Source organism: Antarctobacter sp. (genome assembly GCF_048262615.1).
Taxonomy (GTDB): Bacteria; Pseudomonadota; Alphaproteobacteria; order Rhodobacterales; family Rhodobacteraceae; genus Antarctobacter.
Genome location: NZ_JBLXFB010000025.1, coordinates 1 through 55,082 on the forward strand (window position 1 = coordinate 1; position 55,082 = coordinate 55,082).

Annotated in this window: 43 protein-coding genes; 27 read left to right on the forward strand and 16 right to left on the reverse strand. The window is 63.8% G+C overall.

Annotated features, from left to right (window positions below):
• Window positions 1-110: 110 nt before the first annotated feature.
• Genes ACN0S5_RS19775 through ACN0S5_RS19785 form a run of 3 tightly spaced genes read left to right on the forward strand, consistent with a single transcriptional unit; the run spans window position 111 to window position 3,408 of the window.
• The gene (locus tag ACN0S5_RS19775) at window positions 111-1,517 is read left to right on the forward strand and encodes a hypothetical protein (protein ID WP_417210578.1); all 1,407 of its coding nucleotides are present in this window, start codon (window positions 111-113) and stop codon (window positions 1,515-1,517) included.
• An 18-nt stretch (window positions 1,518-1,535) separates the two neighbouring features.
• On the forward strand, window positions 1,536-2,438 hold the full coding sequence (locus tag ACN0S5_RS19780) for a 5-dehydro-4-deoxyglucarate dehydratase (RefSeq protein ID WP_417210651.1): 903 nt from the start codon (window positions 1,536-1,538) through the stop codon (window positions 2,436-2,438).
• 13 nt (window positions 2,439-2,451) lie between these two features.
• Window positions 2,452-3,408 (forward strand): NAD(P)-dependent oxidoreductase, encoded by a 957-nt coding sequence (locus tag ACN0S5_RS19785; protein WP_417210580.1) that lies wholly within the window; start codon window positions 2,452-2,454, stop codon window positions 3,406-3,408.
• A 67-nt stretch (window positions 3,409-3,475) separates the two neighbouring features.
• Here ACN0S5_RS19785 and ACN0S5_RS19790 read toward each other — a convergent pair whose 3' ends face one another.
• Complete coding sequence (locus ACN0S5_RS19790; RefSeq protein ID WP_417210582.1) at window positions 3,476-4,105, reverse strand: 4'-phosphopantetheinyl transferase family protein; 630 nt, start codon at window positions 4,103-4,105, stop codon at window positions 3,476-3,478.
• A gap of 338 nt (window positions 4,106-4,443) precedes the next feature.
• On the opposite strand from ACN0S5_RS19790, the gene ACN0S5_RS19795 reads away from it, so the two are divergent.
• The 4 genes from ACN0S5_RS19795 (at window position 4,444) to ACN0S5_RS19810 (ending at window position 13,470) form a co-directional block, all read left to right on the forward strand.
• The gene (locus ACN0S5_RS19795) at window positions 4,444-5,235 is read left to right on the forward strand and encodes a hypothetical protein (RefSeq protein WP_417210585.1); all 792 of its coding nucleotides are present in this window, start codon (window positions 4,444-4,446) and stop codon (window positions 5,233-5,235) included.
• An 89-nt stretch (window positions 5,236-5,324) separates the two neighbouring features.
• Window positions 5,325-6,185 carry a hypothetical protein gene (locus ACN0S5_RS19800; RefSeq protein ID WP_417210587.1) on the forward strand — a complete coding sequence of 287 codons (861 nt, stop codon included), beginning with the start codon at window positions 5,325-5,327 and terminating at the stop codon, window positions 6,183-6,185.
• Window positions 6,186-6,253: 68 nt separating this feature from the next.
• The gene (locus tag ACN0S5_RS19805) at window positions 6,254-7,090 is read left to right on the forward strand and encodes a hypothetical protein (protein WP_417210589.1); all 837 of its coding nucleotides are present in this window, start codon (window positions 6,254-6,256) and stop codon (window positions 7,088-7,090) included.
• 74 nt (window positions 7,091-7,164) lie between these two features.
• A complete protein-coding gene (locus ACN0S5_RS19810; protein ID WP_417210591.1) occupies window positions 7,165-13,470 on the forward strand; it encodes a type I polyketide synthase in 6,306 nt (2,101 codons plus the stop codon).
• A 96-nt stretch (window positions 13,471-13,566) separates the two neighbouring features.
• Here the strand turns inward: ACN0S5_RS19810 and ACN0S5_RS19815 are convergent, their stop codons facing one another.
• Both ACN0S5_RS19815 and ACN0S5_RS19820 read right to left on the reverse strand, forming a co-directional pair.
• Window positions 13,567-14,595: a trans-3-hydroxy-L-proline dehydratase gene (locus tag ACN0S5_RS19815; RefSeq protein ID WP_417210593.1), complete on the reverse strand. Its 1,029-nt coding sequence runs from the start codon at window positions 14,593-14,595 to the stop codon at window positions 13,567-13,569.
• 1 nt (window position 14,596) lies between these two features.
• Window positions 14,597-16,639, reverse strand: coding sequence for an FAD-dependent oxidoreductase (locus tag ACN0S5_RS19820; RefSeq protein ID WP_417210596.1), 2,043 nt, complete (start codon window positions 16,637-16,639; stop codon window positions 14,597-14,599).
• A gap of 118 nt (window positions 16,640-16,757) precedes the next feature.
• On the opposite strand from ACN0S5_RS19820, the gene ACN0S5_RS19825 reads away from it, so the two are divergent.
• Window positions 16,758-17,429, forward strand: coding sequence for a TetR/AcrR family transcriptional regulator (locus ACN0S5_RS19825; RefSeq protein ID WP_417210598.1), 672 nt, complete (start codon window positions 16,758-16,760; stop codon window positions 17,427-17,429).
• Here the strand turns inward: ACN0S5_RS19825 and ACN0S5_RS19830 are convergent.
• The gene (locus ACN0S5_RS19830; protein WP_417210599.1) at window positions 17,389-18,021 is read right to left on the reverse strand and encodes a hypothetical protein; all 633 of its coding nucleotides are present in this window, start codon (window positions 18,019-18,021) and stop codon (window positions 17,389-17,391) included. The genes ACN0S5_RS19825 and ACN0S5_RS19830 overlap by 41 nt on opposite strands.
• A 158-nt stretch (window positions 18,022-18,179) precedes the next feature.
• Between ACN0S5_RS19830 and ACN0S5_RS19835 the strand changes: the two genes are divergently transcribed.
• A complete protein-coding gene (locus ACN0S5_RS19835) occupies window positions 18,180-20,102 on the forward strand; it encodes an SEC-C metal-binding domain-containing protein (RefSeq protein ID WP_417210601.1) in 1,923 nt (640 codons plus the stop codon).
• Window positions 20,103-20,433: 331 nt separating this feature from the next.
• Here ACN0S5_RS19835 and ACN0S5_RS19840 read toward each other — a convergent pair whose 3' ends face one another.
• Window positions 20,434-22,938, reverse strand: coding sequence for an adenosylcobalamin-dependent ribonucleoside-diphosphate reductase (locus ACN0S5_RS19840; RefSeq protein ID WP_417210602.1), 2,505 nt, complete (start codon window positions 22,936-22,938; stop codon window positions 20,434-20,436).
• 202 nt (window positions 22,939-23,140) lie between these two features.
• On the opposite strand from ACN0S5_RS19840, the gene ACN0S5_RS19845 reads away from it, so the two are divergent.
• Entirely contained in the window at window positions 23,141-23,572 is a 432-nt protein-coding gene (locus ACN0S5_RS19845; protein ID WP_417210604.1) for a DUF1489 family protein, read from the forward strand.
• Between the two features lie 83 nt (window positions 23,573-23,655).
• A complete protein-coding gene (locus ACN0S5_RS19850; RefSeq protein ID WP_417210606.1) occupies window positions 23,656-24,039 on the forward strand; it encodes a hypothetical protein in 384 nt (127 codons plus the stop codon).
• Between the two features lie 27 nt (window positions 24,040-24,066).
• Here the strand turns inward: ACN0S5_RS19850 and ACN0S5_RS19855 are convergent, their stop codons facing one another.
• Window positions 24,067-24,561, reverse strand: a complete 495-nt coding sequence (locus ACN0S5_RS19855) for a YdcF family protein (RefSeq protein WP_417210609.1) — start codon at window positions 24,559-24,561, stop codon at window positions 24,067-24,069.
• A 101-nt stretch (window positions 24,562-24,662) separates the two neighbouring features.
• Here ACN0S5_RS19855 and yghU point away from each other — a divergent pair, with 101 nt between their 5' ends.
• Together yghU and ACN0S5_RS19865 are read left to right on the forward strand one after the other, a co-directional pair.
• On the forward strand, window positions 24,663-25,493 hold the full coding sequence (gene yghU, locus ACN0S5_RS19860) for a glutathione-dependent disulfide-bond oxidoreductase (RefSeq protein WP_417210610.1): 831 nt from the start codon (window positions 24,663-24,665) through the stop codon (window positions 25,491-25,493).
• A gap of 93 nt (window positions 25,494-25,586) precedes the next feature.
• Window positions 25,587-26,954 carry a hypothetical protein gene (locus ACN0S5_RS19865; protein ID WP_417210612.1) on the forward strand — a complete coding sequence of 456 codons (1,368 nt, stop codon included), beginning with the start codon at window positions 25,587-25,589 and terminating at the stop codon, window positions 26,952-26,954.
• A 31-nt stretch (window positions 26,955-26,985) separates the two neighbouring features.
• Here ACN0S5_RS19865 and hisG read toward each other — a convergent pair whose 3' ends face one another.
• Genes hisG through hisS form a run of 3 tightly spaced genes read right to left on the reverse strand, consistent with a single transcriptional unit; the run spans window position 26,986 to window position 30,229 of the window.
• Entirely contained in the window at window positions 26,986-27,678 is a 693-nt protein-coding gene (gene hisG / locus ACN0S5_RS19870; RefSeq protein WP_417210614.1) for an ATP phosphoribosyltransferase, read from the reverse strand.
• Complete coding sequence (locus ACN0S5_RS19875; protein ID WP_417210615.1) at window positions 27,675-28,760, reverse strand: ATP phosphoribosyltransferase regulatory subunit; 1,086 nt, start codon at window positions 28,758-28,760, stop codon at window positions 27,675-27,677. The genes hisG and ACN0S5_RS19875 overlap by 4 nt, the downstream gene beginning before the upstream one ends.
• Entirely contained in the window at window positions 28,757-30,229 is a 1,473-nt protein-coding gene (gene hisS / locus ACN0S5_RS19880) for a histidine--tRNA ligase (protein WP_417210616.1), read from the reverse strand. Before hisS ends, ACN0S5_RS19875 begins: the two co-directional genes overlap by 4 nt.
• Window positions 30,230-30,359: 130 nt before the next feature.
• Here hisS and ACN0S5_RS19885 point away from each other — a divergent pair, with 130 nt between their 5' ends.
• Window positions 30,360-30,566, forward strand: a complete 207-nt coding sequence (locus tag ACN0S5_RS19885) for a SlyX family protein (RefSeq protein ID WP_417210617.1) — start codon at window positions 30,360-30,362, stop codon at window positions 30,564-30,566.
• A 78-nt stretch (window positions 30,567-30,644) separates the two neighbouring features.
• Here ACN0S5_RS19885 and ACN0S5_RS19890 read toward each other — a convergent pair whose 3' ends face one another.
• The 3 genes from ACN0S5_RS19890 to ACN0S5_RS19900 all read right to left on the reverse strand — a co-directional run bounded on the left by ACN0S5_RS19890 (window position 30,645) and on the right by ACN0S5_RS19900 (window position 36,600).
• Window positions 30,645-31,424 carry a hypothetical protein gene (locus tag ACN0S5_RS19890; protein WP_417210620.1) on the reverse strand — a complete coding sequence of 260 codons (780 nt, stop codon included), beginning with the start codon at window positions 31,422-31,424 and terminating at the stop codon, window positions 30,645-30,647.
• A 97-nt stretch (window positions 31,425-31,521) separates the two neighbouring features.
• A complete protein-coding gene (gene dnaE / locus ACN0S5_RS19895; RefSeq protein WP_417210622.1) occupies window positions 31,522-35,037 on the reverse strand; it encodes a DNA polymerase III subunit alpha in 3,516 nt (1,171 codons plus the stop codon).
• A 54-nt stretch (window positions 35,038-35,091) separates the two neighbouring features.
• Entirely contained in the window at window positions 35,092-36,600 is a 1,509-nt protein-coding gene (locus tag ACN0S5_RS19900; protein WP_417210623.1) for an MDR family MFS transporter, read from the reverse strand.
• A 172-nt stretch (window positions 36,601-36,772) separates the two neighbouring features.
• Here ACN0S5_RS19900 and ACN0S5_RS19905 point away from each other — a divergent pair, with 172 nt between their 5' ends.
• The 11 genes from ACN0S5_RS19905 to ACN0S5_RS19955 all read left to right on the forward strand — a co-directional run bounded on the left by ACN0S5_RS19905 (window position 36,773) and on the right by ACN0S5_RS19955 (window position 48,817).
• Window positions 36,773-37,375, forward strand: a complete 603-nt coding sequence (locus ACN0S5_RS19905) for a MarR family winged helix-turn-helix transcriptional regulator (RefSeq protein WP_417210625.1) — start codon at window positions 36,773-36,775, stop codon at window positions 37,373-37,375.
• Between the two features lie 54 nt (window positions 37,376-37,429).
• The gene (locus tag ACN0S5_RS19910) at window positions 37,430-37,759 is read left to right on the forward strand and encodes an ArsR/SmtB family transcription factor (RefSeq protein WP_417210627.1); all 330 of its coding nucleotides are present in this window, start codon (window positions 37,430-37,432) and stop codon (window positions 37,757-37,759) included.
• The gene (locus tag ACN0S5_RS19915) at window positions 37,759-38,208 is read left to right on the forward strand and encodes an SRPBCC domain-containing protein (RefSeq protein ID WP_417210628.1); all 450 of its coding nucleotides are present in this window, start codon (window positions 37,759-37,761) and stop codon (window positions 38,206-38,208) included. The genes ACN0S5_RS19910 and ACN0S5_RS19915 overlap by 1 nt, the downstream gene beginning before the upstream one ends.
• A gap of 400 nt (window positions 38,209-38,608) precedes the next feature.
• Window positions 38,609-40,024: a xanthine dehydrogenase small subunit gene (xdhA, locus tag ACN0S5_RS19920; RefSeq protein ID WP_417210629.1), complete on the forward strand. Its 1,416-nt coding sequence runs from the start codon at window positions 38,609-38,611 to the stop codon at window positions 40,022-40,024.
• The gene (xdhB, locus tag ACN0S5_RS19925; RefSeq protein WP_417210631.1) at window positions 40,021-42,363 is read left to right on the forward strand and encodes a xanthine dehydrogenase molybdopterin binding subunit; all 2,343 of its coding nucleotides are present in this window, start codon (window positions 40,021-40,023) and stop codon (window positions 42,361-42,363) included. Before xdhA ends, xdhB begins: the two co-directional genes overlap by 4 nt.
• Window positions 42,360-43,313, forward strand: coding sequence for a xanthine dehydrogenase accessory protein XdhC (gene xdhC / locus ACN0S5_RS19930; protein WP_417210632.1), 954 nt, complete (start codon window positions 42,360-42,362; stop codon window positions 43,311-43,313). The genes xdhB and xdhC overlap by 4 nt, the downstream gene beginning before the upstream one ends.
• Window positions 43,280-44,803 (forward strand): ABC transporter ATP-binding protein, encoded by a 1,524-nt coding sequence (locus ACN0S5_RS19935; protein ID WP_417210634.1) that lies wholly within the window; start codon window positions 43,280-43,282, stop codon window positions 44,801-44,803. The genes xdhC and ACN0S5_RS19935 overlap by 34 nt, the downstream gene beginning before the upstream one ends.
• A gap of 69 nt (window positions 44,804-44,872) precedes the next feature.
• Window positions 44,873-45,958, forward strand: coding sequence for an ABC transporter permease (locus ACN0S5_RS19940; RefSeq protein ID WP_417210635.1), 1,086 nt, complete (start codon window positions 44,873-44,875; stop codon window positions 45,956-45,958).
• Between the two features lie 103 nt (window positions 45,959-46,061).
• Window positions 46,062-46,985 (forward strand): ABC transporter permease, encoded by a 924-nt coding sequence (locus tag ACN0S5_RS19945; protein ID WP_417210637.1) that lies wholly within the window; start codon window positions 46,062-46,064, stop codon window positions 46,983-46,985.
• A gap of 9 nt (window positions 46,986-46,994) precedes the next feature.
• Window positions 46,995-47,744: an ion transporter gene (locus ACN0S5_RS19950; protein WP_417210638.1), complete on the forward strand. Its 750-nt coding sequence runs from the start codon at window positions 46,995-46,997 to the stop codon at window positions 47,742-47,744.
• A complete protein-coding gene (locus tag ACN0S5_RS19955; RefSeq protein ID WP_417210640.1) occupies window positions 47,741-48,817 on the forward strand; it encodes a BMP family ABC transporter substrate-binding protein in 1,077 nt (358 codons plus the stop codon). Before ACN0S5_RS19950 ends, ACN0S5_RS19955 begins: the two co-directional genes overlap by 4 nt.
• A 75-nt stretch (window positions 48,818-48,892) precedes the next feature.
• Here the strand turns inward: ACN0S5_RS19955 and ACN0S5_RS19960 are convergent, their stop codons facing one another.
• Together ACN0S5_RS19960 and ACN0S5_RS19965 are read right to left on the reverse strand one after the other, a co-directional pair.
• Complete coding sequence (locus ACN0S5_RS19960; protein WP_417210642.1) at window positions 48,893-49,999, reverse strand: hypothetical protein; 1,107 nt, start codon at window positions 49,997-49,999, stop codon at window positions 48,893-48,895.
• Window positions 50,000-50,265: 266 nt separating this feature from the next.
• Window positions 50,266-51,021, reverse strand: coding sequence for a vWA domain-containing protein (locus ACN0S5_RS19965; RefSeq protein WP_417210644.1), 756 nt, complete (start codon window positions 51,019-51,021; stop codon window positions 50,266-50,268).
• A 170-nt stretch (window positions 51,022-51,191) separates the two neighbouring features.
• Between ACN0S5_RS19965 and ACN0S5_RS19970 the strand changes: the two genes are divergently transcribed.
• Window positions 51,192-52,121, forward strand: a complete 930-nt coding sequence (locus ACN0S5_RS19970) for an aldo/keto reductase (protein WP_417210645.1) — start codon at window positions 51,192-51,194, stop codon at window positions 52,119-52,121.
• 15 nt (window positions 52,122-52,136) lie between these two features.
• Here ACN0S5_RS19970 and ACN0S5_RS19975 read toward each other — a convergent pair whose 3' ends face one another.
• Together ACN0S5_RS19975 and ACN0S5_RS19980 are read right to left on the reverse strand one after the other, a co-directional pair.
• The gene (locus tag ACN0S5_RS19975) at window positions 52,137-52,805 is read right to left on the reverse strand and encodes a nitroreductase (RefSeq protein WP_417210647.1); all 669 of its coding nucleotides are present in this window, start codon (window positions 52,803-52,805) and stop codon (window positions 52,137-52,139) included.
• Complete coding sequence (locus tag ACN0S5_RS19980) at window positions 52,802-53,878, reverse strand: CaiB/BaiF CoA transferase family protein (protein ID WP_417210648.1); 1,077 nt, start codon at window positions 53,876-53,878, stop codon at window positions 52,802-52,804. The genes ACN0S5_RS19975 and ACN0S5_RS19980 overlap by 4 nt, the downstream gene beginning before the upstream one ends.
• Window positions 53,879-54,000: 122 nt before the next feature.
• Between ACN0S5_RS19980 and ACN0S5_RS19985 the strand changes: the two genes are divergently transcribed.
• The coding region (locus ACN0S5_RS19985; protein WP_417210649.1) for a DEAD/DEAH box helicase at window positions 54,001-55,082 on the forward strand (1,082 nt) is incomplete at its 3' end.

Consider the following 55,082-nt stretch of genomic DNA (forward strand, 5'->3'; position numbering starts at 1 on the left):
TTTGGCGCAACCTCCGTCGGCACCATGGCCATCCGCCGCTTCCTGCGACCGGTCTGCTACCAGAACATGCCCGACGATCTGCTGCCCGAAGATCTGCGGTAAATCCGGGAATGTCGCGGGCTTCGGAATCGACGGGGCAGACGCGCGCGCTCCTGCCGCTTGTGTCTGTCCTTCTTGTGGCCGTCGCGGGTCTGGAACTGCTGGCGCGGTTCACCGGCATGCGGGCGGTGCAGGATGCCGCCTGGATCACCATGCTCTGCGCCGTCATCTTGTCAGCGCGCCGGCTCGGCGCGCGGGAATACTACCTCGTCGCCGCCAGCGCCGCCGTGACAGTGCTGGTGATCCTGCTGCGCCCGGACCCGGAACCGATCCTGATCGGCGCGCTGGATCAGGCGGTCTTTCTGATGAGCTTCATTCTCTTGCTGGGCTTGTTGCAGGCGACGGCCAAAACCTCGCCTTCTGTGGCTGAACTGGGCGCATTCCTGACCCGCCAGCCGCCCGGACGGCGTTATGCGGCGCTGTCGGGCGGGACGGCGCTGCTTGGGGTTCTGTTCAACATCGGCGTTGTCAGCTTTCTGGTGCCGCTCATTCAGCAGGGCATTCACCGCGCAGCACCGGGGGACGCCCTGAACCCGATCCGGGAACGGCGGCAGATTTCAGCCCTGTTGCGCGGCTTTGCATGGAGTGTCACCTGGTCGCCGACCGCCATCGCGCCCTTGATCGTCGCCGACCTGTTGCCGGGAATAGAGCGCATCGTCTGGATGGGGTACGCTTTCCCGGTGTTCATGATCCTCATGGTTGCCGGATGGCTTGAGGACCGGGTGCGGTTCCGCGCGTTCAAGCCCAAGGGCGTGTTGCCGGTGATGGCATGGCCGCGCACCGCCGCGCTGCGGTTTGCCGCGACAACCGTGTGGTTCCTGCTGCTGGTGCTGGGCTTTGTCTGGCTGTTTGACGAAAGCATCGTCTTTGGCGTGCTTGCCGCCTGCCCGATTATGGTGATCGGCTGGCTTGTGGCGCAACAGGGCCGTGCCGGGGTGCCGTCCCGGCTGCGCCAGATGATCGGCACCGATTTGCCTGCTTCGGTCAACATCGCGGTCACTCTGGCGACTTCGGGATATATCGGACGCGCCGCAGCGGGTCTGACCCCTGCCGAGAGCGTGGCCGAGGCTTTGGGTCTGGCCACGACGCCCGATTGGCTGATGCTGGTCATTCTGCCCACCTTGACCGCATTGATCAGCCTGCTGGCCTTGTCGCCGACGATGATGGCGGTGTTTCTGGGCTCGTTCTTTGCGGCATTGCCGGTTTTGCCCGCAGACCCGACCCTTATCGCCTTTTCCATATCCTGCGGATGGGCCCTGTCGATGACATTTTCCCCCTTTGCGACGCTTGTTCTGGTCGTCTCGCGGGCGTCCGGCATTCCCATCTCTACCCTCACCTGGCGCTGGAATCTCCTGTTCACAACCTTCGCTGCAATCCTGCTTTTTCCGGTCTTTTACCTTTTGACCGGCGGGCACTAATCCAAGGAAACGCTCATGATCGCCCCCACTGACCTGCGCACCATCATCCGCTCTGGCCTGCTGTCCTTTCCGGTCACACCGTTTGACGCTGAGGACAAATTCAACGCAAACGCCTTTGCCGCACACCTGGAATGGCTCAGCCCGCACAAGATCGCCGGGCTGATCGTCGCTGGCGGCACCGGAGAGCTGTTTTCCCTGACGCCCGCAGAGGTGGTCGAAGTTGTGAAAACCGCCCGCGCCGCCCAGCCGGACCAGCCGGTGATCGCGGGCTGTGGCTATGGCACCCGAATGGCCTGCGACATGGCGCAAGAGATCGAGGCGGCGGGCGGCGACGGCATCCTGCTGTTGCCCCATTACCTGATCGGCGCGCCGCAGGACGGGATAGAGGCGCATATCCGCGCGGTCTGCAACGCCACCAACATGGGCGTGATCGTCTACAACCGGGGGCAGTCCGTTGTCTCTGCCGAAACGCTGGCACGACTGGCGGAGGATTGCCCGAACCTGGTCGGATTCAAGGACGGCACCGGCGATATCGACACGGTCAAGCGGATCACCGTCGGTCTGGGAGATCGGCTGGCCTACGTCGGCGGGATGCCCACGCATGAGCTGTTTGCGCAGGCCTATCGCGGCGCGGGCGTCGACACCTATTCCTCTGCCGTTTTCAACTTTGTCCCCGAAACGGCGCTGGCCTTTCACGCCGCCTTTGTCGCCGGGGACGATGCCACCTGTGAGGCGATGCTGCGCGACTTCTACTACCCCTTCGCAAAGATCCGTGACCGCAAAACCGGCTACGCGGTTTCGGCAATCAAGGCCGGTGTCGCGCTGCGGGGATTTGAGACCGGGCCGGTGCGCAGCCCGCTGACCGACCTGACCGATGAGGAACGCGACCTGATGCGCGGTCTCATTCAGGACCGGAAATAGGCGCTGACCGGCCATGTCCCCCGTCATCCTTACAACCTCTCCGACCTTCGCAACCATCGGCGGGCTTTCCGAACGGATCGCCGCCGATGGCTATGAGCTTGCCCGCTTCCCGCAGGTCGATGCCGGCTACCATGCGGCTTTGGCCCGCGCCGAGTTTCTGGTCGCGGGGTTGCCTGCGGTCGATGCCAGCACAATCGCCGCCGCACCGCATCTGAAAGGCGTGCTGAAACATGGGGTCGGGCTCGACTCCATTGATATCGACGCCGCCTCGCGGGCGGGCGTCCCCGTGACCTCGACACCGGGGGCAAATGCGCAGGCGGTGGCGGAGATGGCGCTTGGCGCGATCTTTGCCCTGTCACGCAATACTGTGGCTGGACATGCAACCGTCACACAAGGCCGGTGGGAGCGCAGGCGCGGGCGCGAAGTGGCGGGGCGCACGCTGGGCATTCTGGGGTTTGGGCAGATCGGTCAGCGGCTGGCCCGTATGGCGCTTGGCGTCGGAATGCGGGTGATTGCGCATGACGCCTTTCCCAACCTCGCGGCCGCCGAGGAAATTGGCGTTGAAATGGTGTCTTTTGACACCTTGCTGGACCGCGCCGACCATCTTTCGCTGCATCTTTCGGGCGGCCCTGCCTCTACCGGATTGATCGGGTCGCAGGCCATGGCCCGCATGAAACCGGGTGCCTGCCTGTTGAATTTCGCGCGCGGCAGCATCGTGAATCTGGATGCGCTTGCCCAAGCGCTTGGGTCCGGCCATCTGGGCGGCGCCGCGCTGGATGCCTTTGTCCATGAACCGCCCGACATCGGCCATGCCCTTTTTGCCCTGCCGAACACCTTGTTTTCTCCCCATTCCGGGGCCGATACCACCGAGTCCATCCAGCGGATGGGCGAAATGGTATTCGAAGATATCCAGACACTGGCCAAAGGCGACCTTCCGGAGCGAACAGTCAATCAGGCTGATTTGGCCTAGACAGCACCGGCACTGACGGGTCCGGCCCGGCATTTGTGGCGATCCAGGGACTCGATTATTCCTGTCGTCAATTCGACAGTATTGCCAAAGCGCAGATGCTGGGCCGGGTGATATAGCGGATGCCGACCTCCCAACCGCTTGTGGTTCGACAGGTCATGGCCTCCAGGTTGACCTGAACATCCTGAAAACCCAAAGGGACGCCGTCGATTGGATTCACGGCTTTATAGACGGCTTCTTTGACCACGAACAACAGCCTGCTGGACAGGACGGCAGGTGGATATCGGAGTTGTTCCTCCGGAGTCGCCACTCTGGTCTCTATCCCCAGTGGCAGCGGAATCGCCGGTTCGATATCGATTCCAAGCCCGCGACAGCGAATCGTTGTCGACAGGGCGGCCACGGCAAACTCTGCGTCATGGGCAAGCGACCCAACCAGTCCATCGGGCCAGCGCGGGGGTCCGCCACGGACCCTTGGAATTGCTGCGGGCCCGTGACCAATGCGTTGCATGAGGTCCCTTGCCACGATCCGGGCAGCCCCGCTTTGCCGCCGGACTTTGGGAACTGAATTGCGAAAAATCTCTGTTTCTTCGGGCCATAGGCCGCCACCATCCTCCGCAGCGATGTGGCGGCAGGCGATCAGAAGCCCCGGACACGCAAGCGTCAAGAGGGCCGCTTGCAGCTCGGCTTCATCGTTAAACATGCTAATTTCTTACAGGTTTTCGTGCAGGGTGACGTGCAAACCTATGTCGGTTTTTCAAGGCCTTCAACGTGAAAGGGCTTTGGCAGACGGCCGGACAGACCGTCGATAATTTTCCCTTAACTTTCTTTCTCTTAGGAAGTTGACTTGAGGGTCGCGCCGCGAATCGCCAAAAAGTTGTTTGGGAAAATTTTGCTTTCGTGTGAGTATAGTAATCGGGTTGAGGTGTATTGGCTTCAATCAATCATTTAACGGAGGATTTTGTTATGAACGATGTTCATGACCGGCTTGGTGCGTGGTTGTCAGGTGTAAACATTAATGTACGGAATGATGATGGCGTTATGCACCCGATGCTGGTGCATGAGAATACCGCCATCCTGAACGAAGCCAAAGGCGCAAAAGACACCCCGGCCATGGTTCAGGTCACGGGTGATGAGCCGGTTCCGGACCAACAGCGCATTCTGTACGAGGCGCAGAAAAAGTACGGGGCCACCAGTGACGAAGCCGTGCAGGCCATGCTGCGCGCCCCGGCAACCGGCCTGATGCATGTGTCGGACATGGCCCGTGCCGCGACCGGCTGGAACCCTGTTCTGCTGGACAGCAACGCAAACTCGGTCGCCTACGACGCCTATCTGCAAAAGATGCTGAACTTTCCGCTGGTGACGCTGAACTATGCCAACCATGAGATGATGCGACGGACAACAAGCGACTGGAACACGTTGATTGATGCAATCGCGGACACGTTCCAAGGCATTGCCGCCGAGGACAAAGGCGCGATCGTGAGCGGCTTGAAGAACCTCGCTCAGGCCGCGTCGAGCAAGGAAAGCACAGAGCAAAAGACCGCGCTGTTCTGCCAGAACGCAATCAATACCGCGAACGATACCTATCAGTTCTTCCTCTACAACAGCACCGCGACGTTCAAAGAGGAAAAGGGCAAGGGCTTTGACATGAAGTCGAACGACTTCAACGTGCTCAAGATCAAGGTGACCTTGAAATACGAGCTGTGGACAGAGCAGGCGGTGAAGATGCTCATCGGTCAGACAGCGCAAAGTCTGGATGACTGGATCACCGGCAACAGCACCTCGCTTGAAGGCACCAGCCCGATCCCGGCGCTTCAGCAAGGCACGCCTTAATCCCCCCATATCCGAACCTGAAGGCAGAGATGCGCCGTTGCGCGCGGCGCACCTCTGCCCGGTACTGAATTTTAAAGGTAGTTCGTGCGATGACCGATAAACCGGGGCTGTCGACGGCCCAATGGAAACGGGCGCATAGCGTTCCGCATGTCAAAACCAAAGGCGCATTGCATGACGCCGAAAAGGCAAGAGCCATCCGGGCGCTGGATCCACCGGCAGGCGTTGTCCTGTCCGGGGCCGTTCTGGCGGGGACAGAGACGGATCAGGCCAATGACATGAATGCGGCGGCCAGAAAGGCGCTCGCCGAGTTTGGCAGCCAGAGCAAAGAATTCGCCGACGTCTTTTTCAAAGCCCCCGCCTCTGCGCTGGCGGTCCTGACACAGGACGCACGCACAACCGCCGGGTTCGAACCGCAACAAGAGCCTCCCAGCACATCGGAATTCAACGCTTTCACCTCGGCGATCGGGACAAACCCGCTGCTTTTTGTCACCACGGCCATCCAATTGCACGGCAACACGGCGATCTACACAACAGAAGTGGCCGCTGCCGAGGGTACATTGGACCTGTTGCCTTTTACGATGCCGCAAGACCAGCAAAAGGAACTTGAGGCCCTTTTTGCGGAGGTCGCTGAACAGGCGCGGCAGGACGGCAGCACACCCGAACACCCCTTGGCCATCTATCTTTTCCGGATCACCGCATCTGATGAACTGGGCTTCAGTCTTACCGGGTCGAATTGGAATGTCAGCGCCACTTTCAAGCGCCCGCCTTTCGGCAAGGAAAAGAAACTTGAAATCCGGGTCGAACTGCAAAACGGACTGAATGCCGTGCTGAAATGGAAGCCCGACCAATGGAAGGTCGAGGTTGCCGAGATCGCAAAAGATACCGATGTGATCCCCACATTCAAAGAGTGGATCACGGGGTTCAGCACGCCGTTCACTGAAACGCAATAAGACGCCCGCGCCCGCTGTTTTGCGGACAAAAAGCATGGCCACGGCAGCAATAAAAGAGATGCGACGTGATGACTGATTTTCAACAGGACGATTTCGACAACTGGCTGGCCGCGAACAGGCCCGGATCCAAAAAGACGGAAATGGATCCCTTGTCGCGGTTCATGGGGGCGCTGGCGGATGGCACGCCGGTGGTATTGAACAGCACGCTCACGGGGGCAAACGCGCAGCAGGCAATGGAAAAGGACGCCGCCTATTCAAGCGCGCCTCCGGGCCCTCCGGCGGTCGAAGCCCTGAAGCAAAGCCCCGCAACTGGCGCGTCCATGATCATGACGCTGGCGCAGGAACAGTCTGGCTACAACCCATCCGATCCGGCCCAGTTGGGGTCCGCCAGCATGTTCATGACGTATATCAACCAGGTCTTGCAGTGCCCGCTTTACTCGACCGTGATCAACGATATCGTCAATCTGCAACTCTCGGGCAGCTGGGACCACGGGATCGATCAGATCCTTGGCTATTACGTTGGCATACCGCAGCGCGATCTGGACACGATCCGCGAAAGCCTTGTGACTGTCGCTGCCGCGGCTTCAAGCAACCCGTCCACCAATCAGGTGACAAACCTGTTTGCACAGGCGACCCTTAGCGCAGGCGACACCATCGACGCCTACATGTATCAATCGAATGTTGTCATGCGCTCGACCCGACATTCAGGTGGCAAGAACCAGCCCGATTACACAACAAATCAGGCCAATATGTCATTGCATCGGGTGCAGTTGCGATTTGATCAGGCCAATTGGCCGTCTCAGGCCGAGAACGTTTACAACGCGACGCACCAATCGCTGTCTGACTGGCTGGCTGGGGGATCGACGCCGACAGGAGACCTGCCCGACAACTGGGCCCCCCGCTAGACATGTGGAAGATTTCCGACGCAATGTCTCTGGCATCCATCTTTCGAACCGTCTGAGCCAAGGGGCAGAAACGCGTGCAAGACTCTGAATCTATTGCCATTGTCGGGATCGGCTGCCGCTTTCCGGGGGGTGCCGCGACGCCCGGTGCGTTTTGGAACCTGTTGGAGGCGGGCGTGGACGCCACCTGCGACGTGCCGGAGGAACGCTGGAGCCTTCAGCGGTTCTATGACCCGGATCCCGCGACACCCGGCAAGATCTATACCAGCCGCGGTGGGTTCCTGCGCGAGTCGATCCGCGAATTCGACGCCCGTTTCTTTGGTATCTCGCCAAGGGAGGCCGCCCAGATGGACCCCCAGCAAAGGCTGCTGCTGGAGGTCGCATGGGAGGCTTTTGAACACGCGGGCATCGTGCCCGATGACATGCGCGGATCGTTGACCGGGGTCTTTGTCGGTGGCTTCACAATCGACAACAAGATTCACCTTTTGAACGCGCTGAACCGCGAGGCGATCACCAGCCACACCGCCGTCAGCGCAACCTTGGGGATGTTGTCCAACCGCCTGTCCTATATCTACGACCTGCGCGGCCCCAGCATCACGACCGACACGGCCTGTTCATCGTCGATGGTGGCGTTGCATCTGGCGGTTCAGGCGCTGCGGCGCGGAGAATGCGACACGGCGCTGGTCGGCGGTGTCAACGTCATGTTCCGCCCCGCCTACATGGTGGCCATGTCCAAAGGCGGCTTTCTCTCCCCCGATGGCCGCTGCAAAAGCTTTGATGCCCGCGGCGACGGATATGGCCGCGGTGAAGGGGCCGGCCTGCTGGTGCTCAAGCCGCTGTCAGCGGCAGAACGTGACGGCGATACCATTCAGGCGGTCATCCTTGAAACCGGCGTGAATCAGGACGGTCGCACGGACGGCATCACGCTGCCGAACGTCGACGCACAGGCCGCGCTGGTGGAACGGGTGCTGGACCGCGCTCAGGTTTCGCCCGCAATGGTGCAATATGTCGAGGCGCATGGCACGGGCACCCGGGCGGGCGATGCCACAGAGGCGGAATCGCTGTCGCGGTCCATCGCCCGGAAACGGCCCGCCTCTGCCGGGCCACTGGTGATCGGGTCGGCGAAATCCAATATCGGCCATCTGGAAGCCGCCGCAGGCGTGGCCGGAGTGATCAAGGCCGCTCTTGCCCTGAAGCACCGCAAGATCCCGCCAAGCCTGCATTTCCGGACGCCACCGGACACAATTGACCTAAAGGCGCAGCGGATCACGATCCCAACCGCCTTGCAGGACTGGCCAGAAACCACGCGGGCCATAGCGGCGGTCAATTCCTTTGGCTATGGCGGCACCAACGCCCACGCGCTGTTGGCGGAGCCACCCAAACAGGTTTACACCGCTGCGCCTGCACCCGACCGGCCCATCGTTCTGCCAGTCTCTGCCCGCAGCGATGCCTCTTTGATCCGCCAGTTGAAACATCTGCATCAGATCATCAAGGCGCGTCCCGGCACCAGCTTGCCAGACCTGTGCTACACGGCCGCCCGCCGCCGCTCACATCACCCGTTTCGGGCCGCCGTGGTCTGCGACGGCCTCGATCAAGTGCAAGGACAGCTTAAGAACTTCTTTGCGGGCGACGACAGCGAACGGGTCTTTGTGCCGCCAACCGACAATCGCGTCACGCCGAAACTTGCCTTTGTCTACACCGGAATGGGGCCGCAAAGCTGGGGAATGGCGGCCGAGTTGATCGATGCCGATCCCATTGCCGCCAAGATGTTCGATCAGTGCGACGCGCTTTGGTCGGACCTGACGGGCCAATCCCTGAAACCCCTGTTCGCCGACCGGTCTGGTGCCCCCATGCAAGAGCCGATCGCCGCACAACCGGCGAACTTTGTAACCCAAGTGATGCTGACAGAGGTCCTGCGGGCCTACGGCCTCACACCTGCTTCTGTTGTCGGCCACAGCACCGGTGAAATCGCAGCCGCTTGGGCCAGCGGCACCCTCACCCTCAAGGACGCACTGTGCGTGACATGGCACCGCTGCCGCCTGCAACAGACCTGTCTTGGTCTAGGGCGGATGATGGCCGTCGGCCAGCCAGAGCGCATGACACGCGCCGAATTACCCGACGGGCTGGACATCGCGGCGGTCAACAGCCCGCGCTCTGTGACGCTTGCCGGAACAGAGGCGGCGCTTTCAGACTATGCCCGCCAGATCGAGGCGAAGGACGGCTTTGCCCGATTGCTGAATGTGGGGGTGGCCTACCACAGCAGGCAGATGGACGGCATCAAGGACGACTTCCTGTCGTCGCTGACCTCACTTTCCCACACCGATCCTAAGATGCCGCTCTACTCGTCAGTTACAGGGGCGCGGGTCCAGAGTGCCGAACAGGGTGCCGACTATTGGTGGCAAAACCTGCGTGAGACCGTTCGATTTGCCGACGCTGCGAGTGCGATGGTCGCGGACGGCCATACGATTTTCCTTGAGGTCGGGCCACACCCGGTTCTGGCTGGCGCGCTGGTCGAGATCCTCGCCGCCGCCCGCGTCAAAGGGGTCTGTGTGCCCTCGCTCCGGCGTCAACGGCCAGAGCAGGTCTCGGTCGCCTCCGCCGTGGCCGAAATCTATTCGCATGGCGTGGATCTGGACTGGCAGCGGCCCTGCCCCTCTGGGACCCGCGTGCCTCTGCTCAGCTATCCTTGGGACCGAGAGGATTTCTGGAGCGAGTCGGAACTGTCTGCCCGCGACCGTTTGGGGACCAACGAACATCCGATCCTGTCGCGGTCGCTGGATCAGGCGACACCCACATGGCAAGGGGAACTGACCCGCACCACCCATGGCTTTTTGGCCGACCACTGTGTGCGGGGTGACCCGGTTTTTCCCGCAGCGGGCTATGTCGAACTGGCCCTTGCCGCGCGCCGAAACCCCGCCGCATCGACGGTCATCGAGGATATGAAGTTTGAGGCCCTGTTGCCCAGTTTTGCCACGCCGATGCTGCGGTTGCATCTGGATGAGGCAAGCGGGGCAATTCAGATCTATGCCCGCGAACGCAGTGTGGATGCGAAATGGGGGGTAAATGCCACGGGCTATGTCCGGCAAACCTCTGCGCCGCCACGCCACGAAGGCGTTGACCTGAGTGCGATCAGGGCGCGCTGTGCCACCACCTTTGACACCGCCGCCTTTTACCAAAAGGCCAAGGCGCTGGGGCTGGACTATGGCGCGTCCTTCCGGTGTTTGCGAAGCGGGCATCTGGGTCAGAATGAGGCGCTGTTCCAGTTGCGACTGGCCAGCACCGACACACCCACCGCCAACGACTATTATGCACATCCCGTCCTGCTGGACGGCGCTTTGCAGGCGGGCCTTGCGCTGCAATTTGCCACGCAACCGGATGCGGACACGGTGTCGCTGCCAACCGGGATTGGCCAACTTCGCTTTCACAGGAAACTGGACGCCGAGGTATGGTGCCACATCTGGCAACAGGGCACCGACATCTCACTTGCGATCTATGACGCGCAAGGCGCGGCGTTGTTGGAACTCTCGGGTCTGCGGACCCGCGCGTTGCCCGTGGCGACGGTGCGGGGCCGGTCTCAGGATCAGGTACTGTATACCAGCCTTTGGGACTCGCCCCGGACCACAAAACTGCCGGTCGCCAAGGAAACCACATGGCTGGTTTTCGCGGACAAGGCGGGCATTGCCGAGGGGCTTTGTGATCGGGCACCCGACAAGCTGATGACATTGGTGACGGTAACGCCCGGACCCGCATTTGCCCGGTTGTCGCCCACCGACTATCAGATCGCGCGTAACAGCCCCGATGACATGCAAAAGCTGCTGAGCAGTCTCGGCGACCAAGAGCTTGCCGGTGTAGTCTACCTCTGGCCTGTCGATATCCCGGATATCGGGCCGGAGACGGACCATGCGACAACAGGATGCGCGGATGTGGTCGATCTTTTGCACCTGATCCAGGCGCTGAACACCCAATTCGGCGCTGCGGTGCCGCCCCTGACGGTGTGTTGCGCCCAGTCGCAGATCGTCACGGTCGGCGACACGGGCCAAAGCGCTCCGGGCCAGCACGCGGTCTGGAGCGCGATCCGCGCAGCACAGCTTGAACTCAGGCAAATGGCGTTCCGTCTGGTCGATCTGCCGACGCGGAACGGCTTTATCGCGTCCAAACGCCTGATGCACGAACTGCATCTGGCACTGGCCGACACAGAGGTGGCCTATCGCGGCGACTATCGCTTTGCCAATCGCGTTGTCCGGCTTGGGCCGGAACGCTATCCGGCGCGCACGTCTAAGTCGGGCACCAGATACCAGTTTGCCTCCGTCAATCAGGGCGGCACCGAACGGCGCGGTCTTATCGAAATAGCGCCAGACGCATTGGGGCGCGACGATGTCGAGGTTGCCCTGCATTGGAACACGATCGGCGATTTTGACCACCGGAGCATTCAGAAACATGGCGCGCCGACCTTGCCGCCTCTGGCCCTGCGGTGTGCCGGGAGGATCACGGCGCTGGGGTCTGGGGTGACAGACCTCACAGTGGGCCAGCCTGTTGTTGTCCTTGCGCCGCAAGGCTGGATGAATTCCCATCTGGTGCTGCCCGCCGGACAAGTGCTGGCCTACCCCGAAGAGGTCGCGCCCGACGAGGACCGTAGCGCACTGCTCGACTGGATGACGGCGCATCACGCGCTCTTTGCGCTGTGCGATGTGACACCGGGCGACTGGGTGCTGATCCAACAGGCAGAGACAGGTGTCGGCTTTGCGGCGGCACAGCTCTGCCTCGCAATCGGCGCGCAGGTCATCGCGACGGCCGGGACAGAGGCGCGCCGCGCGGCCCTGCGCGACGCGGGCTGTCAAGTCGTGAGCGACGCACGCACGTTCGCTTTTCGTGACGCCGTCCACACCGCGACAGAGGGGCGTGGTGCAGATGTGGCCCTGACGCCGCTCGGCGGCGAAATGCGGGTGGCCTGTTTCGATGCCGTGCGCCCCGGCGGCGCACTTCTGGATTACAGCCCGGTTGAGGCATCGGGCGCGCAGATCCCGCTGCGCCTGTTGGATCGCGGCATCCGTTATCTCCGTGCCGATCTGGCCCGCGTCTTCGCGGGTGATCGCGCCCTTGCCGAGCGCGCCTTGGCCGGTGTGCACCCGCTCTTGGCCGGGGACGCGCTGCGCCCGATCCCGGTCACAACGTTCCATCCATCGGAGATCGAAAAGGCGCTCAACGCGTCTGTGCAGGACGGTCATATCGGACGGCTGACTTTGGACACCGGCGACAAGATCGTGCCGCTGATCGCACGTCCGCCACGGCAGATCGTGCATCCGGACGCAGGCTATCTGATCACCGGCGGATTTGGCGGCATCGGCGTCGAAACGATCCGCTGGCTGGTCGACGCGGGCGCGCGACATATTGCGGTGCTCAGCCGGTCCGGCCCCAAAAGCAAAGCCGCTGAGGCCATGTTGCAAGAGCTTGATGCGCGGGGCTGCACTTTGCTGCATCAAGAGATCGACATGGCCGAGGCCGCCTCCGTCGCGCAGGCGGTAAAGGCGTTGTCGTCGCAGATGCCACCGCTGCGCGGGGTTATCCATGCGGCAGGCATTTTGGCGGACACGGACATAGAGCAAATGACCGCTGATCAGGTTCAGGCGGTGATGGCCGCAAAGGCCAACGGGGCGTTGAACCTGCATCATGCCGTTGCAGGGACCGATCTGGATTTCTTTGTCTGCTACGGGTCGATCGCGGCCTCTTTGGGCAACATCGGCCAATACAATTACGCTGCGGCGAACGGCTTCCTGCACGGGCTGGTGATGGCGCGGCGCGCGCGCGGTCTGGTCGGAACCTGCATCAACTGGGGGCCTGTGGCGGACTTGGGCATGGCGGCAGAGGATGACCGCATCGCGGAACGGCTGGCGCGCGCCGGGCTGACGCCGGTGTCGATGGAGATGGTCTTTGACGTGATCAGCGAGGCCATCCAGCACCATTGGGTCAGCTTCGACGTCGTGGACATTGATTGGGGGATCTGGGGGCGGCAGGCCAGCACCAAGGATCGGCGCAGGCTTGCCAAGGTTCTGCCAGAGGGACCGGCGGGCGGGGTCAGCACGGCCGCCGCGTTCCGGGAGCTGATCTACAGTCTTGATCCGAATGAGCGGCTTGCCACCATCTTTGCGATGGTTGTCGGGGTCACGGCACGGGTTCTGCGTTTGAACGAAAGCCAGATTGACGCCTCGGCCAACCTTGCGGATCTGGGGACGGATTCCATCATGGCGGCCGAGATCCGGCAGGAACTGGCCGCGCGCACCGATGTCAGCCTGCGAACCGTCTATCTGACGCGGGGGCCAGCGCTTGCCGATATCGCCAAACGGCTGGAGCTTGCGATCCTGCGGGGTGAGACGGTCTATTCCTAGCGATCCGGGCGATCCGGGCGATCCGGCGCATCTGCTGCGGGGCCCAATCAGCGGAGCGGTCCTGCCTGCCCGAGGGCATCCGGACAGCGCGACGGTCTACCGCGCGCCCCATGTGTCTGACAGCCGATAGCCTTCGGGCCATGGGTCGGACGGGTCCAGCATGTGTTGGTGGGTGCCTGTGATCCAGCCGCGCCCGGAAATTTCCGGCAGGATGGCCGGCCTCCCTCCGACCGTCGTTTCGCCCAGTATCGTCCCCGCGAAGGTCGATCCGATCACGGATCGCGCCGTCAGCCTGTCACCGACCTTCATCCGGCCGCGCGCGTGCAGCACTGCCATCCGCGCCGACAAGGCCGTGCCGGTTGGCGAACGATCCACCTTGCCCGGTTGAATGGCCACGGCGGCACCGGCCTCCAGCCCCTCGGGACCGCTGCTCATTTGCCCCGCGAACAGGCAGAAAGAGATGTGCCGCCAGTCGGGGTTTTCGGGATGGGTGAACCCAAGCTGCGCGTTGGCCGTATTGGTGATCCTGACCCCCAGTTTGGCGATATCATGCGCCTCATCCTCACACAGCGCAAAGCCCAGCGCCTCGGCGTCGACTATCACGAAACTGTCGCCGCCATAGGCCGTGTCCACGACCAGCGTTCCAAGCCCCTCCACCTCCAGCGTCCGGTCAAGGTCACAGGCGAAAGAGGGCACATTCTGCACAAAAATGCGCTCGGCCTTGCCGTTCCGGCATTCGGCGCGCACACGGACCAGCCCACCGGGCGCTTCCAGAACCATGTGGGTTTCCGGTTCGACCATCGGCACCAGCCCGCCGTCCAGCAGGACGGTCGCCACACAGATCGAGTTGGAACCGGACATGGGCGGCGTGTCCTCCGGCTCCATGATGATCCATGCGGCCTGCGCCTCGGGGTGTTTCGGCGGCACCAGCAGGTTCACATGCCGGAACACGCCGCCCCGAGGTTCGTTCAGGACGAAGTTGCGCAGGGTCTGGTCCCGCGCAATCCAGCGGGACTGTTCCCAGATCGTGTCGCCGGGGGGCGGCAGGACACCGCCCACGATAACATCCCCGACCTCGCCCTCGGCGTGGGCCGAGATGACGTGAATGGGTTTGGTCGAGCGCATGTCAGATGTCCTTCATCAACCGCAGCGCATCGTAGATCGCCGCATGAGTATTGCGCGCGCTGACCGCGTCGCCGATCCGGAACAGCTGAAAGCGCCCATCGGGGTTGCGCTGCACCGTTTGCGCGCGCCCGTCGATCAGGGCGTCGTGGTCCACGGCACCACCATTCGACGAGCGTGGCTTCAGTTGGAAATACAACTCGTCGAGCGGCATCGTGCCGTAGTTCACCACCACCTGATCATAGCTTTTTTCGCTGGTGAACCTGCTGTAGTCGGTGCCGATCACGGCTGTCAGGCGGTTGCCGTCTTTGCGAACATCTTTCAGACGGCGGGTGACGGTAAAGGTCACGTCCTTGTCTTGCAGCGCGCGCATGTAGGGCACGAGGTTCATGGCCATGATATCCGGGGCAAAGGTCCGGTCCGGGGTCATGACCTCGACCCTGGCCCCCGCCTGCGCGGCCACTTCCGCCGCCATCAGCGCCGGGTGATCGCCGCTTTCATCGTAGATCAGCACATCTTGCCCCGGCTTCACATCGCCCGACAGGATGTCCCACGCGCTGACCACATGACGCGCCTCTGTCCCTTCGAAGAGTTCAAGGTTTGGTAATCCCCCGGTGGCGATGATCACCACGTCGGGGGCAAGCGCGGTCACATCATCCGCCTCGGCCCAGGTGTTGAAACGAAATGTGACGTCGCGCGCGGCGCATTGCGCCATGCGCCAGTCGATGATCGAGATCATCTCACGCCGCCGGTCCGACAGGGCGGTCAGGCGGACCTGACCGCCGGGATCGGGCTGCGCCTCGAAAACGGTCACATCATGGCCCCGTTCCGCCGCCACCCGCGCCGCCTCTAGCCCGGCGGGACCGGCCCCGACAATCACGACGTTCCTGCGTTCTGTCGCGGGCGGGATCTCGTGCGGCATGGTCAATTCGCGCCCCGTGGCGGCGTTGTGGATGCACAGCGCCTCTCCGGCGGCATAGATGCGGTCAAGACAATAGGTCGCCCCGACGCAGGGGCGGATGTCTTGCTCGCGCCCTTCGATGATCTTCTTGACGATATGCGGGTCGGCCATGTGTGCGCGCGTCATGCCGACCATGTCGAGCAGGCCCGCCTGAACAGCGTGCCGGGCCGTCGCCACATCGGGGATCTTGGCGGCGTGAAAGGTGGGCATGCCGGTGGCGGCCCTTACCGCGCCGGCAAAATCCAGATGCGGCGCGTTTTTCATCCCCTGCACCGGGATTACATCCGTCATGGCGGGATCGGTGTGGATACGACCCCGGATCACGTTGAGGAAATCCACCATGCCGCTGCCGGCCAGCCGTTTCGATATCTCGATGCCCGTCTCGGGCGTGATGCCCCCGGCCTCTGCCTCGTCCGCCGTGTAGCGCAGGCCGACGATGAAATCATCGCCCACGCGTGCGCGAATACCCCGCAGCACGTCCATCAGCAGTTTCATACGGCTATCCAGCGTCTGACCGCCATAAGGACCATCAAGATCATTTGTCAGCGGCGACCAGAACTGATCCAGCAGGTGGCCATAGACCTGCAACTCGATCCCGTCCATGCCGCCCGCCTTCATCCGTTCGGTGGCGTCGGCGAAATCGGCGATGATGCGTTCGATGTCCCAGTCTTCGGCCCGTTTTGGAAAGGCCTTGTGCGCCGGTTCGCGGTGCTTTGACGACGACACCGAAGGCAGCCAGTCGCCCTTGTTCCAGGTGGTCCGGCGGCCAAGATGCGTCAGTTGAATCATCACCGCGCAGCCATGATCGTGGCAGGCATCGGTCAGTTGGCGAATATAGGGAACCACCTCGTCCTTGTAGGCCAGGATGTTGTTGAACACCGGCGGGCTGTCTCTGGATACCGCCGCCGACCCCGCAGTCATGGCAAGCGCAACACCGGCTTTTGCCCGCTCGGTGTGATAGGCGGCATATCGCGCCTTGGGCATGCCGTCCTCCGGGTAGGCCGGTTCGTGGCTGGTGGTCATGATGCGATTGCGCAGCGTCAGATGCTTGAGCCGATATGGCTGAAGAAGGGGATCGGTGGACATCGGCAAACCCTCTGGCTGATACGCGACACAATCCCAAAATGTTCATCCATGTCAACTTTTAGTTCACTGTCGTACATTTCTCTTGTCGCGTGTTTTGGGCAACCTTACGCTTGCCCTCATGACAGCAACCAAAGACACCCCGAACGCGACCGACAAAACCTCTGGCTGGCGTGGTTCGCGCGAGGTCTGGCTAGCGTCAGCCGGACAGGCATTGATCACGTCCGGGGTGGATGCTGTGAAAATCCAGTCGCTGGCAAATGCGCTGAACATCTCGCGCACCAGCTTTTACTGGTTTTTCAAGGACAGGAGCGCGCTGCTAGATGCGCTCTTGCAAGAGTGGGAGGTGAAAAACACCGGGGCCTTCCTTAACGCATGCAGTGCCTATGCCGAGACCATTTCAGAGGCCGTGCTGAATCTCATCGCGGTGTTTCACAACGATGCCGCGTTCGAACCCCAACTTGACTTCGCAATCCGGGGATGGGCGCACCAGTCGGATGCGGTGGCATCCCGAGTCCACCGGTCGGACGAAATTAGGCTCGATGCGATCCGTGCCATGTTTTCGCGGTTCGGCTTTGACGACGATGAGGCAGATGTCCGCGCCCGAACCGTCTATCTGACCCAGATCGGTTACATCTCGATGCAGGTTCGGGAAGATCGGGCCACCCGCGTGGCCCGTGTCCCGGCATATGTAAAGACGTTTTGCGGACAGGCCGCCAGCGACAGCGAAATGGCCCGCTTTCTGGCGGGCCTTAGGATTGAGTCCAGCACGCGGAGCACCAAAGGCGCATAGTGACCGCGCACCGCACCACCAATTCCGGATCAGAACACGGCCCCAGAGACCGGACGCGCATCCGCCCGCCCTTCGCCCGGAATGTGGCCCAACCCCGCTCTCTTCGGAACGCTGCGCTGCTGATGCGACGGATGTCGCCCGGGTCCTTCGAGTTCTTGAGCGAAGCGAGCCATCGATACGTCGCGCCCAGGACGTTGCCGCGCTCGGGTTTGATGCCCTGCTTCAGAAAGCGCGATTGCGTGGCTTGAAGCGCATCCCGGATGCCGCCCTCCCCTTTCGAGGTCGCCGCGTAGCCGGCACGGCCTGCGGTATCCCAATCGTTGTCGGAGAGCTGGCCGGGTAGCGCCTCCGGTCCAAACTCCAGAAGAACCCCCAGCATCTCGGTCGCACGGAAAGCCTGCTCGAGTGTCTGACTGTCGAGCCAGGTCGGACCCCTGGCTCCATCGAGGCGCGCAATGACGTATTCCTGCAAGCGCGATGGAGATCGCTGCAAAGCCCCGTCCACCAGTTGATCCAGGGCATCATTGCGCTCCGGGACCCGCAGCGCCAGCTGGTGGAACGCGTCATCCCACGCCACCTTTTTCCTGCGCATGAGCGCATTCCCCATTGCCGGTAACCTACGTCGATGTTGTTGACACTCCTGGACCGGCTCTCGCATCGGCAGTCGCTCGCGAGGTGGCCGGTCGGATGTTCGGACGGTCGAGTGGAAAACTGGGAGAGATCCTACTTCCCGGTGCGAGTGGTCTCGATATGCTTGGCGCACTGAGTGTCAAGCTCGGCGAGGAGGGTGTGCATGCCCATGTCGTGATCGACAACGCCCACAGAGTCCCGGCATCGGAGATCGAGGTGATCGTCGCCCGCGCGACGAATCTCCGATTTTTGTTGCTCGCTCAGCCGGGTTCGGAGGTCGCCGCTCTGGAGGCAGGACTCGCCATCCGTGCCGAGATTCTTCACGGCTGGGACGAAGACACGATCGCGGCCGCCGTTCATGATGCTGGCTGCCAAGCCGACTTCAACGACTGTGAGCGCCTTTCGCGCCTGACCGGTGGGTTGCCGTTCTACGTTCTCAACGCTGCCACGGTTGCCAAACGGGAATATGGCGGTTTGATCCGCGCCTTCTGCGCAGATGTCGAAGCGCAGACCCACATCGTCGAAACTGCCCAAGAAATCATTCTGAGGCGCGCATTTGAGGGATTGCCGACCGAAGCCCGTGAAACGGTTGCGATACTGAGCTTGGCCGACGTCGCGCTCTCGCGGGACGAGGCGGTCAAACTGTTGCAGGATGCCTGTGATCTCGATGACAGGGCAAGTGCTGCTCGCCTGCGAGCGCTGCCTGCGACGGGTGCGCTCGAATTATTCGGCAATTCCGCACTAAAAATACATGACGCCGTCCGCATGTTTGGCCTCGCCGATTTGGCTGGTCGGGGCGCCGCGGTCGAAAGCAAGGCGAAAGCCGCGCTTCGTGAGGTTATCATCGGCTCGCTCCGCGAGGACTGGAGTATCGCAAAGCTGGGACTTCTCATCCGCCTCTTCGGGCAACTGGGGGATTCGAAAATCCTCGTCGAGTTTGCAACGGACGAACTGTTCCACGAGATGGGTGTCTGGCCCGAGATCGAGCCATTCTTGGTTGAAATAGCCGCCAACCCGCACGCAGATCCCGAAACGCGTCTCTGGGCGCTGGATGGGCTTGTGTTCAACCACCTCAGGGAAGGAGCAGTCGAACCCGCCCGCAGTCGCATTGACGAGATGCAGGCCCTGGTCGAGGCAACCGGTCTCGGTCAGGACGAGTGGCTGGCCTGGGGCATGAAACAAATGCTCCTCATGTCGATGCTCGGAGACGCAGAAGGAGTCGATGAGATGCTCACGCTGGTCGAGAAGCGTATGCCGGCAACGTCCACGCACATGCGAGTTTTCCGCTATAACAGGGCGCTCGCCCATTTCAAACTCGGTGACAACACCAGCGCCGTGGCCGCAGCTTCTGAACTGATAAGAGAGTATTATAGGGAAATCGGCATCACCGCTGGAGATGTGATTGGGCGCAACGCGCCAGAGCTGTGGCCGGTGCTGCCCCAAGATCGAGATATTACCGATATACTGAAGCATTTCGCCGACACGCTTGACCTTTTCGCGCAGGCGAGCGGAAGTAAAGGTATGCACGCTGCGGCGGCCCGCATCCAAGCGATGAAGTTCTATCAGCTCGCCAACGCGTTTGACTCGCTGCTTCGAGTCGGCCTCGATCTGGTTGATGACTTCGTTTGGGACAACGACTTCATAGGCGCCCGTCAGATACTGGAGCAAAATCTCTTTCCGATTTTGCAGAAGGTAGGATTGGCGTCGCGCGTTCTGGAGACGAGAGCGCTATATGCTGTTGTGCTTGCCTACTGTGGTGACCATCAGGCCGCAGCAGATGAGGTGGCGCGGCTCCAGCCGTTCGAGGAGGCTATGGTGCCGGGCCACCGCGAAGCGTTTCAGGATCAGAAGCGCATAATCGAGCGTGTTCGTCTCTTTGGAGGGCCGCAGCAGCGGGAGGTTCATATCCCAAGACAAGTGCAGGCGCTTTTTGATTCGCGTCGCGGTCCATCGAAGCTAATCGAGCCGCGTCGGAAGGTCGGTCGCAACGAACGCTGCCCATGTGGATCTGGCAGGAAATACAAGCATTGCCACGGACGGTGATGACTGTCTCGACTTAGGGCACAAGTATTTCGACTTCTTAGGCCAATGCTTTGGAGGGGTCGCACAGCCGACTTTCGCAAAATATGAAGCGAACGACCGGAAACCGCCCCACCCAGTCATTCGCCCTATCCACAGCGAACGACCACTCCCCACACACGGCCACCACCCACAGAGGAATGAGCGCCAATGGTGCATAGCCCCAGTGTGGCCGCACATATCGGCACCCGGGCTTGAAACTAACAAATGGACACCAAATGCTGGGAAAATGGCCATTTAGACGCGCCAAATGGCCAAAAATTGCTGGTTATATCAGAACAGCATCCTCAGCCGCTTATCCTGAACACTTGGAATGGCCGCATGTCCCGCATGTCATGCAGCCTTCGATCATCCGCATGTCGTATTGTCCGCAGTTCGGGCAGGCCGGGCCGCGCGGTGGGTCGAGGTTGACGACCTGCGCTTGGGGATCGCTTTTCAGGCCCATCCCTTCGCCTTCCAGAAACCCGGTCGAGACCATGTGCCGTTCGATCACCCCACCGATCGCTGCGAGGATCGAGGGGATGTATTTGCCTTGCACCCAAGCGCCGCCGCGCGGGTCGAAAACCGCTTTGAGTTCTTCGACCACAAACGACACGTCGCCGCCGCGCCGGAACACCGCCGAGATCATCCGGGTCAGCGCCACGGTCCAGGCGAAATGTTCCATGTTCTTGGAGTTGATGAAGACCTCAAAGGGTCGGCGGTGTCCGCCGACGATAATATCGTTGATCGTCAGATAGATGGCATGCTCGCTATCGGGCCATTTCAGCTTGTAGGTATTGCCCTCCAGCGCCTGCGGCCGGTCCAGCGGCTCGGACATGTAGACGACATCGCCATGGGGTTGGCGCGGTTCTGCGTCCGAAGTGGCCACGACGTCGGGGGCGCTTTTGATCCCCATGAGTGTGGAGAGGTCAACACTCAGAGCTTTCGCTATTTTGCCAGCATTGTCCAACGACGGCGTTTTCTTGTTTTTGACCATTTGTTGAACGAAGTTTCGGCCCAATCCAGCTTCTTCCGACAAACTTCTCAAGCTGAAGTTCTTAGCCTCGGAGAGAGCTAGGACACGAGCAGCGAAATCCTCGCCAGATGTCCCAGCAGGCTTCTCCTCCGAAACACTCAAAACACTCCCCGTCACCGCATTCGGCCGGTAGGTCGTGCAGCCCTTGCACCCCGTCTCGAAGGCTTCAAGGTACACATCCTTGAAGTCCTCGAACGAAATATCCTCGGGGCAGTTGATGGTCTTGGAAATCGACGAATCCACCCATTTCTGCGCCGCCGCCTGCATCCGCACATGGTCCAGCGGCGCCAGCGTCTGGGCGTTCACGAAATACTCGGGCAGGTCCGCCTCCGCGCCGTGCAGCTCGCGATACAGCGTCACGGCATAGTCGGTGATTTCCTCCTCGGTCCGCGATCCGTCCTTTTGCAGCACCTTGCGGGTATAGGCATAGGCAAAGACCGGCTCGATCCCCGACGACACGTTCCCGGCATACAGCGAAATCGTTCCCGTGGGCGCGATGGAAGTCACCAAAGCGTTGCGGATGCCGTGGGCGCGCACCGCCTCGCGGACATCCTCATCCATCGCCATCATAGTTCCGCTGGCCAGATACCCTTCGGCGTCGAACAGGGGGAAAGCCCCCTTCTCCCTCGCCAATTGCACCGACGCCAGATATGCGGCGCGGGCGATCCGCTGCAGCCAACGCTCGGTCTGACGCGCCGCCTCCTCTGAGCCATAGCGCAGCCGCACCATCAGCAGCGCATCGGCCAGACCCGTGACGCCCAGTCCGATCCGGCGCTTGTTCATGGCCTCAAGGCGCTGCGCCTCCAGCGGGAATTTCGAGGCATCGACCACGTTGTCCATCATCCGCACAGCGGTGCCGACAAGCTCATCCAGCGCGGCCTCATCCAGATGCGCGTCTCCGGTGAAGGGATCATTCACCAGCCGCGCCATGTTGATCGACCCAAGCAGGCAGGCCCCATAAGGCGGCAAGGGCTGCTCACCGCAGGGGTTGGTGGCGCTGATCGTCTCGCAATAGTTCAGGTTGTTGGCCTGATTGATCCGGTCGATGAAAATCACACCGGGTTCGGCATAATCATAGGTCGCGCGCATGATCCTGTTCCACAGGTCGCGCGCGGGCAGCGTGTGATAAACCACGCCGTCAAACTGCAACTCCCACGGTCCGTCCGCCTTGACCGCCGCCATAAAGGCATCCGTGACCAGCACCGACAGGTTAAACATGCGCAGACGCGCGCTGTCGGCCTTGGCGCTGATGAAATCCTCGATATCCGGGTGGTCACAGCGCATGGTCGCCATCATCGCGCCGCGACGCGACCCCGCCGACATGATCGTGCGGCACATGGAATCCCAGACATCCATGAACGACAGCGGGCCAGAGGCATCCGCCGCCACCCCCGCCACCGGTGCGCCCTTGGGCCGGATGGTGGAGAAATCATAGCCGATGCCGCCGCCCTGCTGCATGGTCAGGGCGGCCTCTTTGAGCATCTCGAAAATGCCGCCCATGTTGTCGGGGATGGTGCCCATGACAAAACAGTTGAACAGGGTGACAGAGCGGTTGGTCCCCGCGCCCGCCGTGATCCGCCCGGCGGGCAGGTATCTGAAATCCTCCAGCGCGTTGTAAAACCGCTCTTCCCACAGGACCGGATCGGCCTCGACAGAGGCCAGCGACCGGGCGATCCGGCGCCATGTGTCCTCGACGCTCAGGTCGATGGGTGTCCCGTCCGCCTGCTTGAGGCGGTATTTCATGTCCCAGATCTGTTCGGCGATGGGGGCGGCAAAGCGGGTCATGTCAGGCGATTCCCTCAGGTGGCAGACTGGCAATCTAGCAAATCCACGCAACAGGTTGAATACGAGGAATGTAAGTATACCACATCATGAGGTTCACCAAAACGCGCATGGTTTACGTCCGCATCTGTCGTTTTCCCTTCAACACCCGTTCTTGAACACTGGCTTGCGCCCGCTATGATCCCCCGGACACGAAAGGCCCATCATGCCGGATACAACCCATCTTCTCAAACTCAGCGCAGGCACCGAAAGCGTCGACAGCCTGATCGATTGGCAGGGCACGCGGCGCGCCCATGGTAACGACGGTCTGCCCCGGCATGTCACGCGCATGTGGCCCCGGCGGGAGGCCGAGGTGCTGAACGGCGGGTCGATCTACTGGGTCATCAAGGGACTGATCCAGTGCCGCCAACGCATCCTGCGGTTTGATCCGGTCACCGGACAGGACGGGATCAACCGCTGTGCGCTGGTCCTTGACCCCGAATTGATCCGCACCGCCGCCGCGCCGAAACGTGCGTTTCAGGGCTGGCGCTATCTTGCCGCCGCCGACGCGCCGCCCGACCTGCCCAGAACCCGCGCGGACGAAGAGCCGCTGCCGCCGGAACTGGCTGGCGCTCTGGCCCAAATTGGTGTCATCTGACCTCAGGATTGGCCTGCATCAAGGCGCATGTCACCCGGCGATCATAAAATTGATTTATCGAAAGTGGTCATGAGGAGGTTCACATGAAACGTTTTTTACTCGCTCTTGCGCTGGTGCTTGTCGCCCCGCTGGCGGCACAGGCCCAGCAACTGATGGGATCGTACAACGCCTATATCGGGCAGCAGGATCTGTTCAACTCCAACGGGGCGCGCCTGTCGTCCGCGGCGCAGGTTCTGCGTCAGGACCGGGCCAACTATCACCGCTTTGGAATCTCGCAATACGGCGACGACTGGGATCCGTATTTCGGTGATATCAACAACCGTGGTCGACTGGAACAACTGGTCAACAACGGCGGTCTGCCGCCCTACGTGGCCAATGCCATCATGGGCGGGAACCTGCACATCGTCGTGAATGTCTACGGGTCGAACGGCTGGATGCAATACGTCGAGGTCATCGTCCCCGGCTGATCCGGCGACCGGCGTGGGGGCGGTGCCTTAGCGCCCGGCCCCGCGCAGCCAGTACCAGACCAAGGCCACCGCCTCACGCGTCCAGGCCCGCGCCACGCGCCAGACCGGGGCCCCCGTCAACCGCGGGCAACTTGTCCGCGCCCGCAGTCCCACACGACGCGCCACCAGCCGCGCCCGCGCCGCATGGTAGCGGTCAGTGACCACGATCACCTCCCGCGCGCCCAAGGCGTCCAGAATCGGCCGCGCCAGCCGCATGTTTTCCTCGGTCGTCGATGCCTCCGGTTCAAGGACCATCGCCGCATCCGGCACCCCAGCGTCGCGGCAGACCTGCGCCATGACCTCGGCCTCTGTCGGCGGATGTGTCCGCTCCCCTCCGGACAGCACCAGTCCCCGGACATGGCCATCGCGCCACAAGGCCGCCGCATGGCGCGCGCGCCGCTCCAGCGCGGGCGACGGCACTCCTCCCGGTCGCACCGCCGCGCCCAGCACCAGCGCCACCGGCCTATCGTCTGGATCAGTCATGCGCACAGATACGCACAGTCACTGTGCGCAGCCCAGCCCTCCTCTGGCATTCCGGTACAAGAGTTGTACGTTCTGACCAGCGAGACAGGAGAAGTGATGCCATGACCGAAAACTACACCCCCCCGAAAATCTGGACCTGGGACAAGGAAAACGGCGGCGCCTGGGCCTCGCTGAACCGGCCCATCGCCGGGGCCACCCACGACAAGGAACTGCCTACCGGCGCGCATCCCTTCCAGCTTTATTCACAGGGCACGCCCAACGGCGTCAAGGTCACCATCCTGCTGGAGGAACTGCTGGCCGCCGGGCATGACGCCGAATACGACGCCTGGCTGATCCGCATCGGCAAGGGCGACCAGTTCGGCTCTGGCTTTGTCGGGATCAACCCGAACTCAAAGATTCCCGCCTTGCTGGACCGCTCTGGCGACACGCCGGTTCGCGTGTTCGAGTCCGGTGCGATCCTGATGCATCTGGCCGAGAAATTCGACGCCTTCCAGGGGCCCCGCGAAAAGCGCGCCGAGATGTTGTCATGGCTGTTCTGGCAGATGGGCAGCGCGCCCTATCTGGGCGGCGGGTTTGGCCATTTCTACGCCTATGCGCCCTATCCGATGGAATACCCGATCAACCGCTTCGCCATGGAGGTCAAGCGCCAGCTTGATGTTCTCGACCGGCACCTTGCGGACAACCGCTTTATGGTCGGCGCGGACTATAGCATTGCCGACATGGCAATCTGGCCCTGGTATGGGCGCACCGTTCACGGCGAAAGCTATGACGCGGGCGAATTCCTTGACGTTGAAAGCTACACGCACGTGCGACGCTGGGCGGACGAGATCCTTGAACGCCCCGCCGTGCAACGTGGCCGCATCGTCAACCGCACAGATGAGGGGACGCTGGAGGAACGCCACGCGGCGTCCGATTTCGACGGGTTGGTCTAAGCCGCGCCACAGCTTCGGCGCAGGCAATTTTAGCTGGCATTGGCGGACGCGCTTGTGATGTATTGGTCGGAAATCAAAGGAGTTTCCGACCAAATGCATTGCAAGACGCCTTATTTTTCCGCTGCCCTTATTGCCTGCACCCTTGCCCTGACATCGCCCGCCTCCGCCGCAACCCTGACGGACGGCGGCGATGCCTACATGGGCTGCACCGCCACATTGGCCGGCGCATTGGCACCCGGCGATGCTGCCAAGGCCAAAACCTTTTTCGAGGCCCGCACCGACCGCTTTCACATCCTGTGCCTCGACAGTCCGGGCGGCAGTCTGGTCGAAGGCATCCAGATCGGCGACCTGTTGCAGGCGCAGGGCATTTCCACGGCGGTGGCCCGCGGCGCAGAGTGTTTTTCGGCCTGCGCGGTGCTGTTTCTGGCCGGGCTGGAATGGTTCAATGACGCGGGCCCGTTTTATCCCCACCGGCAATTGCATGCCGCCGGGCGGCTGGGCTTTCACGCGCCGTCTCTTGTCGTGCCCGAAGGCGCGTTCAACGCGGAGCAGGTCAGCGCAGCCTACGCCGTTGCCATCGCGTCGCTGGCCGAGGTCAGCGCGCGCAAATCCGACTGGCGCCTGTCCGACTCCCTTTTGACGACCCTGCTCAAGACCCCCCCTTCGGGCATGTACCATGTCGAAACGGTCTACGATGCGGCGCTATGGGGCATTTCCGTCGTCGGCACCGTCTACCCCGATGACATCACCTTTCTGGGGGCTGCGGATGCCTGCACCAAATCCTATGCCCATCGCCGCGAGACCGGGCTGGAACGTGCGGCCGAAACGCCGATTGGACCGGAATACCGGCACGGGCGGGACCCTGCCCGCATTCAGACCGACTCTGGCCCCGCCATCCGCATTCAGGGGTTCGGCGACGAAGGCGGGCAAATTCCCTGCACGGTCAGCCTGCCCCAAGACCTGCCAAGACCCGAGGATCTGAAGGTCGCAGTCGGCGAATACGGCGACCAACGCACCTTCTCGCTGGCCGACTGGAACGGCACCGATCTGGACCGGCTGCCGCCTTTCATGTTCTTCGACAATGCCACCCGCCTGAGCGACATTGCGACCCCTCGGGATGGACAACTGGTCCGCGTGTCGCTCGCCGATTTCACCCGCCCAGAGATCGACACGGTCGTGGGCGGAACCTGCACCGTCTGGCGCGGCGCTGCCCTGCGCGACAGCGAAACCTGTACGGAAAACCGTCTTTTGACCATCTCGTCGGATATGGTCCGCACGGACCTGCGCCGCTTCCAATGGCCATCCGGGGCGGAAACGGTGATCTCCAGCGTCGACATGAGGCCCACGGTCAACGGCCAACCCGCAACACCCATCTGGGACTGGGAACAGCCTCCCGGAATTGCCGGGTCATGCTGGCTCAATCAGGGGTCCGGCAATACCTTCTGCTTTGAGCCGGACTGACCGGGGCCAAAACCCGCAGCCGATCCGATCGTCACAGACCCAGACGTTCTTCCAGAACCCGCAGCGTCACGCGCTCTGCCTCTGTTTGTGCCGCCAGACGGGACTTGAACAGGGTCGCCTGCGACCGCAAAACCGGCTCTTCGGCCAGCACCTTGAGATGGTTCGCCCGCAGCGTCTCGCCGGTCGAGGTGATGTCGGCCACGGCCTCGGCGGTCAGGTTCTTGACCGTGCCCTCTGTCGCGCCCTGACTGTCGACAAGCTGGTAATCCGCCACGCCGCCGTCATGCAGATAGGCCCGCACCAGCCGGTGATACTTGGTCGCAATCCGCATCCGGAACCCGTGCCGCGCCCGGAAGGCCGCCGCCGCCGCGTCCAGATCGTCCAGCGTGTCCACGTCCACCCAGCAGGCAGGCACCGCGACAATCAGGTCCGCATGGCCAAAGCCAAGCTCCGCCAGCGGGGCCACTTTCTGATCCCACTGCACCAGCTTTTCCTGAATGAGGTCGGTGCCGGTCACGCCCAGATGAATGCGCCCCGCGGCCAGTTCGCGCGGGATTTCCCCGGCGCTCAGCAGCACCAGTTCCACGTCGTCGACCCCGGCCACTGCGCCGGAGTATTCCCGGTCCGACCCGGTGCGGGACAGGCCGATGCCATGGCCCCCGAACCAGTCAAAGGTCTTTTCCATCAACCGGCCTTTTGAGGGCACGCCCAGCTTGATGCTCATGCCGTTCCCTCCTCAAGATCGACCAGCAGACCGGGGCGGATCACCCCGCCCACCGCCGGGATCTCACGCCCCTGCCCCAGTTGCCGGGTCAGCGCGTCATAGCGTCCGCCCGAGGCCACCAGCGGCCAATCCGGATGCCCGGGTGCCGAAAAGCCAAAGACAAAGCCGTCGTAATATTCCATCGAGGTGCGCCCGAAATTGGCATCGAACGGCAGGTTGTTCACATCGACGCCCCGCGCCGCCAGCGCCTCGCAGCGGGCGGCCAGCCGGTCCACCGCGCCGGAAATCGCTGGCATGTCGACGGCGATGTCGCGCAGCCGTTCCAGCGCATAACCGCAGGTCTCGGAGACCCGCACCAGCGCCTCGATCAGATCCACCTGACCGGCGGGCAGCGGCGGCTCGGCGGCATCGGCGCGCAGCGCCGCCAGCCGCAGAGCGATCTCATCCTCGTCACGCAGCCCGATCACCGGACCCGTCGCCGCCATCGGGTCCGCCGCCTTCAACAAGGCGGTTCGCGTCGGCGGCACCGGCGCGCGGCCCGCATAACGCTCCAGCAACGCCCGGAATCGACGGGGCCGCCAGATGTGGCGCATCATCGCCGCCTTGCGCGCCGCACTTGTCTCCAGCCCCGACACCGCCGCAATCAAGATTCCGATGTCACCGACAATCGCCCGCAACCCGTAAGGGGCCAGCGCCTCTGCGAAGCGGGCAAAAACCTCGGCATCCGCTCCCGCCGGATCGGCCCTGTCAAAGACCTCATAGCCGACCTGATGATATTCCGAAGGCCGCTCCGGATGCTCTTCCTGTCGACGAAAGATTTCGCCCGCATAGGTGTAGCGCGCGGGCTCTGCCCCCTCGGCCATGTGCTTTTGCACCACAGGCAGGGTGAAATCCGGGCGCAGGATCACCTCTCCACGCACAGGATCATGTGTCAGGAAGGCGCGGGTGCGGATGTCCTCGCCATAGAGGTCCAGCAAGGTCTCCGCCGGCAGCAGCACGGGGCAGTCCACCGGCAAAGCGCCCGCTGCGGCAAACCCGGATTTGAGCGCCGCCGCCTTGGTCTTGATCGCGGCCAGTGTCATGTGTGCAGGTCCAGAATCTCACGCACCTTGGCGACCAGATCGCCGCGCGGCACCTCGTATTGGCTGGGGTGGTCTTTCCATTCCTCAAGGCTGGCATCGGCGGCCAGCTTTGCGCCAAGGATCAGGTCCTTGATCTGCACCACGCCGCGCTCTTTCTCGTCGCCACCCTCGATAACCGCCACCGGAGAGCCGCGCTTGTCCGCGTATTTCAACTGGTTGCCAAAGTTCTTGGGGTTGCCAAGATAGACCTCGGCCCGCAGCCCGGCAGAGCGCAGGTCCGCCACCATCGCCTGATAATCCGCCATGCGATCCCGATCCATTACCGTCACCACAACCGGCCCCTGCACCGCGCCGCCAATGCGGCCTTTTTCGCGCAGCGCCGCCAGCAAACGGTCCACCCCGATAGAAACCCCCGTCGCAGGCACCGCCTGCCCGGTAAAGCGCTTGACCAGATCGTCATAGCGCCCGCCCCCGGCAACCGACCCGAACTGCCGCTTGCGGCCTTTCTCGTCAAAAATCTCGAACGTCAGTTCGGCCTCGAACACCGGCCCGGTGTAGTAGCCAAGGCCCCGCACGACGGAGGGGTCAATCATGATCCGGTCGGGACCATAGCCCTGCGCCGCCAGCAACGCGGCGATCTGTTCCAGCTCCGCGATCCCCTCTTCGCCAATTGTCGCGCCGCCGATGGCGGCACGCAAATTGGCCAAGGTCTCTGCCGCGTCCAGCCGACCGGAGGTCAGGAACGCCACCACCGGTTCGGCCTGCGCCTGCGACAGCCCCACGCCGTCGATATACGCGCCAGAGGCATCCAGCCGCCCCTTGCCCAGCAGCTCACGCACACCGGCCTCACCAACCTTGTCGAACTTGTCGATGGTCCGCAGAACCGCATCGCGCTGCGCATCATCCGACAGGCCCATGGTTTCCAGCACACCGTTCAGAACCTTGCGGTTGTTCACCCGGATCAGGTAATCGCCACGCGGGATCCCGACCTTCTCCAAAGTGTCCGCCAGCATCGCGCAAATCTCGGCATCCGCCGCCACGCTTGCCGCCCCCACCGTATCCGCATCACACTGGTAAAACTGCCGATACCGCCCCGGTCCCGGCTTTTCATTGCGCCAGACCGGCCCCATCGCATAGCGCCGATAGGGCAAAGGCAACTCGTTGCGGTGCTGCGCATAGACCCGCGCCAAAGGCGCCGTCAGGTCATAGCGCAGCGCCATCCAGCCGTCGTCCTCGTCCTGCCATGCAAAAACCCCCTCGTTCGGGCGGTCCACATCCGGCAGGAACTTGCCCAGCGCCTCGACGGTCTCCACGGCAGCACTTTCCAGCGCCTCGAACCCGTACCGATGATAGACCCCGGCAATGGTTTGCAACATCTCGGCCCGTTCGGTCACTTCCGGTCCGAAATAGTCGCGAAAGCCCTTCGGCGTCTGCGCCTTGGGGCGAGGAGATTTCTTCTCTTTGGCCATGGGTCGTCCCCGGTTGTCGGTTCGCTCGCGCTCCCTCTAGCCCTTCGGCCGCGGAGGGGCAAGCACGCCCCCTTGCAGCTTCTTCTCTGTGAAAATACTCACAGCCAAGACCAGCAAAGGGGCAAACGCCATGAACGACAGAACCGACCTGCTCGAAGAACGTCTTGCCCACGCGCTGCGCGCTCTGGATGACCTGTCCGAAATGGTTGCGCGTCAGGACAAGGAACTCGCCCGCCTGACCGCCCGTGTCGAGATGCTCATGCAACGTGAGGCCAGCCGCGAAAGCGACGGCACCGGTGGCATCGTGCTGGGCGACGAACGCCCCCCTCACTACTGAAACGCCGCCCGCATGGGACGGCGGGCGGGGCGATATGCGGTCCCGCAGGGCCGCAGGAGCGCCGTGCGGCGTCCCCCTTCAGTTCTTGAGATCGACGGCGACCACCTCACCGTCATGCAGCAGGATGTTTTTCCAGCGTGGATTGCTGCCGAAGCGTTCGTAGACGCTGACAAACACCGTGTCGCGCGCCAGCGTCCGCATCCTTGTCCCGCAAGGCTTGCCCTTGCGGACACGACACACCCGGCTTTTGAGTTTTTCATAGGCCGCATCGGTGGACGAAACCGGCAGTTCCGCACCGGACGGCCCATAGTGCAACTGCTCATAACTCTCGGGCGCACCAAAGATCACCAGCGCCGCCGTGAACTGCCGCGCACAGCGATCCTTGAACCCGGTCAGGTAAAAGGAACGCGGCGCTGTTGTGCCCGGCGCGCTGTCATACAAGACGTATTTGCTGCCCTTGGCAGGGTATCCCTCGATCTTTTTGCCCAGTTTGCGGTTGGGCTCACCGCAAACGCGGGCCAGCTGGCCATAGGGCAACGTAGCCCCCAGCGGCACCTCGCGGGCGTCCGGGGCACCGGAACGGGGTGCAGGCCCCGGCGCATCGGCACCGCCATCGCCCGTGGCCGCCGCCGCCCGTGCCCCGAAGATCCCCAACAGCCCGCGCTTCGGCGTCTCTCCGGTCACGGTCGCGCGCGGTGTATCCGGCGCCAGCGCATCCGCCTGCCCGGCATCATCGGCCAAAGGCACATCGCTGTAGCGCGGCACCTCGGACAGCGGATCGCCGCACCCTGCAAGCATCAGGCCCAGACTCAGGCCCAGACAGAGGGTCACTCCGGCTCTTGAAACGCCTGCGCGCATGTCGTTCTCCCCGCAAATCCACGGGGTTGTAACGCGCGCAGGGGGGCCGCGTCCACCATCCGTCACGCCAATTGGCATATTCCAGCGGTGTGGCGGTTCAAATTTCCTCGACCGCCAGCACCCCGTCGAGCGATTTGACCGCGCCCTTGATTTCCGGCGTCACCGGATAATCCAGCCCCGCATCCAGTTCCACCTCCCCCGGCAGCGCCGGGTCGTTGAGGCACAGGGTGATCGGTCCGCGCGCCGCCTTGGGCATCTGCTCCGCCGCCCGTCCCAGCACCGAAGCGATGTTGGGAAAGGCATCCGCCGTCTCGACAAAGATGCGCAGGCCCGTCACCCCCGCCCCGGCCACAGCCACATCCACCGGCGCGACAGAGCGGCCCAGCAGTTTCAACTGGTCGGATTCCATCGTCGCCTCGACGGTGACCAGCACCTTGGAGCCGCTCTCAAGGAATTCCCGAGACTTTTCCAAAGCTTCGGAAAACAGCGTGACCTCAAAGGCCCCGGTCGGGTCGGACATCTGGCAAAAGGCAAAGCGGTTGCCGCGCGCCGATTTGCGTTCCTGCCGCCCCGCAACGACCCCCGCCAGCTTGGCCACCATCGCGCCATTGCCCTGCACCTTGTGGGTCAACTCATCCAGCGTCATGAAGGCCCCGGTGCGTTCGACCCGGCGCAGGCGCGGCATGTAATCGTCCAGCGGATGCCCCGACAGGTAGAACCCCACCGCCTTGAACTCTTCGGCCAGCCGTTCGGCGGGCAGCCAGTCGGCCACCGGCGACAGCCGCGGTTCCGGCAGATCCTCGCCCGCCTCGCCGAACAGCGACACCTGCGCCGAGGCCTTCTGCTCATGGATGGCAGAGGAATACATCACCAGCGCATCCAGCGAATCGAAGATCCGCCGCCGGTTCGAATCCAGCACATCGAAACACCCGGCCCGCGCCATCATCTCCAAGGGGCGCTTGCCGATCTTCTTGAGGTCCACACGCCGCGCGAAGTCAAAGATCGTGGCAAAGGGTCGGTCCTCGCGCCCGGCAACGACCAGCCGCATCACCTCCAGTCCGACGTTCTTGAGCGCGCCCAGCGCATAGACCAGCTCGCCGTCCACCACGTCGAATGTCGCCTGTGAGCGGTTCACGCAGGGCGGCACCCAAGGCAGTTTCAGCCCCTTGCGGACTTCTTCGAAATAGACCGCCAGTTTATCTGTCAGATGGATATCGCAGTTCATGACCCCGGCCATGAACTCCACCGCGTGGTTCGCCTTTAGCCACGCAGTCTGATAGCTGACCACCGCATAGGCCGCCGCGTGCGACTTGTTGAAGCCGTAGTTGGCAAACTTTTCCAGCAGGTCGAACACCTCGGACGCTTTCTTGGCGTCCACGCCATTCTCACCCGCGCCCTTTTCGAACTTGGGGCGTTCAGCGTCCATCGCCTCCTTGATCTTCTTGCCCATGGCGCGGCGCAGCAGGTCGGCACCGCCCAGCGTATAGTTCGCCATGACCTGCGCGATCTGCATCACCTGTTCCTGATAAACGATGATGCCTTGGGTTTCGGCCAGTATGTGGTCGATGGAAGGGTGCACCGAGGTGATCTTTTTCAGCCCGTTCTTGACCTCGCAATAGGTCGGGATGTTTTCCATCGGGCCGGGGCGGTACAGCGCCACCAGCGCCACGATGTCCTCGATACAGGTGGGTTTCATCCGCTTGAGCGCATCCATCATGCCCGAGCTTTCCACCTGAAACACCGCCACCGTCTTGGCCGCCGCATACAGCCTGTAAGACGCCTCATCGTCCAGCGGGATGGCGTTGATCTGGTTCTCCGCGCCCTCTGCCGGTTCGTACAACTGCGTGCCATCAGCGGCGACATGCAGGGGACGACCGGACTTAAAGATCAGGTCCATGGCGTTCTGGATCACGGTCAGCGTTTTCAGACCCAGAAAGTCGAACTTCACCAGCCCGGCCTGTTCGACCCATTTCATGTTGAACTGCGTCGCTGGCATGTCGGATCGCGGATCGCGGTAGAGCGGCACCAATTCATCCGTGGGCCGGTCAGCGATCACCACACCGGCGGCGTGGGTGCCGGCAGAGCGCAACAGCCCCTCAACCTGCATGCCGTATTTCAGCAGCCGGTCAACGACCTCTTCGTTCTTGGCCTCTTCGGCCAGACGTGGCTCATCCCGCAGCGCCTGTTCGATGCTGACGGGTTTGACGCCCTCGACCGGGATCATCTTTGACAGGCGATCCACCTGCCCATACGGCATCTGCAACACGCGGCCCATGTCGCGCACCGCCGCCTTGGACAACAGCGCGCCAAAGGTGATGATCTGACCCACCCGGTCGTGGCCGTATTTCTCCTGCACGTAGCGGATCACTTCCTCTCGGCGATCCATGCAAAAGTCGATGTCAAAGTCAGGCATCGACACCCGTTCCGGGTTCAGGAAGCGTTCGAACAGCAGCGAATAGCGCAGCGGGTCAAGGTCGGTGATGGTCAGCGCGTAGGCCACCAGCGACCCCGCGCCAGACCCCCGCCCCGGACCGACCGGGATGTGATTGTCCTTGGCCCATTGGATAAAGTCCGCAACGATCAGAAAGTAGCCGGGAAACCCCATGCCCTCGATGATGCCGAGCTCAAAATCCAGCCGTTCCTGATATTTCTCGACCGTCACCGCGTGCGGGATCACCGCCAGACGTTTTTGCAGCCCCTCATTGGCGATGCGGCGCAGTTCGGCCACCTCATCGTCGGCAAATTTCGGCAGGATCGGATCGCGCCGGTACGCCATAAAGGCACAGCGTTTGGCGATCTCGATGGTGTTTTCCAACGCCTCGGGCAGATCGGCGAACAGCACCGCCATTTCCTGCGGCGTCTTGAAATAATGCTGCGGCGTCAGGCGACGGCGCGGTTCCTGCTGGTCGACATAGGCCCCGTCGGCGATGCAGATCATCGCGTCATGCGCCTCATACATCTCGGTCTTGGGGAAGTAGACGTCATTGGTGGCGACCAGCGGCAGGTCCATCTCATAGGCCATCTCGACCAAGCCGCGCTCTGACTGGCGCTCTGCCTCGGGCGTGGTGCCGTCCTCGCCGGGGTGGCGCTGCAACTCGACATACAGCCGGTCGCCATAGATCTGCGCCAGTCGCGTCATCAGCGCCTGCGCCGCGCCGCGATGCCCCTGCCGCAGATGCCGTCCCACCGGCCCGTCCGGCCCGCCGCTGAGGCAGATCACATCCTCGGAATGCGCCTCCAGCTCCTCCAGCGTCACATGCGGCAACTCGTTGTCGCGACGCATGTAGAGGCAAGAGTTGAGCTTCATCAGATGCTCATACCCGGTCTCTGTCTGCGCCAGCAGGACCACCGGGGCGGGCGGCTTGGCCCGCTCCCCCGGCTGCGGCTCGACATAGCGCACGTCCATCTGGCAGCCGATGATCGGCTGCACCCCCGCGCCAGCGGCCCCGACGGAAAACTCCAGCGCGGCGAACAGGTTGTTGGTGTCGGTCAGCGCCACCGCCGGCATTCCCATGTCCGCGCAGAGACCGGGCAGCTTTTTCAGCCGCATGGCCCCTTCGAGCAGGGAATATTCAGAGTGGACACGCAGGTGAATGAATCGAGGATCAGCCATGCCTGCACGGTATCTTGTGTCCCGCACCAGCGAAAGCGCGAAGTCTCGACGGCGTCACCCCTCGGCAAAGGGTTCTTCGCGCAACAGCATCGAGGCAATGCAGGCCAGCAGCGCCGCAACCGCCGCCGCCCAGAAAATCGGGTGCAACGCGTCGGAAAAACCGTCCAGCACGCGGGCCTGTGTTTCCGCGGGCAGCGCGTTGACCACTTCTGCGCCCAGCGCGCCAATCCCGCCCGACACTTCACCCGGCAAGGCATCCGCCAGATTGCGCATCAGCCCCGCGCTGAACATCGCGCCAAAGACCGCCGTGCCGACCGACCCGCCGATCAGGCGGAACATGTTGGTCGAGGCGGTGCCAACCCCCATCATGGAGCGCGGCACAGCATTCTGGATCGCCGCCACACCGACCGCGAAAACCGGACCCAGACCAAGGCCGACCAAGACCATGACGGCCCCGATGATCCACAACGCGCTGTCCGCATCCAGCCGCGACATCGCCAGCATCGCCAGCGCCAGCAGACCCGTCGACAGCGTCGGCATCAGCTTGTACCGCCCGGTCGATGACATGATCCGCCCGGCCATCGTAGACGACAGGATCAGACCGCCCATCATCGGCACAAGGAACAGACCCGAGGCGGTGGGCGTCACGCCTTTGACCATTTGCAGGAACAGCGGCAGAAAGGTGATCGTCCCGAACATGCCCATGCCGACCAGAAAACCCACCGCGTTGACCACCAGAAAGGTGTTGTTGGTGAACAGCGACAGCGGCAGGATCGGCTCTTGCGCGCGCCTCTCTGTGATCACAAATCCGCCCAGCGCAAGGATCAGGACGAGGATCAGACCCATCGTCGGCAGACCGCTCCAGCCATAGGTGCCCGCCACTTGGGGCACCAGCACAACACTGCCCAGCAAAGCCGCCAGCAACAGCGCCCCCAGATAGTCGACCGGCTTGTCCGAGCGTTCGACCGGCGTCGGCAGCGCGCGGTTCAGCACGACAAAGGCCAGCACACCCACGGGCAGATTGACGAAAAAGACCCAGTGCCAGCCGATGCTCTGCACAATGGCCCCGCCCAGCAGCGGCCCGATCACCGTCGACACACCAAAGGCCGCGCCAAGATAGCCCTGCGCCTTGCCGCGCTCTCGTGGCGGCATCAGGTCGCCCACGGTGGTCATGCAGGTCACGATCAGCCCGCCGCCGCCAAGGCCCTGCACCACACGCCCGGCAATCACCGTGCCCATCGTGCTCGCCGTGCCGCAGATCACTGCGCCCACTACAAAGATCAGGATACCGACCTGCAAGACCGCCTTGCGGCCATAGAGATCGGACAGCTTGCCCGCCACCGGCGCGCCGATGGTCGAGGCCAGCAGGTAGGCGGTGATCACCCATGTGATATGATCCATCCCACCAAGGTCGGCGACCATGACCGGCATGGCGGTCGACACGATCGTCTGGCCAAGCGAGGCAAACAGCAGCGTCGCGCCGATGGCGGCCAGCGCAAGGCGCAGCGTCGCGGGGTCCGGTTGCTCGATGGCGGGAATGGCAGGGGCTTCGGCAAGCGACATGAGGAAATCCTTGAAACAGCGAAACAGCGCCCCCCGGCCCGCACGCGGAATGATCCGGGCAGGCGCAAGGATTGCAACGGGTCTGAACTGGCTCTAGATATGTGCCAGAGACAAATACATGTCAACAGCACGCTTTTGTCGAAAGCATGCGGTTTCGCACAACGGGGTTTGCATGGGCGCACGGGATGACAAACTGAAGGCGCAACTGGAACGCGCCGGGATCGGCGCGGACGCCACGCAGGCGGCACTGGACGTCGATGCCATCTTGCAGGTCTGGCGCCGCAAGATCTTCAAGCGTGAGCTGGGCCTGCGCGCGCTTCAGGATCTGGACCTGCAAATCGAACTGGCCGAACTGGATGTGCTGATGGCTGTCTGGGCCCCGTCCAATGAATTCCGCGATGCCTCGGGTGAGGAAACCATGGTCTCGACCGTGGCCACCCGTCTCAATATCGACCCCTCGCGCGCCAGCCGCCTGACCAGCCAGTTGATCAAGCGCGGGTTCCTGTGCCGCGCGGTCAGCCAGCAGGACGCCCGCCGCGCCGTGCTGGAACTGACCGAAACGGGCAAACGCGCCATCGAGGCCGTGCGCAGCTACAAGTTTCTGGTGCTCGGATCCTACCTCAAGGACTGGACGCCCGAGGAAATCGCCACCTTCCTGCCCCTGCTGGAACGGTTCATGGCGTGGTCGGAACGCGCTGCCTGCCCCTCTGGCCCGGTGGCCGAGGAAATCGCCGCCCTGCGCGACGCGCTGTCCGACGCCAAGCACAAGACCTAGCCAATCGGCTAAGTTTCTCTTGACGCCCGCCAGTGCGCCGGAATAGATAGCCACATGGCTAACCATCTGGACACACTCTTCGGCGCCCTGTCCGATCCGACTCGCCGCGCGGTGATCGAACGGCTGATGTCCGGCCCGGCCCCGGTCTCTGACCTGCACCGGGATCACGACATGGCCCTGCCCTCTTTCCTCAAACACCTTGGCAGGCTGGAGGCCGCTGGCCTTGTCCGCTCACAGAAACGCGGGCGCACCCGCATCGTCCATATCGAAGCGGCCCCCCTGGCCGAGGTGGAAAGCTGGCTCGCCCGGCAACGCGCCCTTTGGGAAGGCCGCCTTGACCGGCTGACAGCCCTCGCAGAAAACATGGACCCCGGAGAAGAGTGATGGATTTCGAAACCCTGACCCTGCAACGCAAGGTTGCCTGTCCGCCCGCCCGCCTGTTCCACCTCCTGACGGACCGGGACGCGCGTGCAACCTGGGGCGCGCCGAATGACGATGTCTCTGTGATCATCGACACGTTCGACATGCGCCCCGGCGGGCGCGAAGTATCGCGCTGCGGCCCGAAAGACGCCCCGCATTTCGCCGTCACCACCGACTTTCATGTCGTCGACGCCCCCGCTCGCCTGATCTGCACCGAAACCCTTGATATGGGGGACGGTCCGGTCTCGGTCTCGCTCATCACCCAGCAGGTCAGCGCGACCGCGCAGGGGTGCCTGCTGTCCGTCACCCTCCAGATCGCCAGCCTGAGCGGCCCGGCGCTGTTCGATGACTACAAGATCGGCTGGAACAGCGGGCTCGACAACCTTGTCCGCCTCGCCGAAGTGCACGGCTGACCCATACCCGCGCCCCGCAAACGGCCCCTGCACAGGACCGCCCCCCTACACCCACGCTCGACCTGCGCCTTGACCGGCCGATCCACGCCCGCCCTGCCCGCGTCCGGCGCGGCCGGGCGCAAGACCCGCGCCGCCATGGGCTTTGACGGCGGTCGGGACACGGCGGCGAAACAGATGGCGGCCCGCCCACAATCGCTGCAAGCGCCCAAACCATCGCCGCGCCCCCCGCGCCTGCCACAAAACGCAGCGATTTTTCCTTGCCAATCCGGGCACCCCGCGCCTAGCCTGATCGCCGAACATCAGGGACGTGCGCTTTCTACGCCGTATCGAAGGCGCGCCCCCCGGAGCGATCCGGGGGCCCAGTCCGGGGCAATCAGTAAGGCGGCGGGTCACTGGATAAATGAACATCACCTTTCTTCTGAACGGAGAGAGCGTGGCCCTGCGAGAGGTTCCGGCCACCGTCACGCTGCTCGACTGGCTGCGTGAACAACGTGGCCTCACCGGCACCAAAGAGGGCTGCAATGAAGGCGACTGCGGCGCCTGCTCCGTCATGGTGACGGATGCAAACGGCGCGCGGGCGCTCAACGCCTGCATCCTGTTCCTGCCGCAACTGCACGGCAAGGCGGTGCGCACGGTCGAAGGGCTGTCCGGACCGGACGGGCAACTGCACCCGGTGCAACAGGCGCTGGTCGATTGCCACGGCAGCCAATGCGGCTTTTGCACACCCGGTTTCGCCATCTCCATGGCCACCGCGCATCTGAACGGCGACACCAACCACAACGACGCGCTGGCCGGCAACCTGTGCCGCTGCACTGGCTACGCCCCGATCCTGCGCGCCGCCCGCGCCGCCGCCGATTTGCCCGCGCCCGACTGGCTCAAGGCCGATCAGGATTTCTTCTGTCCGGAAATATCCTCGGGGGGGACCGGTGCAGCCGGTCGGGGGGCAGACAGCCCCCCTCCCAGCGTCCATGCCCCGCAATCCACTGATGAACTCGCGCATCTCTACGCCGCAAACCCGGAGGCCACGCTGGTGGCCGGGGCGACGGATGTCGGCCTCTGGGTGACCAAGCAGCTACGCGATCTGGACAAGGTCATCTTTCTCAACCGCTGCACCGACCTGCAAGAGATCACCGAAACGGACAGCACCATCCGCATCGGCGCGGGCGTCACCATGGACCGCGTCCACGCGCTGATGAAAGATCACTACCCCAGCTACGCCGAAATGATCCGTCGCTATGGCTCCACCCAGGTGCGCAATGCCGCGACCATCGGCGGTAACATCGCCAACGGCTCTCCCATCGGGGACAACCCGCCCGCGCTCATCGCGCTGGGGGCCACCCTGCACCTGCGCCACGGCGATACCCGGCGCGCCCTGCCGCTGGAGGCGTTTTTTCTCGACTACGGCAAACAGGACCGCGCAAAGGGCGAGTTTGTCGAGGCCGTCTCGATCCCGAAAGGGCCGGACACCCTGCGGGTCTACAAACTGTCGAAACGCTTTGATCAGGACATTTCCGCCCTCTGCGGCGCCTTCAACCTGACCATCACCGACGGCATCGTCACCCACGCCCGCATCGCCTTTGGCGGCATGGCGGGCATCCCGAAACGCGCCACGCAGGTCGAGGCCGCGATCACCGGTCAGCCATGGACAGAGGCCACGGTAGACGCCGCCGACCCCGCTTGGGCGCAGGATTTCACCCCGATGTCAGACATGCGCGCCAGCGCCGACTACCGCCTGACCGCCGCCCGCAACATGCTGCGCCGCGCGCTTGCCGAGGATCAGGGCCACGCCACAAGCGTGCTGGAGGTCCGCCCATGAGCGTGAACAAACCCCTGCACCACGACGCCGCCCGCCTGCACGTCACCGGTCGCGCGCGCTATGTCGATGACATCCCGACACCCGCCAACTGCCTGCATCTTGCCTTTGGCCTCTCCCCCATCGCCGCCGGTCGGCTGACCGCGCTGGACCTTGCCGCCGTGCGCGCCGCCCCCGGTGTGGTTGGCGTCTGGACACACGCGGATCTGCCTTCGGGCTGCGATTGCTCCCCGTCGAACCATGATGAGCCGATGCTGTCGGACGGCACGATCCACTATCAGGGCCAACCGCTGTTCCTTGTCGCTGCCGACAGCCACCTTGCCGCCCGCAAGGCAGTGGCCTTGGCCGGGATCGAAACCGAGGCGACACCGCCAATCCTGAACATCGAACAGGCGCTGGCCGCCGACAGCCGGTTCGAGGAAGGCCCCCGCATCTGGACGCGCGGCGATGTCGAAACCGCCATCGCCAAGGCGGCCCACCGGATCGAGGGCACCATCGAGATGGGCGGGCAAGAGCATTTCTACCTCGAAGGTCAGGCGGCGCTTGTCACCCCGCAGGACGACGGCGACATGCACGTCGTCTCGTCCACGCAGCACCCGACAGAGATCCAGCACAAGGTTGCCGATGCCCTGAACCTGTCGATGCACAACGTCCGGGTCGAGACGCGGCGCATGGGCGGCGGCTTTGGCGGCAAGGAAAGTCAGGGCAACGCGCTGGCCATCGCCTGCGCCGTGGTGGCAACGGCCACCGGACGGCCCGCCAAGATGCGCTATGACCGCGACGACGACATGATCATCACCGGCAAACGCCACGACTTCCGCATCGACTACCGCGCGGGCGTGGACAGTGACGGCGTGATCGAGGGCATCGAGTTCCTGCACTACACCCGCTGCGGCTGGGCGCAGGATCTGTCGCTGCCGGTGGCGGACCGCGCCATGCTGCACGCCGACAACGCCTATTTCCTGCCCGCCGTGCGGATCGAGTCGCACCGGCTGAAGACCAACACCCAAAGCGCCACCGCCTTTCGCGGCTTTGGCGGGCCGCAAGGCGTGGTCGGAATCGAGCGGGTGATGGACCATATCGCCCACACTCTGGGCCGCGACCCGTTGCAGATCCGCCGGGCGAATTATTACGACGGGTCGGAGGGGGGCGCTGCCCCCCACTCGGGCAAGCCGAGCCCCCCCGGGCGTATTTTTGCAGAAAAGAAGCCGCGAAACGTCACGCCTTATGGACAGGTGGTCGAGGACTTCATCCTGCACGAGATGACCGATGCGCTGGCGCGGTCCTGTGAGTATGCGGTGCGGCGGGCGGATGTGGCGGCGTGGAACGCCGCCAACCCGGTGCTGAAGAAGGGGCTGGCGCTGACGCCGGTCAAGTTCGGGATTTCCTTTACCCTGACGCATCTCAATCAGGCCGGTGCCTTGGTGCATGTCTATCAGGACGGTTCCATCGCCATGAACCATGGCGGCACCGAGATGGGTCAGGGCTTGTTCCAGAAGGTGGCGCAGGTGGCGGCGCATGTCTTTGGCGTGCCGGTCGGGACCGTGCGCATCACCGCCACCGACACCGCCAAGGTGCCCAATACCTCGGCCACGGCGGCCTCTTCGGGATCGGACCTGAACGGGGCCGCGGTCCGGGTCGCCTGCGAGACGCTGCGCACCCGCATGGCGGAGCATCTGGCGCAGATGCACCAGTGCCGCCCCGATGAGGTGGTCTTTGACGGCGGGCGCGTGTCGGCGGGCGCGCAGGAGATGTCATTCGCCGAGGCGGCGGCCTTTTGTTACGCGGGCCGCGTCAGCCTGTCGGCCACCGGGTTCTACAAGACCCCCGGCATCACCTGGGACCGGCTGCGCGGCGACGGTCGGCCGTTCTATTATTTCGCCCATGGCGCGGCCTGCACAGAGGTGGTCGTCGACACCCTGACCGGCGAATACCGGATGTTGCGCACGGATATCCTGCACGATGCGGGCAAATCGCTGAACCCGGCCATCGACATCGGTCAGGTCGAGGGCGGCTTTGTGCAGGGGGCGGGCTGGCTCACGACCGAGGAACTGGTCTGGGACGACAAGGGCCGTCTGCGCACCCATGCGCCCTCGACCTACAAGATCCCCGCCTGTTCCGACGCACCGGAGGTGTTCAACGTCGCGCTGTGGGACGGCGAGAACCGCGAGGAGACGGTCTATCGCTCCAAGGCGGTGGGAGAGCCGCCATTCATGCTGGGCGTGTCGGCGCTGATGGCGCTGTCGGACGCGGTGGCCGCCTGCGGGTCGGCCTATCCGGCGCTGGATGCGCCCGCGACGCCCGAAAGGGTGCTGGCGGCCATCGGGCGGGTGCGGGCATGAGCTTTGACCTTGATGCCCTGCGCCGCGCCGTCGCCGCCCATGGCCGGGTGGCGCGGGTTGTGGTGGCCGAGGTGGCGGGATCAACCCCGCGTGAGGTGGGCGCGTCGATGCTGGTCTGGCCCGAACAGGGCGGCACCGGGCAAAGCGGCACCATCGGCGGCGGCGCGCTGGAATTTGCCGCCGCAGCCGCAGCGTTTGACCACGCGGGGCTGACACGGCATCCGCTGGGGCCTTCGCTGGGCCAGTGTTGCGGCGGGGCGGTGACGCTGATGACCGAACAGTTCGATGCCACCGCCCTTGCGGCGCTGGAAGGGCGCGACGTGGTCGCGCGCGGCGCGGGTGACATGCCGCTTGCCGTGCACCGGGTGCTTGACCGCGCCCGCGCGCGCGGCGAGGTGCCAGAGCCGCAACTGGTGCAGGGCTGGATGATCGAACCCGTCGCGCCCCCCGCCCTGCCGGTCTGGGTCTGGGGCGCGGGCCATGTCGGGCGCGCCCTGATCTCAACCCTGGCCCCGCTGCCGGGGTTCAGGCTGACATGGGTGGACACCGGGCCAGAGCGCTTTCCCGCGGACGCGCCGGACGACGTGAAAATCCTGCCAACCCCCGCGCCGGAACGCGCCATGGCGCTGGCCCCCAAGGGCGCGGCGCATCTGATCCTGACCTACAGTCATGAGCTGGACCTGTCGCTGTGCCACGCGGCTCTGCAACACGGGTTCGGCTTTTGCGGGCTGATCGGGTCCGAGACGAAAAAGGCCCGCTTTCGCAACAGGCTGGCCGCGCTGGGCCACACCCTTGCCCAAATCGACGCCATCTGCTGTCCGATCGGGCACAAAGACCTTGGGAAACACCCGCAGGCCATTGCCATCGGCACTGCCTCCCAGCTACTCAGTTTGCAAAAAACAAGGAATGACAAGGCGTGGCCGATGCACTCCTCAGCCTCCGGGGCCTGACCAAGATCTATCCCGGCGTGATTGCCAATGACGCCGTGTCCTTTGACATCGGGCGTGGTGAAATTCATGCCCTGCTGGGCGAGAACGGCGCCGGCAAATCGACGCTGGTCAAGATGATCTATGGGCTGGTCGCCCCCGACAAGGGGGAGATGCGGCTGGACGGCGCGGGGTATGCGCCCGGCAAACCGTCCGAGGCGCGGCGCGCCGGGATCGCCATGGTGTTCCAGCATTTCTCATTGTTCGACGCGCTCAACGTGGCGGAAAACGTGGCGCTCGGGATGGAAACGCCGCCGCCGATGTCCGACCTTGCCCGCCAGATCCGCGAAGTGTCGGAAACCTACGGCCTGCCGCTGGACCCCGGTCGCACCGTGGGCACGCTGTCGGCGGGCGAACGGCAACGGGTCGAGATCATCCGCTGCCTGTTGCAGAACCCGCGCCTGCTGATCATGGACGAACCGACCAGCGTGCTGACCCCGCAGGAGGTCGACATCCTGTTCGAAACCCTGCGCAAGCTGAAGGCCGAGGGCACCTCGATCCTCTATATCTCACACAAGCTGGAAGAGATCCGCGCCCTGTGTGACAACGCCACCATCCTGCGGCTGGGCAAGAAGGTGGACACCTGCATTCCGTCGCAATCCTCGGCCCGGCAAATGGCCGAGATGATGGTCGGGTCCAGCTTTGCCACGCCACAGGCCCGCGGCGGCACGGCGGGCGAGGTGCTGCTGGCGGTGCGTGACCTGCACCTGCCCGCCCCCGGAGCCTTTGGCACCCCGCTGCGCGGCATCAGCTTTGAGGTCCGCGCCGGTGAGGTGCTGGGCATTGGCGGCGTGGCTGGCAACGGGCAGGATGAACTGCTGTCGGCGCTGTCGGGCGAACGCGAAGCCCCCGCTGGCAGCATCCTCCTCGACGGCAAGGATATCAGCCGCGCCGGTCCGATCGCGCGGCGCGGTCTGGGGGTGCTGTCCGGCCCCGAAGAGCGGCTGGGCCATGCCGCCGCCCCGGACATGAGCCTGATCGAAAACGGCGTGCTGACGGCGGCGCGCAGCGAAGGCATGCTGACCCGCGGCTTTATCTCTTGGCGCAAGGCGCGGCGCTTTGCCGAAGAGGTGATCGGCCACTTTGACGTGCGCACCCCCGGCCCCGGCACGGCGGCCCGTGCGCTGTCGGGGGGCAACCTGCAAAAATTCGTCGTCGGGCGCGAGATCCTGCAAGGGCCAGAGGTTCTGGTGCTGAACCAGCCCACATGGGGCGTGGACGCCGCCGCCGCCGCCTTTATCCGCCAATCGGTTCTCGATCTGGCCGCCAAGGGGGCGGCGGTTGTGGTCATCAGTCAGGATCTGGATGAGCTGATGGAGGTCTCGGACCGTTTCGGCGCGCTGAACGAAGGGCGGCTTTCGCCCACGCGTCCGGTTGCCAGCCTGAATATCGAACAGATCGGCCTGATGATGGGTGGCGCGCATGACATGGAGGTGGCGCATGTGGATGCCTGACCGCCGCTCGGCCGGGGCACGAATTTTCGCCGAAAATTCGCCTCTTCCGACACGCACCGGAGACCGCCCATGATCCGGCTCGAAAAACGCCCCCAGCCATCGCGGCGCTGGACCTTTCTGGCCCCGGTGCTGGCCGTCCTGCTGACCATGTTTGTCGGCGGGCTGCTGTTCGCGGCCCTTGGTGCCAACCCGTTCGAGGCGATCCGCACCATTTTCTGGGACCCGATTTTCAACACGCAATTCGCCGGGTTCACGCGGCCGCAACTGCTGGTCAAGGCCGCGCCGCTGATCCTGATCGCCATTGGCCTCAGCATCGGCTTTCGCGCCGGGATCTGGAACATCGGTGCCGAGGGCCAGTACATCATGGGCGCCATCTGCGGCGCCGCCGCCGGGCTGGCGCTCTATCCGTCGGAAAGCCTGCTGATCTTCCCGATGATGGTCGTCGCCGGGGCCTTGGGCGGCTGGGTCTGGGCGATGATCCCCGCCATCCTGAAAACCCGCTTCGGCACCAATGAAATCCTCGTCTCGCTGATGCTGGTCTATGTCGCCGAAACCATCCTCGGCTCGGTCGCCACCGGCCTTCTGCGCAACCCCGAGGGCCGTGGCTTTCCCGGATCGCGCAATTTCAAACAATGGGACGCCGCCCACAACGCCGAGATCTTTTCCGGCACGGGCATGCACTGGGGCGTGGTCTTTGCCTTCATCGCGGTGATCGGGGCCTATGTGCTGCTGACCCGGCATATCCTTGGCTTCAACATCCGCCTGACCGGCGAGGCCCCCCGCGCCGCGCGCTTCTCGGGCGTGCGCCCGGCGCGCATCGTGCTGATCTGCCTTGGCCTCTCGGGCCTGCTGGCCGGCATGGCGGGCCTGTTCGAGGTCACCGGCCCCGCCGGCCAAATCTCCATCGACTTCAACTCGGGCTACGGGTTCACCGCCATCATCGTCGCCTTCCTTGGCCGCCTCCATCCGGTCGGCATCCTGCTGGCCGGGCTGCTGATGGCGCTGACCTATATCGGCGGCGAACTGGCGCAACTGATGCTCGGCGTACCGGGTGCCTCGATCCAGCTGTTCCAGGGGATGCTGCTGTTCTTCCTGCTGGGGGTGGATGTGTTCACCAATTACCGCCTGCGCATCGGACGGAGAGAGATCGCATGACCCGCACCTGCCGTTTCTTCTGTCCGAAAATATCCCGGGGGAACTGCGCCGCAGGCGCAGGGGGGCAGCGCCCCCGGCCCCCGGCAGACAAAGGGTACGCCCCATGGACCTGAGCTCGATCAACCCCGTCCTCCTGATCGCCTCGATCATGGTTTCGGCAACCCCGATCCTGCTGGCCGCCATAGGCGAAATGGTGGTGGAGAAATCCGGCGTGCTGAACCTTGGGGTCGAGGGCATGATGATCACCGGCGCGGTGGTCGGCTTTGCCGTGGCGGTCAACTCGACCTCGCCCGCCGCAGGGTTTCTGGCCGCCGCCGTGGCCTCTGCGGTGCTGTCGCTGGCCTTTGGCGTGCTGACCCAGTTCCTGCTGTCCAATCAGGTCGCCACCGGCCTTGGCCTGACACTGGTGGGTCTGGGCATGTCCAGCCTGATCGGCAAACCCTATGAGGGGATGAAATCCCCCACCCTGCCGAAACTGGACATCCCCCTGCTGTCGGACCTGCCCGTCGTGGGGCGGATGCTGTTCAGCCACGATCTGATGGTCTACCTCAGCCTTGTTCTGGTCGCCTGCGTCTGGGCCTTTCTGAAATACACCCGCGCCGGGTTGATCCTGCGCGCGGTGGGCGAAAGCCACGACAGCGCCCATGCGCTGGGCTACAAGGTGGTGCGCATCCGCCTGATCGCCATCCTGTTCGGCGGGGCCTGCGCGGGCCTTGGCGGGGCCTACCTCAGCCTTGTGCGGGTGCCGCAATGGACCGAAGGCATGACCGCCGGCGCAGGCTGGATCGCACTGGCCATCGTGGTCTTTGCAAGCTGGCGCGCGGGCCGTGTCGCCATCGGGGCCTACCTCTTTGGCGGCGTCACCGTGCTGCAACTGAACCTACAGGCGGCGGGGGCCGACGTGCCGGTCGCCCTCTTGTCAGCCTCGCCCTATCTTGTCACGATCATCGTTCTGGTGATCATCTCGGCCTTGGGCGCACATGGCGCGCCCGCCTCCTTGGGCCGCCCGTTCCACGCCTCGTCCTGACAAGCGCACGTGGCGAGATGGTCCAAAGCAAGAGTCCGACTGGCACTGAACGGAGCCGACCCAAAATTCGGGCCTGCCGTAGCAATTGCCATCTTTGGGGCAATATTGCTGTCTGCGACCGTTCTCACCGTTCGAAGCCTGCCGAGCCTGTCAGACTGGCTGGATCGGACCTTGGGATATGTCGAAGTCATCTTGCTGGCATTCTTCGGCGCTGAATACGCCATGCGGCTCTGGTCTGCGCCCAGCCGATGGCGATATGCGCTGAGCCTGTGGGGATTGATCGACCTCATTGCAATCCTTCCAGCGCTGCTGTTTCTGATCCCTGACACGCAATCCCTACGGCTGCTCAGATTGCTCCGGGTATTCCGCCTTCTGAAATTGTTGCGGATGCGGCGCGCGCTTGAGAGACTTGAATACGCCCTGGCGCAAAGTCGCGATGAACTCATACTGTTCAGCTTCCTTGCCGCCATCGTCTTGTTTTTGACGGCGGTGGGTATCCACCATTTGGAAAAAACCGTGCAACCCGATACCTTCGGGTCGATACCGCAATCCTTGTGGTGGGCGCTGGCGACGCTTACCACTGTTGGCTACGGCGATGTCTACCCGGTTACCACTGGCGGCAAAGTCTTTACCGCCCTGACATTGCTCGTCGGGCTTGGAATCGTTGCGATACCGGCAGGGATCATCACTTCAGCCTTGATAAGTGCCCCGGAAAAAGAAAAAAATCACGGCAAAAGACCAGCAAAGGACCGACCATGAACAGAAGAACCCTCCTCTCCACCGCAGCCCTCGCGCTGACCCTTGGCTTTGGCTCTGCCGCCGCCGCTCAGGATGTCACCGCAGGCTTCATCTACGTCGGCCCGATCGGCGATGGCGGCTGGACCTACGAGCACGACAAGGGCCGTTTGGCCGTCGAAGAGGCCTTTGGCGACAAGGTCAAGACGATCTATCAGGAAAGCGTCCCCGAGGGGGCCGATTCAGAGCGCGCGATCACCCAGATGGCGCTGTCGGGCGCCGACATCATCTTTACCACCTCGTTCGGCTACATGGACCCCACCGTGTCCGTGGCCGCGAAATTCCCGAACGTGAAGTTCGAGCACGCCACCGGCTACAAGCGCGCCGATAACGTCTCCGTCTACTCGGCCCGCTTTTACGAAGGTCGCGCCATTCAGGGCCATATCGCCGGGTCGATGACCAAGACCAACAAGATCGGCTATATCGCCTCCTATCCGATCCCCGAGGTCATTCGCGGCATCAACTCTGCCTACATCCACGCCAAGAAGGTGAACCCGGATGTGGAATTCTCGGTCATCTGGGCCTTTACATGGTTCGACCCGGCCAAAGAGGCCGACGCCGCCCGCGCGCTGATCGAAAACGGCGCCGACGTGATCCTGCAACACACCGACTCCACCGCACCACAGGCCGCCGCCGCTGCCGCGGGCAATGTCATCACCTTTGGTCAGGCCTCGGACATGGGCGACTATGCCCCGATGCCGCGCGTCTCGTCGATAATCGACAACTGGGCGCCCTACTACATCGACCGCGTGCAGGCGGTGATCGACGGCACTTGGGTCTCGACCGACACATGGGACGGCATCGGCCCCGGCATGGTCGGCATCGGTGAGATTTCCGACGCGGTTCCGGCTGAGGTCAAGGCAGAAGCGCTGGCGCTCAAGGACGCCATTGCGGCGGGCGACTACCACCCGTTCACCGGCCCGCTGAACAAGGCCGACGGCTCTGTCTGGCTGGCCGAGGGCGAAGTGGCCGACGACGGCACCCTGCTGGGCATGGATTTCTATGTCGAAGGCATCAACGCCGACATCCCGAAGTAAGCAGGATCTCGGTTGCGACACCACAAAGGCCCCGCATCGCGCGGGGCCTTTTTTTTTGCGCCAGCGCCGGAACGCTCAGTGCGGTGGCAGGTCTGTCAGCCGGGTCAACCCATCGTAGAAGGCGTAGTGAGGCATCTCGATCGAGTCTCGTGTCAGGATTAACTCGTCCGACACCGCATCCCAGACTTTTTGCGCCGGCTCACCCGGCCAGACATCCACTTTCTGCAAGCTCAATGAAATTGTCGGGAAATCCACCCGCCCATTGGGATACAGCCCCTCGGCGTTGTAACGTTCTGCCCGCCCCAGAAAGAACCCGAAAGTGCTTTCACGGATCACGCAAACAGACTGCGAGCGCCGCTCACCATCCATGCGAACCACCCAGGATGTTTCATCGACATAACCAACGCGCTCACCCGGCTCTGCCGCATCGCGCAGTTTCTGGAGATGCGCCGCGGCATCCGACAGGGCAACATCGACCCCACGATGCACCAGATAGGCATTCTCACACAGGTGCACGAGGTTCGTCTTGAGTATCTTCTCCGGCGCTTTTGCTGCCGAAACCGCCACATTCGCCATCAATGCCTCGGCCACCGTCTGGACACGGAACATGCTGTCGCCGGGGGTCTCCAGAATCCGCGCGTACAGGAAATCGTTCAGCGCCTCGACGTTGTCATCCGTGGTCAGCTTGATATCGAAATACCCTTCGGCCGCTGTCAACGCGATGCGAAAGGCATTTTCGACATCCTTGGCCGGATAGCTGCCCCCGTCCGGCAGATTAAGGCTGGGGGCATGGAACCCCAAAATGCCGCCCGGCTCGATGCTGCGCGACGGAAACCGGACCGCCAATGACCCTTCCTCAACGCCGCCACCCAACCAGGCAATCGCACAGGCAGATTCGCAGCGGTCGCCTTTGACCACGCGGGTGTGCATCTGCGAATTCCAGATCGCGTTGAACATCGCGATCCCTTCCAGCAGCGACCCGCCGGGGCTGTCCAGACACAGCGAGGCCCCCGCCGCGCCGTATGTGTTCAACGCGTCAATCTTGGCCGCGTCGCCCGGAGCCACCTTCCCGGTGAATTTATAGCTGCATTCCGCGTCGAAACCGCCCAGTTCCACGATCTCGCCGCAAAACGCCGGTCCTGCGGTCAGGGTCAACGCAAGAAACCAATGTCCAAACTTCATCAATTCCGCCTTTCTTCAAAGTGTGGCCCGAAAGAATAGGCAAACACGCCGTTTGGACCAAGAAAAACTTGCATTGGCCCTCATCGTTCAACGCGGGATCAATCGGCCCCCACATCCGCACGCATCACATGGCCCCACGCCATGATCCGCGCCAAATCCCCGTCCGGAAGCGGCCGTCTTTTGGTTTTCCGCCACGCGATCCCCCCGCACATAGGCACAGCCAGCCTGCGGCCGCCTCGTAAAGAAACTGAAGCCTGATGAATTGGCTAGCGCAGCTTGTGCTCTGATCGCGCCTCCAGCGCGCCCAGCACGTTGCACCCCAGCGTCGTGCGCAGCGCGCCGATCAGCTGATCCACGGTCTCGGCGCTCACATAGCGCCCGCCGGTGCGGTCCGCCAGACAGCGGGCCACCGTGGTGACACCGGGATCGTCCGGCTTGGCCCAGTCGAAATGGTCGCTGCGCACCTTGAAACCGATCACATGCACCGTCAGCCCCGGCGCAACGGCGGCGATCTCGTCGGCCAGCAGGCAGGGCGCGCCACCACAGGTTTCCTTGCCGTCCGTCACAAGGACTACGGTCCCCGGCTGGCGGGTATAGTCGAGGGTTTCCGCCGCCCGCCGCACGCTTTCGGTCAACGATGTCCCGCCCGCCGGGCGCAAGGCGTCCACATCGGCGATGATCCGCGGCCCGGCCTGCCATTGGGGTGAGAACCGCAAATCGGTGTTTTCGCAGGTGCGGTCCCCGGACGGGCCGTAGATCACCAGACCCAGCCGCCGCACCGTCGCAATAGAGGGGATCACCCGCCGCATCGCCGTGCGCGCCTCTGATATGCGCGGCACCCCGATGGCGTTATAGCCGATCTCGGCCATGCTGCCGGAGCCGTCAAAGACGATCATCGCGTCTTCGGTACAGCTTTCCCCGGCTCCCGTCACAGTGGGGGCGGCAAACATGGCAGCCACCAAAGCAGCACTGGCAAGGCAGGGAAACACGCGCATCGGCAGGGTTCCTTTCCCCACCAGCATGGCAGGCACCCGCACGTCTGTCGAGTAACAGAGCCGTGCCGCCCCCCCGACTTTGGTGCTGCCCCGGCCCGGTACGCACAGCGCAAGCGCCCCCGCCGCAGGCGTCGAAAATCGCCCATGGCGGCAGAACGGGGCTTTGCCTGCCACCTCTGCCGTGGCAGGTTCTCCCCATGACCCTGACAACGATTTCGGGCGACACGCCCGCGCCCTTCGCCTTTGGCTGCATGCAATTCGGTGGCCGCGCCTCCGAGGCCGACAGCCGCGCCATGTTCGACGCCTGCCGCGCCGCGGGCATCGGCCATTTCGACACCGCCTATGTCTATACCGACGGCCAGTCCGAACAGATGCTGGGGCGCTTCGCCGCCGCAGAGCGTGACAACCTGTTTATCGCCACCAAGGCCAAATTCGACGGCGGCGCCAGCCGCGCCAATATCCGCGCCTCGCTGGACGAAAGCCGCAGCCGCCTGAACATGGAGGTGATCGACCTCTATTACATGCACCGCTGGGACGGCGACACACCGCTGGAAGAGACGTTCGAGACGCTGGCCGCCCTGCAATCGGACGGCCATATCCGCCATATCGGCGTCTCCAACTACGCCGCGTGGCAGGTGATGAAGGCGCAGGCCGTCGCCGCCCGCTTTGGCACGCGGATCGACGTGATCCAGCCGATGTACAACCTCGTGAAACGTCAGGCCGAGGTTGAGATCCTGCCGATGTGCGCCTCAGAGGGCATCCTGCCGGTGCCCTACTCGCCGCTGGGTGGCGGGCTGTTGACCGGCAAATACACCGGCGGCGGCGCGGGTCGCCTGACCGAGGACGCGCGCTATGCCAGCCGCTATGGCCGACCGGAAATGCATCAGGCCGCCACCGCGCTGGCCGATGTGGCCAAGGAACTGGGCACCGATCCGGCCACGCTGGCGGTGGCTTGGGTGGCTGCCAATCCCGCAAACCCCGTCCCGATCCTGTCGGCCCGCAATGCGGACCAACTGGCCCCCTCGCTGGCCGCGATGCGCTATCCGCTGGACGACGCGCTTTATGCCCGCCTGTCGGCCCTCAGCCCCGCGCCGCCCCCGGCCACCGACCGGCTGGAAGAGGCCTGAGCAGGGGCGCGGCGCTTATCGCCAGTCCACAACCTCATCCAGCGGCGCGCGGTCCGTCCTGAACTGGTTCGCCGGGTGGTCCGGATCGGCATGGCCCAGCGCGATCCCGCACAGCAGGTCACGGTCCTCGGCAATGCCATAGCGTGCCCGCACAAACGGCGCGAACCCGGCGACCGACGCCATCGCGCAACTGGCCACGCCCCGCGCCTGAAGCGCCAGCAGGACACCCGTCACATAGGCCCCACAGTCCAGCACACCGTAGGTGCCCAGCGCCTTCGGCGTCGTGATCAGCAGGAAATTGGGCGCGCCGAACAGGCGAAAGTTCTCGCGCATCTGCTGGCCAGACGCCGCGCGGTCGCCCTTTTGCACACCCACCGCGTCATACAACTGCCAGCCGCATATGCTGCGCCGGTCCTTGTAAACGCCCTCATACCGGGCTGGAAACGGGATGTCGCTCTGGTGCGCGGCCTCTGCCACATGCGCATACAGAGCCGAGGCAAACTCCGCCGTCTCTCCCTGCGACAGCGCAACCACCTGCCACGGCTGCGAATTGCACCAGCTTGGCACCTTCTGTGCGTCCTGCAACGCCGCGTCGATTAGCGCGCGCGGGACCGGGTCCGGCAAAAACCCCCGGCAGGAAAACCGCGCCTCCAACAGGTCGGCAAATGTCTCACTTTGGCTCACAGCAGCCCCCTTTCCGTCAATTCCTGCAAAATCGCCGCGCTGTCCTGCCCGTGGCGCGGCGGGTCGCCCACCGGTCGGACCGCTCCGTCAAAGCGCGGCGCGGGCAGCGCACTGCCCGCCTCGTGCCCCCGCGCCGCCATGTGCGTGTCCCGCGCCGCCTCACCCGGGCTAAGCACCGGCGCCACGCAGGCATCCGACCCGTCAAAAAGCGCCGCCCAATGCGCACGCGAATTTTCGGCGAAAATTCGGCTCAACCGCGCGCCCTGCGCCTCCCACTGATCTGGGTCGAACTGCGCCGCAAACGCCGGATCATCCGCCAGTCCCATCTTGTCCAGAAAGAGCGCGTAAAACTTCGGTTCCAGACATTGCACCGCCACATGCCGCCCGCAGGCACAGACATAGCACCGCGACCAATGCGGCCCGTCCAGCAGCGACCGCCCCCGCGCGCCGGTGTCGAACTGCGGCCCCATCGACCGCAACAGCGCCATCATGTGCTGCGCGCCATCGACAATCGCCGCATCCACCACGCAGCCCCTGCCGCTGGTCCGCGCCTGTAGCAGTCCCGCCAGCATGCCCACGGTCAGGTACAGCGCCCCCGCCCCGATATCGCCCAACATCGTCGGCGGCACCCCCGGCACCGCCCCCGGCAGCCCGCCGTAGAACAAGGCCCCCGACAGCCCGAGGTAATTGAGGTCATGCCCCGCCTGCCGCGCCCGCGGCCCGTCCTGCCCCCAGCCCGTCATCCGCCCGTAAACCAACGTCGGATGCACGCCCCGCACCTCTTCCGGGCCAAGGCCCAGCCGTTCCATCACACCGGGGCGCATCCCCTCGATCAACCCGTCGGCGCTGCGGATCAAGGCCCGCGCGATCGCCAGATCGCCATCGTCCTTGAGGTCCAGCGCGATCGCCCGCTTGCCCCGGTCCAGCAGGTCAGTGGCCCCCTTGGCCGGGTTCCCCTCCCCGCCTTTGCGCTGCACCACAATCACCTCGGCCCCCAGATCGGCCAGATGCATGGCGGCAAAAGGCGCGGGCCCCAGTGCCTCAAACTCTACAATGCGGATACCTGTCAGCATGTCGGTCCCTCCCCCAATTCCCGGCGCGAGTTCACCGCATCCGCAACCGGAAGAAAAGCGCCAAAGCCCCCTGCCCGCGATGCCCGGTTTTGCTTTTGCCGCTGCCGGGTTACGTCTCGGCTATGACAAGGCTCCCCGACGCTCTGCAACACTGGTTCGACACGCGCGGCTGGCAGGTCCACCCGCACCAACGCGCCCTGCTGGACCGCGCCGATGCGGCCTGCCTGATGCTGATCGCGCCCACCGGCGGCGGCAAGACGCTGGCTGGCTTTCTACCCACCCTGTCCGAACTGACCGAAGACCCGCGCCCCGGCCTGCACACCCTCTATATCTCGCCGCTCAAGGCGCTGGCCGCAGACATCCGGCGCAATCTGCTGATCCCCATTGAGGAGGCAAACCTCCCGATCCGGGTCGAGGATCGCACCGGCGACACCCCCGCCAGCCGCAAGAAACGCCAGCGCGCCGACCCGCCGCATATCCTGCTGACCACCCCCGAAAGCCTTGCGTTGCTCACCTCTTACGAGGACGCGCCGCGCATGTTCGCGGGCCTGCAACGGGTGGTGGTCGATGAGATTCACGCGCTCAGCGAATCCAAACGCGGCGACCAGCTGATGCTGGCGCTCGCGCGGCTGCAAACGCTCTGCCCCGACCTGCGCCGCGTCGGCCTGTCGGCCACGGTCGAGGACCCAGAGGCCATCGCCCGCCTACTGGCCCATGGCGATTTGCCCTGTGACATCCTGCAGGCCGACCCCGGCCCCGATCCCGACATTTCCATGCTGATCACGGATGAGGCCCCGCCCTGGGCCGGGGGCGGGGCCAAGTACTCCATCCCCGCCGTGCTGGAACAGGTCAAACAACACCGCACCACGCTGATCTTTCACAACACCCGCGCGCAGGCGGAAATCTACTTCCACAACCTGTGGCTCGCCAATGAGGACTCGCTGCCCATCGGCATCCACCACGGCTCGCTCGACCGGGGCCAGCGGGAAAAGGTCGAACAGGCCATGGTCGCTGGCCACCTGCGCGCCATCGTCTGCACCGGGTCGCTGGACCTTGGCATCGACTGGGGCGACGTCGACCTAGTGATTCAGGTCGGCGCGCCGAAGAACGTCAAACGGCTGGTGCAGCGCATCGGCCGCGCCAACCACCGCTACAACGCGCCGTCCAAGGCGATCCTTGTCCCCGCAAACCGGTTCGAGGTGGT

Excerpts from the sequence above, each read along its gene's own strand:
- dnaE (WP_417210622.1), bottom strand. The coding sequence starts at position 35,037 with ATGGCTGATCCTCGATTCATTCACCTGCGTGTCCACTCTGAATATTCC.
- ACN0S5_RS19825 (WP_417210598.1), top strand. The coding sequence starts at position 16,758 with ATGACAGCAACCAAAGACACCCCGAACGCGACCGACAAAACCTCTGGC.
- ACN0S5_RS19855 (WP_417210609.1), bottom strand. The coding sequence starts at position 24,561 with ATGACTGATCCAGACGATAGGCCGGTGGCGCTGGTGCTGGGCGCGGCG.
- xdhA (WP_417210629.1), top strand. The coding sequence starts at position 38,609 with ATGAACATCACCTTTCTTCTGAACGGAGAGAGCGTGGCCCTGCGAGAG.
- ACN0S5_RS19945 (WP_417210637.1), top strand. The coding sequence starts at position 46,062 with ATGGACCTGAGCTCGATCAACCCCGTCCTCCTGATCGCCTCGATCATG.
- ACN0S5_RS19970 (WP_417210645.1), top strand. The coding sequence starts at position 51,192 with ATGACCCTGACAACGATTTCGGGCGACACGCCCGCGCCCTTCGCCTTT.
- ACN0S5_RS19865 (WP_417210612.1), top strand. The coding sequence starts at position 25,587 with ATGCATTGCAAGACGCCTTATTTTTCCGCTGCCCTTATTGCCTGCACC.
- ACN0S5_RS19795 (WP_417210585.1), top strand. The coding sequence starts at position 4,444 with ATGCACCCGATGCTGGTGCATGAGAATACCGCCATCCTGAACGAAGCC.
- ACN0S5_RS19890 (WP_417210620.1), bottom strand. The coding sequence starts at position 31,424 with ATGCGCGCAGGCGTTTCAAGAGCCGGAGTGACCCTCTGTCTGGGCCTG.
- ACN0S5_RS19980 (WP_417210648.1), bottom strand. The coding sequence starts at position 53,878 with ATGCTGACAGGTATCCGCATTGTAGAGTTTGAGGCACTGGGGCCCGCG.
- ACN0S5_RS19840 (WP_417210602.1), bottom strand. The coding sequence starts at position 22,938 with ATGACCCGCTTTGCCGCCCCCATCGCCGAACAGATCTGGGACATGAAA.
- yghU (WP_417210610.1), top strand. The coding sequence starts at position 24,663 with ATGACCGAAAACTACACCCCCCCGAAAATCTGGACCTGGGACAAGGAA.
- ACN0S5_RS19830 (WP_417210599.1), bottom strand. The coding sequence starts at position 18,021 with ATGCGCAGGAAAAAGGTGGCGTGGGATGACGCGTTCCACCAGCTGGCG.
- ACN0S5_RS19815 (WP_417210593.1), bottom strand. The coding sequence starts at position 14,595 with ATGCGCTCGACCAAACCCATTCACGTCATCTCGGCCCACGCCGAGGGC.
- ACN0S5_RS19915 (WP_417210628.1), top strand. The coding sequence starts at position 37,759 with ATGGATTTCGAAACCCTGACCCTGCAACGCAAGGTTGCCTGTCCGCCC.
- ACN0S5_RS19955 (WP_417210640.1), top strand. The coding sequence starts at position 47,741 with ATGAACAGAAGAACCCTCCTCTCCACCGCAGCCCTCGCGCTGACCCTT.
- ACN0S5_RS19960 (WP_417210642.1), bottom strand. The coding sequence starts at position 49,999 with ATGAAGTTTGGACATTGGTTTCTTGCGTTGACCCTGACCGCAGGACCG.
- xdhC (WP_417210632.1), top strand. The coding sequence starts at position 42,360 with ATGAGCTTTGACCTTGATGCCCTGCGCCGCGCCGTCGCCGCCCATGGC.
- ACN0S5_RS19775 (WP_417210578.1), top strand. The coding sequence starts at position 111 with ATGTCGCGGGCTTCGGAATCGACGGGGCAGACGCGCGCGCTCCTGCCG.
- ACN0S5_RS19900 (WP_417210623.1), bottom strand. The coding sequence starts at position 36,600 with ATGTCGCTTGCCGAAGCCCCTGCCATTCCCGCCATCGAGCAACCGGAC.
- hisS (WP_417210616.1), bottom strand. The coding sequence starts at position 30,229 with ATGGCCAAAGAGAAGAAATCTCCTCGCCCCAAGGCGCAGACGCCGAAG.
- ACN0S5_RS19805 (WP_417210589.1), top strand. The coding sequence starts at position 6,254 with ATGACTGATTTTCAACAGGACGATTTCGACAACTGGCTGGCCGCGAAC.
- ACN0S5_RS19940 (WP_417210635.1), top strand. The coding sequence starts at position 44,873 with ATGATCCGGCTCGAAAAACGCCCCCAGCCATCGCGGCGCTGGACCTTT.
- ACN0S5_RS19785 (WP_417210580.1), top strand. The coding sequence starts at position 2,452 with ATGTCCCCCGTCATCCTTACAACCTCTCCGACCTTCGCAACCATCGGC.
- ACN0S5_RS19835 (WP_417210601.1), top strand. The coding sequence starts at position 18,180 with ATGCTTGGCGCACTGAGTGTCAAGCTCGGCGAGGAGGGTGTGCATGCC.
- ACN0S5_RS19885 (WP_417210617.1), top strand. The coding sequence starts at position 30,360 with ATGAACGACAGAACCGACCTGCTCGAAGAACGTCTTGCCCACGCGCTG.
- ACN0S5_RS19875 (WP_417210615.1), bottom strand. The coding sequence starts at position 28,760 with ATGACACTGGCCGCGATCAAGACCAAGGCGGCGGCGCTCAAATCCGGG.
- ACN0S5_RS19910 (WP_417210627.1), top strand. The coding sequence starts at position 37,430 with ATGGCTAACCATCTGGACACACTCTTCGGCGCCCTGTCCGATCCGACT.
- ACN0S5_RS19965 (WP_417210644.1), bottom strand. The coding sequence starts at position 51,021 with ATGCTGGTGGGGAAAGGAACCCTGCCGATGCGCGTGTTTCCCTGCCTT.
- ACN0S5_RS19905 (WP_417210625.1), top strand. The coding sequence starts at position 36,773 with ATGGGCGCACGGGATGACAAACTGAAGGCGCAACTGGAACGCGCCGGG.
- ACN0S5_RS19845 (WP_417210604.1), top strand. The coding sequence starts at position 23,141 with ATGCCGGATACAACCCATCTTCTCAAACTCAGCGCAGGCACCGAAAGC.
- xdhB (WP_417210631.1), top strand. The coding sequence starts at position 40,021 with ATGAGCGTGAACAAACCCCTGCACCACGACGCCGCCCGCCTGCACGTC.
- ACN0S5_RS19800 (WP_417210587.1), top strand. The coding sequence starts at position 5,325 with ATGACCGATAAACCGGGGCTGTCGACGGCCCAATGGAAACGGGCGCAT.
- ACN0S5_RS19820 (WP_417210596.1), bottom strand. The coding sequence starts at position 16,639 with ATGTCCACCGATCCCCTTCTTCAGCCATATCGGCTCAAGCATCTGACG.
- ACN0S5_RS19790 (WP_417210582.1), bottom strand. The coding sequence starts at position 4,105 with ATGTTTAACGATGAAGCCGAGCTGCAAGCGGCCCTCTTGACGCTTGCG.
- ACN0S5_RS19850 (WP_417210606.1), top strand. The coding sequence starts at position 23,656 with ATGAAACGTTTTTTACTCGCTCTTGCGCTGGTGCTTGTCGCCCCGCTG.
- hisG (WP_417210614.1), bottom strand. The coding sequence starts at position 27,678 with ATGAGCATCAAGCTGGGCGTGCCCTCAAAAGGCCGGTTGATGGAAAAG.